General features: G+C 60.9%; 55 protein-coding genes (1 of these 55 running past the window's edge). 26 read left to right on the top strand and 29 right to left on the bottom strand.

Translation table 11 applies throughout. The features are described 5' to 3' along the window. Nucleotides 1-740 carry the 5' portion of a putrescine utilization regulator PtrR gene (gene ptrR, locus ACKUG4_RS27200; RefSeq protein WP_074691146.1) on the bottom strand. 154 nt of this gene lie to the left of the window's left edge, so the window shows 740 of its 894 coding nt (coding positions 1-740); its start codon is at nucleotides 738-740; its stop codon lies beyond the left edge, outside the window. Between the two features lie 104 nt (nucleotides 741-844). Here ptrR and ACKUG4_RS27195 point away from each other — a divergent pair, with 104 nt between their 5' ends. Then, nucleotides 845-2,026 carry an MFS transporter gene (locus tag ACKUG4_RS27195; RefSeq protein ID WP_445435214.1) on the top strand — a complete coding sequence of 394 codons (1,182 nt, stop codon included), beginning with the start codon at nucleotides 845-847 and terminating at the stop codon, nucleotides 2,024-2,026. On the opposite strand, the gene ACKUG4_RS27190 is transcribed toward ACKUG4_RS27195, so the two are convergent. From ACKUG4_RS27190 to ACKUG4_RS27180, 3 genes are all read right to left on the bottom strand, one after another. Then, on the bottom strand, nucleotides 1,971-2,903 hold the full coding sequence (locus ACKUG4_RS27190; RefSeq protein ID WP_445435213.1) for a DMT family transporter: 933 nt from the start codon (nucleotides 2,901-2,903) through the stop codon (nucleotides 1,971-1,973). The two genes, ACKUG4_RS27195 and ACKUG4_RS27190, sit on opposite strands and share 56 nt — an antisense overlap. A 270-nt stretch (nucleotides 2,904-3,173) precedes the next feature. Next, a complete protein-coding gene (locus ACKUG4_RS27185) occupies nucleotides 3,174-3,578 on the bottom strand; it encodes a DUF2177 family protein (RefSeq protein WP_445435212.1) in 405 nt (134 codons plus the stop codon). A gap of 44 nt (nucleotides 3,579-3,622) precedes the next feature. Further along, on the bottom strand, nucleotides 3,623-4,459 hold the full coding sequence (locus tag ACKUG4_RS27180; RefSeq protein WP_445435211.1) for a CvfB family protein: 837 nt from the start codon (nucleotides 4,457-4,459) through the stop codon (nucleotides 3,623-3,625). A 351-nt stretch (nucleotides 4,460-4,810) separates the two neighbouring features. On the opposite strand from ACKUG4_RS27180, the gene ACKUG4_RS27175 reads away from it, so the two are divergent. From ACKUG4_RS27175 to ACKUG4_RS27165, 3 genes are all read left to right on the top strand, one after another. Continuing rightward, nucleotides 4,811-4,999 (top strand): PFL_1563 family small protein, encoded by a 189-nt coding sequence (locus ACKUG4_RS27175; protein WP_170844885.1) that lies wholly within the window; start codon nucleotides 4,811-4,813, stop codon nucleotides 4,997-4,999. 217 nt (nucleotides 5,000-5,216) lie between these two features. Next, nucleotides 5,217-5,933 (top strand): TorF family putative porin, encoded by a 717-nt coding sequence (locus tag ACKUG4_RS27170; protein ID WP_039772546.1) that lies wholly within the window; start codon nucleotides 5,217-5,219, stop codon nucleotides 5,931-5,933. A 77-nt stretch (nucleotides 5,934-6,010) separates the two neighbouring features. Then, nucleotides 6,011-6,880, top strand: a complete 870-nt coding sequence (locus tag ACKUG4_RS27165) for a DUF6279 family lipoprotein (RefSeq protein ID WP_445435210.1) — start codon at nucleotides 6,011-6,013, stop codon at nucleotides 6,878-6,880. Nucleotides 6,881-6,942: 62 nt separating this feature from the next. Here the strand turns inward: ACKUG4_RS27165 and ACKUG4_RS27160 are convergent, their stop codons facing one another. Next, nucleotides 6,943-7,335 (bottom strand): hypothetical protein, encoded by a 393-nt coding sequence (locus ACKUG4_RS27160; RefSeq protein WP_039772548.1) that lies wholly within the window; start codon nucleotides 7,333-7,335, stop codon nucleotides 6,943-6,945. Between the two features lie 176 nt (nucleotides 7,336-7,511). Here ACKUG4_RS27160 and ACKUG4_RS27155 point away from each other — a divergent pair, with 176 nt between their 5' ends. The 4 genes from ACKUG4_RS27155 (at nucleotide 7,512) to ACKUG4_RS27140 (ending at nucleotide 10,047) form a co-directional block, all read left to right on the top strand. Beyond that, the gene (locus ACKUG4_RS27155; protein ID WP_445435209.1) at nucleotides 7,512-8,246 is read left to right on the top strand and encodes a DUF899 domain-containing protein; all 735 of its coding nucleotides are present in this window, start codon (nucleotides 7,512-7,514) and stop codon (nucleotides 8,244-8,246) included. 80 nt (nucleotides 8,247-8,326) lie between these two features. After that, on the top strand, nucleotides 8,327-8,602 hold the full coding sequence (locus ACKUG4_RS27150; protein WP_007956561.1) for a hypothetical protein: 276 nt from the start codon (nucleotides 8,327-8,329) through the stop codon (nucleotides 8,600-8,602). Between the two features lie 249 nt (nucleotides 8,603-8,851). Continuing rightward, nucleotides 8,852-9,451: a papain-like cysteine protease family protein gene (locus ACKUG4_RS27145; protein ID WP_085648567.1), complete on the top strand. Its 600-nt coding sequence runs from the start codon at nucleotides 8,852-8,854 to the stop codon at nucleotides 9,449-9,451. Continuing rightward, nucleotides 9,448-10,047 carry a hypothetical protein gene (locus tag ACKUG4_RS27140; RefSeq protein ID WP_085648568.1) on the top strand — a complete coding sequence of 200 codons (600 nt, stop codon included), beginning with the start codon at nucleotides 9,448-9,450 and terminating at the stop codon, nucleotides 10,045-10,047. Before ACKUG4_RS27145 ends, ACKUG4_RS27140 begins: the two co-directional genes overlap by 4 nt. Nucleotides 10,048-10,109: 62 nt before the next feature. Here ACKUG4_RS27140 and ACKUG4_RS27135 read toward each other — a convergent pair whose 3' ends face one another. Continuing rightward, entirely contained in the window at nucleotides 10,110-11,450 is a 1,341-nt protein-coding gene (locus tag ACKUG4_RS27135) for a DEAD/DEAH box helicase (protein ID WP_011332966.1), read from the bottom strand. 191 nt (nucleotides 11,451-11,641) lie between these two features. On the opposite strand from ACKUG4_RS27135, the gene ACKUG4_RS27130 reads away from it, so the two are divergent. Then, nucleotides 11,642-12,940 (top strand): mechanosensitive ion channel family protein, encoded by a 1,299-nt coding sequence (locus tag ACKUG4_RS27130; protein ID WP_440814489.1) that lies wholly within the window; start codon nucleotides 11,642-11,644, stop codon nucleotides 12,938-12,940. Between the two features lie 63 nt (nucleotides 12,941-13,003). Here the strand turns inward: ACKUG4_RS27130 and ACKUG4_RS27125 are convergent, their stop codons facing one another. Then, nucleotides 13,004-13,645, bottom strand: a complete 642-nt coding sequence (locus ACKUG4_RS27125; protein ID WP_007956548.1) for a hydrolase — start codon at nucleotides 13,643-13,645, stop codon at nucleotides 13,004-13,006. A gap of 169 nt (nucleotides 13,646-13,814) precedes the next feature. Here ACKUG4_RS27125 and ACKUG4_RS27120 point away from each other — a divergent pair, with 169 nt between their 5' ends. Next, nucleotides 13,815-14,720, top strand: coding sequence for a LysR family transcriptional regulator (locus tag ACKUG4_RS27120; RefSeq protein ID WP_445435208.1), 906 nt, complete (start codon nucleotides 13,815-13,817; stop codon nucleotides 14,718-14,720). Here the strand turns inward: ACKUG4_RS27120 and ACKUG4_RS27115 are convergent. The 3 genes from ACKUG4_RS27115 to ACKUG4_RS27105 all read right to left on the bottom strand — a co-directional run bounded on the left by ACKUG4_RS27115 (nucleotide 14,665) and on the right by ACKUG4_RS27105 (nucleotide 16,832). After that, entirely contained in the window at nucleotides 14,665-15,546 is an 882-nt protein-coding gene (locus ACKUG4_RS27115; RefSeq protein WP_085648571.1) for a carboxylate/amino acid/amine transporter, read from the bottom strand. The genes ACKUG4_RS27120 and ACKUG4_RS27115 overlap by 56 nt on opposite strands. A gap of 212 nt (nucleotides 15,547-15,758) precedes the next feature. Further along, entirely contained in the window at nucleotides 15,759-16,358 is a 600-nt protein-coding gene (locus tag ACKUG4_RS27110) for an FMN-dependent NADH-azoreductase (RefSeq protein ID WP_011332962.1), read from the bottom strand. Between the two features lie 159 nt (nucleotides 16,359-16,517). Continuing rightward, on the bottom strand, nucleotides 16,518-16,832 hold the full coding sequence (locus tag ACKUG4_RS27105; protein WP_011332961.1) for a hypothetical protein: 315 nt from the start codon (nucleotides 16,830-16,832) through the stop codon (nucleotides 16,518-16,520). 49 nt (nucleotides 16,833-16,881) lie between these two features. On the opposite strand from ACKUG4_RS27105, the gene ACKUG4_RS27100 reads away from it, so the two are divergent. The 5 genes from ACKUG4_RS27100 (at nucleotide 16,882) to aqpZ (ending at nucleotide 21,994) form a co-directional block, all read left to right on the top strand. After that, on the top strand, nucleotides 16,882-17,805 hold the full coding sequence (locus ACKUG4_RS27100; protein WP_011332960.1) for a PA3225 family LysR-type transcriptional regulator: 924 nt from the start codon (nucleotides 16,882-16,884) through the stop codon (nucleotides 17,803-17,805). A 14-nt stretch (nucleotides 17,806-17,819) separates the two neighbouring features. Continuing rightward, complete coding sequence (locus ACKUG4_RS27095) at nucleotides 17,820-18,623, top strand: alpha/beta fold hydrolase (protein WP_445435207.1); 804 nt, start codon at nucleotides 17,820-17,822, stop codon at nucleotides 18,621-18,623. Between the two features lie 3 nt (nucleotides 18,624-18,626). Next, nucleotides 18,627-19,190, top strand: a complete 564-nt coding sequence (locus ACKUG4_RS27090) for a peptidylprolyl isomerase (protein ID WP_445435206.1) — start codon at nucleotides 18,627-18,629, stop codon at nucleotides 19,188-19,190. Between the two features lie 88 nt (nucleotides 19,191-19,278). Further along, on the top strand, nucleotides 19,279-21,111 hold the full coding sequence (locus ACKUG4_RS27085) for an ABC transporter ATP-binding protein (protein ID WP_445435205.1): 1,833 nt from the start codon (nucleotides 19,279-19,281) through the stop codon (nucleotides 21,109-21,111). Nucleotides 21,112-21,298: 187 nt separating this feature from the next. Further along, nucleotides 21,299-21,994, top strand: coding sequence for an aquaporin Z (gene aqpZ / locus ACKUG4_RS27080; RefSeq protein ID WP_445435204.1), 696 nt, complete (start codon nucleotides 21,299-21,301; stop codon nucleotides 21,992-21,994). Nucleotides 21,995-22,009: 15 nt separating this feature from the next. Here aqpZ and ACKUG4_RS27075 read toward each other — a convergent pair whose 3' ends face one another. Continuing rightward, complete coding sequence (locus ACKUG4_RS27075; protein WP_445435203.1) at nucleotides 22,010-23,134, bottom strand: GNAT family N-acetyltransferase; 1,125 nt, start codon at nucleotides 23,132-23,134, stop codon at nucleotides 22,010-22,012. Nucleotides 23,135-23,416: 282 nt separating this feature from the next. Between ACKUG4_RS27075 and ACKUG4_RS27070 the strand changes: the two genes are divergently transcribed. Beyond that, entirely contained in the window at nucleotides 23,417-24,739 is a 1,323-nt protein-coding gene (locus ACKUG4_RS27070; protein ID WP_039772596.1) for a putative porin, read from the top strand. A 128-nt stretch (nucleotides 24,740-24,867) separates the two neighbouring features. On the opposite strand, the gene ACKUG4_RS27065 is transcribed toward ACKUG4_RS27070, so the two are convergent. From ACKUG4_RS27065 to aceK, 5 genes are all read right to left on the bottom strand, one after another. Continuing rightward, nucleotides 24,868-25,104: an anti-sigma factor family protein gene (locus ACKUG4_RS27065; protein ID WP_007956536.1), complete on the bottom strand. Its 237-nt coding sequence runs from the start codon at nucleotides 25,102-25,104 to the stop codon at nucleotides 24,868-24,870. After that, complete coding sequence (locus ACKUG4_RS27060; protein WP_085611586.1) at nucleotides 25,098-25,709, bottom strand: RNA polymerase sigma factor; 612 nt, start codon at nucleotides 25,707-25,709, stop codon at nucleotides 25,098-25,100. Before ACKUG4_RS27060 ends, ACKUG4_RS27065 begins: the two co-directional genes overlap by 7 nt. A 135-nt stretch (nucleotides 25,710-25,844) precedes the next feature. Next, on the bottom strand, nucleotides 25,845-26,966 hold the full coding sequence (locus ACKUG4_RS27055; RefSeq protein WP_085730044.1) for a beta-ketoacyl-ACP synthase III: 1,122 nt from the start codon (nucleotides 26,964-26,966) through the stop codon (nucleotides 25,845-25,847). A 284-nt stretch (nucleotides 26,967-27,250) separates the two neighbouring features. Beyond that, complete coding sequence (gene hrpA / locus ACKUG4_RS27050) at nucleotides 27,251-31,162, bottom strand: ATP-dependent RNA helicase HrpA (RefSeq protein ID WP_445435202.1); 3,912 nt, start codon at nucleotides 31,160-31,162, stop codon at nucleotides 27,251-27,253. Nucleotides 31,163-31,445: 283 nt separating this feature from the next. Continuing rightward, a complete protein-coding gene (gene aceK, locus ACKUG4_RS27045; protein WP_445435201.1) occupies nucleotides 31,446-33,167 on the bottom strand; it encodes a bifunctional isocitrate dehydrogenase kinase/phosphatase in 1,722 nt (573 codons plus the stop codon). A gap of 415 nt (nucleotides 33,168-33,582) precedes the next feature. On the opposite strand from aceK, the gene ACKUG4_RS27040 reads away from it, so the two are divergent. Together ACKUG4_RS27040 and ACKUG4_RS27035 are read left to right on the top strand one after the other, a co-directional pair. Continuing rightward, a complete protein-coding gene (locus ACKUG4_RS27040; RefSeq protein ID WP_445435200.1) occupies nucleotides 33,583-35,208 on the top strand; it encodes a methyl-accepting chemotaxis protein in 1,626 nt (541 codons plus the stop codon). An 84-nt stretch (nucleotides 35,209-35,292) separates the two neighbouring features. Further along, nucleotides 35,293-36,201, top strand: coding sequence for a DMT family transporter (locus ACKUG4_RS27035; protein WP_445435199.1), 909 nt, complete (start codon nucleotides 35,293-35,295; stop codon nucleotides 36,199-36,201). 57 nt (nucleotides 36,202-36,258) lie between these two features. Here ACKUG4_RS27035 and ACKUG4_RS27030 read toward each other — a convergent pair whose 3' ends face one another. The 3 genes from ACKUG4_RS27030 to cysK form a co-directional block, all read right to left on the bottom strand. Continuing rightward, nucleotides 36,259-37,122 (bottom strand): DMT family transporter, encoded by an 864-nt coding sequence (locus ACKUG4_RS27030; protein ID WP_445435198.1) that lies wholly within the window; start codon nucleotides 37,120-37,122, stop codon nucleotides 36,259-36,261. A gap of 407 nt (nucleotides 37,123-37,529) precedes the next feature. Beyond that, on the bottom strand, nucleotides 37,530-38,468 hold the full coding sequence (locus tag ACKUG4_RS27025) for an aspartyl/asparaginyl beta-hydroxylase domain-containing protein (protein ID WP_064594184.1): 939 nt from the start codon (nucleotides 38,466-38,468) through the stop codon (nucleotides 37,530-37,532). A 188-nt stretch (nucleotides 38,469-38,656) separates the two neighbouring features. Beyond that, nucleotides 38,657-39,631, bottom strand: a complete 975-nt coding sequence (gene cysK / locus ACKUG4_RS27020; RefSeq protein ID WP_445435197.1) for a cysteine synthase A — start codon at nucleotides 39,629-39,631, stop codon at nucleotides 38,657-38,659. 128 nt (nucleotides 39,632-39,759) lie between these two features. On the opposite strand from cysK, the gene ACKUG4_RS27015 reads away from it, so the two are divergent. Beyond that, the gene (locus ACKUG4_RS27015) at nucleotides 39,760-40,836 is read left to right on the top strand and encodes a DUF748 domain-containing protein (protein ID WP_445435196.1); all 1,077 of its coding nucleotides are present in this window, start codon (nucleotides 39,760-39,762) and stop codon (nucleotides 40,834-40,836) included. Here the strand turns inward: ACKUG4_RS27015 and ACKUG4_RS27010 are convergent. Both ACKUG4_RS27010 and ACKUG4_RS27005 read right to left on the bottom strand, forming a co-directional pair. After that, the gene (locus ACKUG4_RS27010; RefSeq protein ID WP_445435222.1) at nucleotides 40,833-41,333 is read right to left on the bottom strand and encodes a DUF2442 domain-containing protein; all 501 of its coding nucleotides are present in this window, start codon (nucleotides 41,331-41,333) and stop codon (nucleotides 40,833-40,835) included. The two genes, ACKUG4_RS27015 and ACKUG4_RS27010, sit on opposite strands and share 4 nt — an antisense overlap. Beyond that, nucleotides 41,321-41,551, bottom strand: coding sequence for a DUF4160 domain-containing protein (locus tag ACKUG4_RS27005; RefSeq protein WP_064594177.1), 231 nt, complete (start codon nucleotides 41,549-41,551; stop codon nucleotides 41,321-41,323). Before ACKUG4_RS27005 ends, ACKUG4_RS27010 begins: the two co-directional genes overlap by 13 nt. Nucleotides 41,552-41,752: 201 nt before the next feature. On the opposite strand from ACKUG4_RS27005, the gene ACKUG4_RS27000 reads away from it, so the two are divergent. Further along, entirely contained in the window at nucleotides 41,753-42,598 is an 846-nt protein-coding gene (locus ACKUG4_RS27000; RefSeq protein ID WP_007911294.1) for an AAA family ATPase, read from the top strand. A 12-nt stretch (nucleotides 42,599-42,610) separates the two neighbouring features. Further along, a complete protein-coding gene (locus ACKUG4_RS26995; protein ID WP_016771218.1) occupies nucleotides 42,611-43,789 on the top strand; it encodes a vWA domain-containing protein in 1,179 nt (392 codons plus the stop codon). Between the two features lie 37 nt (nucleotides 43,790-43,826). Here the strand turns inward: ACKUG4_RS26995 and ACKUG4_RS26990 are convergent, their stop codons facing one another. The 4 genes from ACKUG4_RS26990 to ACKUG4_RS26975 form a co-directional block, all read right to left on the bottom strand. Next, nucleotides 43,827-44,741, bottom strand: a complete 915-nt coding sequence (locus ACKUG4_RS26990; protein ID WP_445435195.1) for a 5-oxoprolinase subunit C family protein — start codon at nucleotides 44,739-44,741, stop codon at nucleotides 43,827-43,829. After that, a complete protein-coding gene (locus tag ACKUG4_RS26985; RefSeq protein ID WP_445435194.1) occupies nucleotides 44,738-45,442 on the bottom strand; it encodes a 5-oxoprolinase subunit B family protein in 705 nt (234 codons plus the stop codon). The genes ACKUG4_RS26990 and ACKUG4_RS26985 overlap by 4 nt, the downstream gene beginning before the upstream one ends. Next, the gene (locus ACKUG4_RS26980; protein WP_236189590.1) at nucleotides 45,439-46,191 is read right to left on the bottom strand and encodes a 5-oxoprolinase subunit PxpA; all 753 of its coding nucleotides are present in this window, start codon (nucleotides 46,189-46,191) and stop codon (nucleotides 45,439-45,441) included. Before ACKUG4_RS26980 ends, ACKUG4_RS26985 begins: the two co-directional genes overlap by 4 nt. Before the next feature lie 66 nt (nucleotides 46,192-46,257). After that, the gene (locus ACKUG4_RS26975; RefSeq protein ID WP_445435193.1) at nucleotides 46,258-47,544 is read right to left on the bottom strand and encodes an MFS transporter; all 1,287 of its coding nucleotides are present in this window, start codon (nucleotides 47,542-47,544) and stop codon (nucleotides 46,258-46,260) included. 146 nt (nucleotides 47,545-47,690) lie between these two features. On the opposite strand from ACKUG4_RS26975, the gene ACKUG4_RS26970 reads away from it, so the two are divergent. Further along, on the top strand, nucleotides 47,691-48,602 hold the full coding sequence (locus ACKUG4_RS26970) for a LysR family transcriptional regulator (protein ID WP_163974239.1): 912 nt from the start codon (nucleotides 47,691-47,693) through the stop codon (nucleotides 48,600-48,602). 34 nt (nucleotides 48,603-48,636) lie between these two features. Here ACKUG4_RS26970 and ACKUG4_RS26965 read toward each other — a convergent pair whose 3' ends face one another. The 3 genes from ACKUG4_RS26965 to ACKUG4_RS26955 are packed head-to-tail and all read right to left on the bottom strand — an operon-like array spanning nucleotide 48,637 to nucleotide 50,486. Further along, nucleotides 48,637-49,179, bottom strand: a complete 543-nt coding sequence (locus ACKUG4_RS26965) for a DUF2937 family protein (RefSeq protein ID WP_445435192.1) — start codon at nucleotides 49,177-49,179, stop codon at nucleotides 48,637-48,639. Between the two features lie 13 nt (nucleotides 49,180-49,192). Then, a complete protein-coding gene (locus tag ACKUG4_RS26960; protein WP_025110635.1) occupies nucleotides 49,193-49,969 on the bottom strand; it encodes a class II glutamine amidotransferase in 777 nt (258 codons plus the stop codon). A gap of 16 nt (nucleotides 49,970-49,985) precedes the next feature. Then, nucleotides 49,986-50,486: a hypothetical protein gene (locus ACKUG4_RS26955; protein WP_039772625.1), complete on the bottom strand. Its 501-nt coding sequence runs from the start codon at nucleotides 50,484-50,486 to the stop codon at nucleotides 49,986-49,988. Nucleotides 50,487-50,585: 99 nt separating this feature from the next. Between ACKUG4_RS26955 and ACKUG4_RS26950 the strand changes: the two genes are divergently transcribed. Both ACKUG4_RS26950 and ACKUG4_RS26945 read left to right on the top strand, forming a co-directional pair. Then, nucleotides 50,586-52,640 carry a S9 family peptidase gene (locus tag ACKUG4_RS26950; RefSeq protein WP_445435191.1) on the top strand — a complete coding sequence of 685 codons (2,055 nt, stop codon included), beginning with the start codon at nucleotides 50,586-50,588 and terminating at the stop codon, nucleotides 52,638-52,640. Nucleotides 52,641-52,748: 108 nt separating this feature from the next. Further along, nucleotides 52,749-53,222, top strand: a complete 474-nt coding sequence (locus tag ACKUG4_RS26945) for a cyclic nucleotide-binding domain-containing protein (RefSeq protein WP_007956482.1) — start codon at nucleotides 52,749-52,751, stop codon at nucleotides 53,220-53,222. On the opposite strand, the gene ACKUG4_RS26940 is transcribed toward ACKUG4_RS26945, so the two are convergent. Beyond that, the gene (locus ACKUG4_RS26940; protein ID WP_445435190.1) at nucleotides 53,219-53,503 is read right to left on the bottom strand and encodes a hypothetical protein; all 285 of its coding nucleotides are present in this window, start codon (nucleotides 53,501-53,503) and stop codon (nucleotides 53,219-53,221) included. The two genes, ACKUG4_RS26945 and ACKUG4_RS26940, sit on opposite strands and share 4 nt — an antisense overlap. A gap of 79 nt (nucleotides 53,504-53,582) precedes the next feature. Between ACKUG4_RS26940 and ACKUG4_RS26935 the strand changes: the two genes are divergently transcribed. Beyond that, entirely contained in the window at nucleotides 53,583-54,269 is a 687-nt protein-coding gene (locus tag ACKUG4_RS26935; RefSeq protein ID WP_011332930.1) for a spermine/spermidine synthase domain-containing protein, read from the top strand. Between the two features lie 48 nt (nucleotides 54,270-54,317). Then, entirely contained in the window at nucleotides 54,318-54,689 is a 372-nt protein-coding gene (locus ACKUG4_RS26930; protein ID WP_007944009.1) for a YajD family HNH nuclease, read from the top strand. Nucleotides 54,690-54,872: the final 183 nt, after the last annotated feature.

The following is a 54,872-nucleotide window of genomic DNA, read 5'->3' as shown; positions in this document are numbered from 1 at the left end:
CTTTCGCGCCCCGGCAGGCTGGCGAGCATCGACTCCGACATCAGCGCCACACCGCTGCCGGCAATCACACAGGCGAGCATGCCCTGATAGGACTCGATCTCCATCGCCCGACCCATCGCCGCCTGATAGTGGGCGAACCACGCTTCCAGCCGTGCGCGATAGGCGCAGCCATGACGAAAGGTGAACACTGCGCGCCCTTCCACATCCTTGGCGCTGCGCACCGGCGGGTGATCGGCCTCGCTGATCAGCACCAGTCGCTCGTTGCACAACGGCACACCGTCGATCCCGGCCAGTTGCGGCGGGCCGTCCACCAGCGCGGCGTCGAGGCGCCCGGTGAGCAGGCCTTCGAGCAACTCGCCACTGGGCCCGGACTGCACCTGAAGATTCACCGCCGGATATTGCTTGTGATAGCGCGCGAGCAGCGCCGGCAAATGGATCGCGGCGGTGCTGTAGAGCGTGCCGAGCACGAAATCCCCCGCCGGTTGCCCGCCCATCACCGCCGCGCAGGCCTGATCGCGCAGGGCGAACAGTTTGCCGGTGTAGTCCAGCAGGACTTTTCCCGCAGGCGACAACTGCAAACGCTGACGCTCACGGACGAACAGTTCGACGCCCAGTTGCTCCTCCAGCTGTTTAAGCCGGGTCGACAGGTTCGACGGCACGCGATGCAAACGTTCGGCGGCGCGGGTGATCGAGCCCTCTTCCGCAACGGCCTGGAAGATCCGCAATTGGCTGAACTCCACAACCTTTCTCCTGAACAGAACAAGTTACTCACTATTATTCAATTTTAAAGAAAGTCAATCAGTCCTAGCCTGACGGTCATTGAACCTCCAACGGAATTCAGACCATGTCACCGCTGATTCGCTTATCCGCCTGTTTCGTTGCCCTGATGATGGCCATGGGCATCGGGCGTTTCGCCCTCACCCCGCAACTGCCGCACCTGCTCAGTGAAGGGCAGATCGACCTGACCGCCGCCGGTCTGATTGCGGCGGCCAACTACCTCGGCTATCTGCTCGGTGCGGTGGATGCGATGTTTTCCCGGCGGCCGGATCAGGTGCAGCGGCGCCTGCATGGTGGCTTGTGGTTGTGTGTGTTGCTGACACTGGCGTCGTTCTGGGCCAACGGTTTCTGGTCGCATCTGTTGCTGCGGTTCGGCACCGGAGTGGCCAGCGCCTGGGTGCTGGTGATGATTACTGCATTGAGTCAGCCGCTGGCTGCGGCGGCGGGTCGCCCACGGTTGGGGGCGCTGGTATTTGCCGGGCCGGGGTTGGGGATTTTTCTGACTGGGCTGTTGGCGCTGTTCTCACATCTGGCGCAGCAGACTTCCGCCACCCTGTGGCTGATCTATGCCGCCGTGGCGCTGGTGATGTTGCTGGGGATCGTGCGGATCCTGCCACAACCGGGTGTCGGCGTGCCGGCCGCGCCGACTGCGGTCGGTTCGTCAAATCGTGGCATTGGACGTTTGGCGGTGGTGTATGCCTTGTACGGCGTGGGCTACATCATTCCGGCCACGTTTCTGTCGCAAATGGCCAACGCGCAGTTTCACGGGCAATGGCAGGCGGATCTGTTCTGGCCGTGCTTCGGCCTTGGCGCTGCGATTGGTGTGCTGCTGGTGAGTTTGCGTCGGCACGATCCGGAAACCACCCGGCACTGGTTGATGGCGACGTTGTGGCTGCAGGCTGCCGGGGTGTTCGCTTGTCTGCTGGGCAGTGGCCCTGGTCTGGCGCTGGGCGTGATCCTGTGCGGCACGCCGTTCCTGGCCTGCATGCAACTGGTGATGCAACGCTCCCGGGAACTGGCGCCCCACGCCACCCAGCGCAACGCCGGCCTGCTCACCGCGTGCTTCGCCGTCGGCCAGCTCAGCGGGCCGTTGCTGGCGGCGGTCAGCAGCCATTTCAGCGGCGGCCTGCAACCGGCGCTGGTGATCGCCGGCAGCGGCCTGCTGATTGCCGGCGGTCTGGCGTGCAAATCCGTTACGGCTGGCCGAGGGCTTTGCGCAAACGCCGACGCACCCACTGTTCCGCGCTGACGAAGGTGATGCCGAGCAACACCAGCACGGCACCGATGATGAAATTCAGGCTGAGTTCTTCGCCGAGCAGCACCACGCCGAAGGTCACGCCAAACAACGGCGTCATGAAGGAAAACACCGCAAGGTTGGCCGCCAGATAACGGCGCAGCAGCCAGAACCAGGTCAGGTAACTGAAGAACGACACCACCAGCCCCTGGAACAGCACGCTGCCCACCGCCACGGCGCTCAGGCTGACGTGGGTGATCTGGCCGCTGAGCAGCGCGATCAGCAACAGGCCGATGAAGCCGACGATCAGTTGATAGAACAGGGTCAGGGTCACCGGCGCCTCCGACAGACGCGAAGCGCGCACCACCACGGTGGTCGCGCCCCAACTGGCACCGGCCAGCACGCCGAGGGCATCGCCCATCAACATGCGGCGGTCGAGGTTGTCCCACGACACGCCGCCGGCAAACGCAACGGCAATCCCGACGAACGCCATGAAGATCCCCAGCCATTGCACCGGTCTTAGACGCTCGCTCGGCAACAGAAAATGCACGCCCAGCGCAGTGAAGATCGGCGCGGTGTAGAGGAACACCGACATGTGCGCCGCCGTGGTCAACTGCAAGCCTTCGGAGATGAACAGGAACTCCAGACCGAACAAGGCACCGGCCAGCAAGCCGCCGCGCCAGGTAGCACCGACCTGATCCCAGCCACCCTTCCAGCAGATGAGCAGTCCTACCAGCAACGCGGAAATTCCCGACCGCCCCGCCGCCTGCATCACCGGCGCAATGTCGGTCGCCGCCCACTTGATCATCACCTGCTGCACGCCCCAGATCAGGCACAGGCCGATCATCACTTGCAGGGCAAACCCGTCGGCACTGCGCCGACTGACGCTCACCTCGACACCTCGAACACACACGACATGGCAGTTTTTCCAATGGTCAAACAAAGCCCCGGCTCTTTGTCCGGGGCGAAAAATAGTGAGTGGATTATTAACCAGTCAGCCAGAAAAAGCCGTCTGGAAAAGACATTTCATGCTCCTGCAACGTCAGTGGTGATTGGCTGACGGCTATGCCGTCAATCGCGAGCAGGCTCGCTCCCACAGGGAAACGCGATCCCATGTGGGAGCGAGCCTGCTCGCGATTGACGCCAGTTCAGGCAACAAACATTATCCGGCGGATCGATCAAGCCTTCTGGCCACTCCCCATCCCACCGTACAGGCCAGCGCCGTGGCGAATGTCCCCCAGGCCCAATCCATCAGCGACACCTGCGCCGACCAGCCGCGCAATGTCGCCCAGTTGGTCAGGTCATAAGTGCCATAGGCCACCAGCCCGAGCAGCGCGCCCATCCGGGCGGCGCGTTGCCAGGTTATCGACGGCAGCACCACAAACACCACACAGCCGAAAACGTACAGGCAATAAAAAACCGCTGCCGGCACCAGCAACGGTTTTTCGAGCATCAGCGAACCGAGCAGTTCGCGATAGGTCGGCGCCATCAACACGCCGAGCCAGAGCCCGTCGAGCAGAAGAAACGCCAGCAGTGTGGCAACGTAGGCAATCAACGCTTTTTTCATCTGCCGATCTCAAGTAAGCCCATGCAACATGGGCCACGCAAGACTCAGGTTAGTTCAATGCGATCGGCATGAATGACGATCTGACCGTTCTTGTACAACGAACCGATGGCCTTCTTGAAATTGCCCTTGCTGACACCGAACAGGCTGCTGATCAGCGCCGGATCGCTCTTGTCGCTGACGGCCAGGGTGCCATCGTTCTCGCGCAACTTGGCGAGGATCTTCGAGTTCAGGCTGCTGGCCGCTTCCTGCCCTACCGGTTGCAGACTCAGGCTGATCTTGCCGTCGGCGCGTACTTCCTTGATGAAGCCTTTCTCGCGCATGCCGGCCCGCATGAACTTGAAGATTTCGTTCTTGTGAATCAGACCCCAGTGCTTGTTGTTGATGATCGCCTTGAAGCCCATGTCGGTGGCTTCGGCGACCAGCAGATCAACTTCCTGCCCAGCGCTATAGTTGGCCAGGGTCTTGTCCAGATAACGATCCAGGCGCGCGGTGGCGGTGATGCGGCGGGTGTGCTTGTCGAGGTAGACGTGCACCACGCAGTACTCGCCGGCGGTCATCTGGCGTTTTTCTTCGGAGTAAGGCAGCAGCAGATCCTTCGGCAGGCCCCAATCGAGGAACACGCCGATGCTGTTGACTTCAACAACTTTCAAACTGGCAAATTCACCGACCTGAACTTTTGGTTTTTCAGTGGTGGCAATAAGTTTGTCATCGCTGTCCAGATAAATGAAAACATTGAGCCAGTCTTCATCTTCGCTGGGAATATCTTTAGGGATATAACGGTTGGGCAAAAGAATTTCGCCGTCGGCACCGCCGTCCAGATATAAACCGAAGTTAGTGTGTTTAACCACTTGCAAACTGTTGTAACGCCCGACTAAAGCCATTTCCAATACCCTCATTGCGTGGGCGGCATTCTACCCGGTTTTGCCGTGCTGGTTGGCCGTCCGATCGGCCGGCCGCGCGAAAATCTGTGGGAAGCCTTGATTTTCCTGGATTTCGCGTTGGATGGGCGCCGCTCGTCAGGCCAGCGTGACGGCTTTCACGCGATCCCGACAGCGCCGAACATCATGGAATCGCCTAAAGGTTGTTATTTAAAACAGCAGGTTAGCGGGATATTTCGAATAATTAATCACGAATAATCCACCCGCCCACTGGGTTATTCCGGAGGATATTTACCAAGCAATTGTCAAGTTATTCCTGTACGATGCCTGGCCGAGTTACTTTTCTACAGGTTAATGGCCGCCATGCGTGTAAAAGCATCCTCCAGCAAAGCAAAGCCAGCTCCAGCCGTTGAAACCAGCGAATCGATCAACGATCAGATCGCGGCATTCCTCAAGTCCGGCGGCGAAATCCAGCAAATTGCCAAGGGCGTCAGCGGCCAGACGTTCGGCCCGTCCAAGCAGATCAGCCTGGGCAAGAAGTAACACCCCCGCAGCACACCAGTCCAAAGGCGCTTTGAGCTTCGAAGCGTCTGGACCGGATCCCTCGCAAGACCTCTCTCGCGTTTAATCAAACCTACAAAACAGCAGAAATCGACGAACGGCCCTCGATGCCGATCATTCGCCGGTATCCTTGCACGCGTCTGGATCAAGCGTTTCAGCAGGCTTTATCGCCCTGCGCTCGCTGCTCAAGGAGTGACGCATGCTCAAATCATCCTGTTTATTGCTTGTAGGCCTACTGGCGAGCACGGCCGCGCACGCGCAGATTTTCCAGCGTGAACTCGGTGACTTCGACCTCAAGCTCGGCACCACGCCCAGCCGCAGCATGGCCCAGGGGCTGGTCAAACCTTCGGCAGTCGGCTCGTTCCACGGCGGCCTGGATCTTAGCCATGACAGCGGCCTGTATGTAGGCCAGTACGCCCCGAGCATGGGCCTCACGCCGGGGAAAAATCTCGAAATCGACTCCTACGTCGGCTTTAAACAACCTTTCGATCAGACCCTCGGCTACGAAGTCGGGATGATCCATTACAGTTATCCCAAGGTCGACACCCTCGACAGCCAGGAACTGTTCGGTGGCCTGACCCTGCTCGGCAGCCGGATCGGCATCGCCCTGAGCAACGATCCGGATAAACAGAACAACACCTTGTTTGCCGACCTGGGCGGCAATCAGCCGTTCGGCATCGGGATCAGCATGAAATACACCACCCATCAGCTCAACACGCCGGTCTCGGTGGACGGGGGTTATGTCAGCAGTTTTACCGATTGGTCGGTGAAACTTTCCCGGCCGTTCATGGGCATCGATCTCGACCTGATCTACAGCAATTCGAGCCTCAGCGGCAGCGATTGCTCGGCCTATTCCGGGCATAACAGTCAGTGTGACGGGCTGGTCACGCTCAAGGCCGAACGCCCGTTCTTTTGATGGGCTGAACTGCCGGGGCCATCCTGTGTTCACATGAGAATCAGACCCTCAAGGCTGGCTTTCGCAAGGACTCGCCCATGTCTAGCTGGTTCAAACGCATCGCGATTCTACTGATCCTGACCCTTGCCCTCGGCGCCTGCAGCCGTGTCGGCCTGGCTTATCGCAATCTTGACGTGATCATTCCGTGGACGCTCAGCGACTACCTGGACATGAACGGCGAGCAGAAGGACTGGTTCAACGAGCGACTCAAGGAACACTTGAACTGGCATTGCACCACGCAATTGCCGGGTTATCTCGATTGGCTGGATCGCCTGCAAACCATGGTCGAGACCAATCAGGTCACCGACGCCGCGCTCCAGGCCCGCACCGCAGAAGCCAAGCAGGCGATCGCCGAAACCGCCCGGGAAATCACCCCGTCGGCGATTGAGTTGCTGCAAGGGCTGGATGATCGGCAGGTCGCTGAAATGAACGACGCCTTTGCCAAGGATCTGCAAAAGCGCCAGCAGGAATACCTCAAGCCACCACTGGCGCAGCAGATTGCCGAACGAGGCGCGCGCATGGACAAGCGTCTCAACGATTGGATCGGCCCGTTGAGCGCCAAGCAGGAACAGCGCGTGATGGCCTGGTCGACTTCCCTGGGCGATCAGAACACCCAATGGATCGCCAACCGTGCCCACTGGCAGAAGCAGTTCAGCGCGGCAGTCGCGCAACGCAAAAGTCCTGAATTCCCACAACGGATCGAGACCCTTCTGGTCAATCGCGAGCGTTTATGGACCCCGGATTACCAAAAGGCCTACGCCAATACCGAGGCGCAGGCCCGTTCGCTGTTCGTCGATCTGATGGCAGAGAGCACGCCGCAGCAAAGGCAGCGCCTGTTGAAAAAAATCGAGGGGGTGCGCAAGGACTTCAATGATTTGAAGTGCCTGAAGGCTGCGCAAAAAAGCTGAGATCACTGAAAAACCCATGTGGGAGCGAGCAAAATCGCTCCCACATTTTTTTGTGCAAAGCCTCAGGCAATCTGCGCCTTGGAGGCCACCTCATCAAATGTCAGCTCATCCAGCGCATCTTCCTGCTCATCGAGCACCTGACGCGGATGATCGTTGCCGGGAATGCTGCTGTCGATCAGGCTCAACAGGCTGGAACCACGCGGGGTCAGGCTGAAGTTGTTGCCGGTACTGCCTTCATCTTCGCCACGGGGCTCGATGTAGCCGCGCTCCAGCAGCAGCTTTTCGTAGTCGCAGGCGAGTGTTTTCAGGTGATCCAGATTCTCGATCGGCTCGCCCGCCGCCGCTTTTTCTGCCGCATAGTCTTCGGCGAATGACCGTGGCGCGAAGCTGTGGCCCGCGCCGTTCTGCACTTCATGCAGCAGGCGCTCAATCAAATCCCAGTTATAAGTCGTCATCCTGATTCAACCTCCGGTGCGCGTGATTTTTTGGCGCGTTCACAGGTTGTGACCGGAGCGCTGCGTCAGCGTTCAGGATTATTCCGCGCCCCGACCGACCGGCGGTCTGTCGATTTCCCGGGGTGTTGAACGACTAGTCTGAGACAGACGGTTTCAACCCCGCAGGAGAAATCATCATGAACGTTGAGAATCATCCGGTGGTGTCGCGCGAAACATGGCTCGCCGCCCGCAAGCAGCATCTGGCCGATGAAAAGGCCTTCACCAGGGAACGCGACCGCCTCAGCGCCAAACGCCGCGCCCTGCCTTGGGTGAAGGTCGACAAGGATTACCGCTTCATGGGCCCGAACGGCGAATTGAAACTTGCCGACCTGTTCGGCAAACACAGCCAGCTCGTCGTTTACCACTTCATGTTCGCCAAGGGCTGGGAGGAAGGCTGCCCGGGCTGTTCATTCCTCAGCGACCACATCGACGGCGCCAACCAACACCTGGCCCATCACGACATTGCGCTGGTGGCGGTGTCCCACGCACCGTTCGCCGAATTCCAGGCCTTCAAGCGCCGGATGGGCTGGACATTCGACTGGGTGTCGTCGGACGGCTGCGATTTCAACTACGACTTTGGCGTGTGTGCCCGCGCTGAGGATGTCGAAGCAGGCAAGGCTACGTACAACTACGAAAAGACCGACAGCGCCGAGGAAGAAATGCCCGGGCTGAGCGTGTTCTATCGCGCTGACAACGGCGAGATTTTCCACACCTACTCAACCTATGCCCGCGGCCTGGACATGCTGGTCGGCGCCTACAACTACCTCGACCTTACGCCCAAGGGCCGGAACGAGGACGAGATCATGGAATGGGTGCGGCATCATGATCGGTACGACGGCGCCGCAAAATCCAGTTGCTGCCATGGTGACTGAGCCCCAAACACACTGAACTTTTCACGGTTGAAAGCCCTCAACCGGTTAACCCGCCTTAACCGGAACTGAGGCCTGCCCCCATGAAAACCCTGCTCAAGCTCACCCTCGCCGCCACGCTTGCCTGCGCCCTGCCCGTCTGGGCCTGTACGCCGGAAGAAGCCACCGCCAAACGCGAGCAACTGGCCAAGGAAGTCGCGAAGCTCACTGAGCAAAACCCGACCAAGGCCAAGGAGATCAACGCCGAGTTGCAGAAAATGGATCTGGGTACGGCCTCCGCCGATCTGCCGGACAAATGCCAGTTGATCGATCAGCGCTTGAAGGAACTGGGTTCGGCCGAGAAAAAAACCGAGGGATAACACCCGCTCAGACAACGGCAGGCTTTGTCATCGATCAGGCTGGATCGATACCAGAGCCTGCTTTCTTTCGTCCGGAAATTTGCATTAGTGCATTTTTCTATTTGCACAAATGCATATTCACACCTAGGGTTACCCCGAGCCTGATCGGAACCCGCCATCGGAGATGGCAACCCTTACCCACCGATCGCTCGGTAGTACCGTTATCCCGCAAACGCGGAACGTTTGTTTTCATTCATGGAGGATTGAAAAATGTTAACCACTGAAACAACGGCATTCACCGGCAACACCCTGCCCGAATGTCTGATCAGCCATCTGCTCGACCCGCAACTGGTCGAGGTCGAGGCGGCTGTACAACAACGCGCCCTCGCGGCCGCCAGCCTTAACTTCACCATGCAGCAACAGACCCAGACCAACTGGTGCTGGGCCGCCGCTTCCGCCTCGGTCGGCAATTATTACGGCACCGGGTCCTGGACCCAATGCGCCGTTGCCAGCGCCGCGCTGGATCGCAACTGCTGCAATCAACCGGGGCCGTGCAACGTATACGGCTATCTCGATGTTGCGCTGAAGATCACCCGCAGTTTCAACGGCATGAATTCGGGTTCGCTGCAAATGTCGGCCATCCAGAACCAGATCAACATGGGCCGCCCGATCGGCCTGCGTTGCGCCTGGTACGGCGGCGGTGCGCACTTTCTGGCGATCTACGGCACCAACGGCAATTACGTGCTGGTCGCGGATTCGATCTACGGCTATTCGACCCGCGCGCTGAGTGCCTTCCCCGGTTCCTACAACGGCGGCGGCAACTGGACCCACACTTACTTCACGGCGAAAAACCAGGGGGCGGCATCATGAAACTGACTTATCCAAAGGCGCCTTCCAACGGCGTACAGACCTTGCGCCCGGCCCTGCAGGCCGCGTTGCAGACCCAGGGTTTTGGCGTCAATCGCCAGTTCGCCAGCGCCGCGCCCGCCGGGATCAGCCTAAGCGAGGCCTATCGCGGCTACTCGCTCAGTCTGGACGACTTGAGCCAGGGCAAAGGCCTGAAGAATGCCCGAGCGGGCGACTGGCATTACCTGGTGTTTTCCGGCGGGGTGTCGATTGCCGATGCGCAATTGGCCGAAGTACGCGGTCACGTCGAGTTCGCCTCGCTGAACCACGGCAACCTGGCGGCCGCCACGGTCGATGCGCTGAAACTGGCGGAGCAATCGCCGCAGTTGAAGGGCAAAACCGTTGAGCTGCGGATGCTGTTTGTGTCGGCGCTGCACCTTGTGGCGATCTGGCTGCATGCGGCGGACGAAGACGTGTTGATCCCGATCGAGCCAACGCCAAAAGAGCTGGCGCTGACCGGGCTGTACAGCGAGGCCGCCCTGCTCGCACAGCTCAAACCGGCAGCCGATCAGGCCAAGCGGCGCTTTGATGCCGACACCACTGGCCTGCTGGGCAGCTAATAAACGCTGGCAATAAAAAACCCGGACCATGTCCGGGTTTTTCTTTGTCTGCCTGAAACGGCTTACTCAGCCGCTGGCGCTGCCGGTTTGCGGCGTTTCAGTGGGGCCATGCCGTCGCTGCTCACCAGAGCGTCCGGTTTCGGACGGTTGGCGCTCTTGCGCTTGGTCGGGGTTTTGGCGGCAGTTTTCTTCTTGTCGCCCTTGGCGTCGGTCTTTTTCTTCTTCACACCCACGGCTTTGCCCGAGGCCTTGACCTTTTTCGGTCCGCCGTAGGTGCCTTTGACTTCCTTGATGGTGCGGCGCTCGAAGCTCTGCTTCAGATAACGCTCGATGCTCGACATCAGGTTCCAGTCGCCGTGGCAGATCAGCGAGATCGCCAGACCGTCGTTGCCGGCTCGGCCGGTACGACCGATGCGGTGCACATATTCGTCGCCGCTGCGTGGCATGTCGAAGTTGATCACCAGATCCAGGCCGTCGACGTCCAGACCACGGGCCGCCACGTCGGTGGCCACCAGGATCTTCACGCCGCCCTGCTTCAGACGGTCGATCGCCAGCTTGCGATCTTTCTGGTCTTTCTCGCCGTGCAGCACGAACGCCTTGTATTCCTGGGCGACGAGGCGACCGTAGATACGGTCGGCCATGGCCCGGGTGTTGGTGAAGACGATGGCCTTCTGATAAGTCTCGTTGGCCAGCAGCCAGTTGACGATCTGCTCTTTGTGCTGATTGTGGTCGGCGGTGATGATCTGCTGACGGGTGGTGTCGTTCAACTGGCTGACCGCGTTGAGCTGCAAGTGCTCAGGGTTGTTCAGCACCTTGGCGATCATCTCGCGCAGGCCGGAACCGCCGGTGGTGGCGGAGAACAGCATGGTCTGCTGACGGTTCGGACATTCGTCGACCAGACGCTGCACGTCTTCGGCGAAACCCATGTCGAGCATGCGGTCGGCTTCGTCGAGCACCAGCACTTCGACTTCTTTCAGGTCGAGGTTGCCGGCGTTCAATTGCTCGATCATCCGGCCCGGGGTGCCGATCAGGATGTCCGGCACCTTGCGCAGCATGGCGGCCTGGACCTTGAAGTCTTCACCGCCGGTAATCAGGCCGGACTTGATGAAAGTGAACTGCGAAAAGCGCTCGACTTCCTTCAGGGTCTGCTGGGCCAGCTCGCGGGTCGGCAGCAGGATCAGGGTCTTGATGCTGACGCGAACCTTGGCCGGGCCGATCAGGCGGTTGAGGATCGGCAGGACAAAAGCGGCGGTCTTGCCACTACCGGTTTGCGCCGTCACCCGCAGGTCACGCCCCTGAAGCGCCAGCGGAATGGCCGCGGCTTGCACAGGCGTTGGCTCGACAAATTTCAGCTCGGCCACGGCTTTGAGCAGGCGTTCGTGCAGGGCGAATTGGGAAAACACGGGTGCTACCTCGAAGATATGCAAAAAATCAGCTGCATAGGTTACCGGTTTCGAGCGCTCAGGCCGAGTTTCTTTGTGAAATCCACGGTAATCAGTGGCTTTTTTGTTGCTCGATTTGTCTCCAACGGTAATACACAGCGTCTTAAATGCTCTAATCGCCCGTCGCGTCTTACAGAAGAATCGTTTCGCTCATGGATTTCAAACAGCTCTGGCTCAACGCCCAAGACCTCTGGGGTGCCCTCGATCAGCACCCGCTCCTGCACGCCGGCCTGGCGCTGCTCCTGTTGTTGGTGATCGCGCTGGTCCTCGGACGAGTGGCGCGCTACCTGATCCTGCATGCCAGCCGCATGCTCGGTCGCCAGCCCGCGTTACACTGGATCAACGACTTTCGCCATAACAAGGTGTTTCAGCGTCTGGCGCAGATGACGCCATCGCTGGTGATCCAGTTCGGCCTGCACCTGGTGCCGGAACTGAGCAAGACCGCCACGGTGTTCCTCGGCAACGTGGCCCTGGCGTTCACCATTCTGTTCCTGCTGCTGTCGGTCAGCGCCCTGCTCAACGCACTGCTGGACATCTACGCCCGCACCGAACACGCCCGCACCCGCTCGATCAAGGGTTATGTGCAACTGGCGAAAATGGTCCTGTACGTGTTCGGCGCGATCATCATCGTCGCCACCCTGATCGACCGTTCGCCGCTGTTGCTGCTGTCGGGTCTGGGTGCGATGTCGGCGGTGATCCTGTTGGTCTACAAGGACACCCTGCTGTCGTTCGTCGCCAGCGTGCAACTGACCAGCAACGACATGCTGCGGGTCGGCGACTGGATCGAAATGCCGCAGGTCGGCGCCGATGGCGATGTGGTCGACATCACCCTGCACACGGTCAAGGTGCAGAATTTCGACAAGACCATCGTCTCGATCCCGACCTGGCGCCTGATGTCCGAATCGTTCAGAAACTGGCGCGGCATGCAGCAGTCCGGCGGGCGGCGGATCAAGCGCAGCCTGTTCATCGACGCCAGCGGTGTGCGCTTCATCCGCGACGACGAAGAAGAAAAACTGTCCCAGGTGCACCTGCTGACCGCCTACATGGGCCGCAAGAAAGCCGAGCTCAAGGCCTGGAACGAGGCGCAGGGCAACGTCGCGGCGATGTCGGCCAACCGCCGGCGCATGACCAACATCGGCACCTTCCGCGCCTATGCCTTGGCTTACTTGAAGAGTCACCCGGAGATCCAGCCGAACATGACCTGCATGGTCCGCCAGATGCAGACCACCGCCCAGGGCATTCCGCTGGAAATCTATTGCTTTACCACCACCACGGTGTGGGCCGATTACGAGCGGATCCAGGGGGATATTTTCGATTACCTGCTGGCGGTGCTGCCGGAGTTTGGGTTGAGTCTGTATCAGCAGCCGAGTGGTGGGGATTTGCGTTCCGGGATATTGCCGGCAGTCCTTGGCGCGAGCCATATTCCGGAAGCCGAAAAACATCTGATGTAGCGCTTTCTTCAAACGCAAAAAAAGACGCAATCCCGGTTGCGTCTTTTTTGTCCCGCCGATTTATCAGGCCTGCCGCTGCGGCGCCTTGTGCACCATGGTGTAGGCGTAGTCGACGCCCATGCCGTACGCGCCGCTGTGTTCCAGCACCAGGTCCATCACTGCCTGATAAGTGTCTTTGTGCGCCCAGTCACGCTGGTACTCGAGCAGCACTTGCTGCCAGGTCACCGGTACTGCGCCGGCCTGAATCATCCGCTGTACCGACATGTCGTGGGCTTCTTTGGTGGTGCCGCCGGACGCGTCGGTGACGATGTACACCTCGTAGCCTTCAGCCAGGGCTTCCAGAGCCGGGAAGGTCAGGCAAACCTCGGTCCACAGCGCGGCGATAATCAGCTTTTTGCGCCCGGTGGCCTTCACGGCGTCAACCAGCGCCTTGTCTTCCCAGGAGTTCATCGAGGTGCGCTCGATCGGTTTCTGCTCAGGGTGTACTGCTAGCAATTCCGGCCAGATGTAGCCGCTGAAGCTTTCGGTTTCGACCGAGGTGTAGATGGTCGGCACGTTGAAGATCTTGGCAGCCTTGGCCAGGCCAACGGTGTTGTTCTTCAGGGTCTGACGGTCAATCGACTGTACGCCGAAAGCCATTTGCGGCTGGTGGTCGATCAGGATCAGGGCGGAGTTGGTTGGGTTCAGCAGTTCACGGATAGACATGGCGCGTTCCTTTTGATGTCGATTCAAAGTTTCGATTGGGTATTGGTGAGTCGAGGCGTTTTGCCGTCTGCGGCGTTGTTGTCTCGGCTTGGTTGTCACTTTAGGGGCTAGCCGATAAAGGGACAATTCCATAAAATCGAGAATCATTGATTCTAAAATAGGGACAATCATGGATCGCATCGAATGCATGCGCGCCTTCGTGGTGACGATCGGCGAGAACGGCTTTGCAGCCGCCGCCCGGGCCATGGACGTGCCCCGCTCGAAAGTCAGCAAACAGATTCAGGCACTGGAAGAGGCCATCGGCGTGCAACTGCTGCAACGCACCACCCGCAGCCTGCACCTGACCGAGGCCGGGGCCGAGTATTTCGAAGCGGCGCGGGAAGTGATTGCGGCACTGGACGAGGCCGAACAGCGGGCGCGGGACGGGGTGGGTGAATTGCGCGGGGTATTGCGGGTCAACGCGCCGATGTCGTTCGGCCTGCGACGGCTGGGCAAGCTGATTCCGCTGTTCCATGAGCAACACCCGAACATCGAACTGCAACTGGTGCTCAGCGACCAGCAGGTCGATCCGGTGCGCGGCGGCTTCGACGTGACCATCCGCATCGCCAGCCTGCCCGACTCGACCATGATCGCCCGGCAACTGGCGCCCGCCCCACGAATCATGGTCGCCTCCCCCGCTTACCTCGAACGCGCGGGCACGCCGCAATCCCCGCAGGATCTGCGCTCACATCAATGCTTGAACTACGGCTATCTGCAGAGCGGGGTCAGCCTGCAACTGTGCAACGGCAAGGAGACCCAGCGCGTCAACGTGACCGGGCCGCTGCACGCCAACAACGGCGACCTGCTGGCGCAAGCGGCCGAGGCCGGCATGGGCATTGCGCTGCTGCCGGACTTCATCGTCGAAGAGGCGTTGGCGGCCGGGCGGCTGGTGCCGGTGCTCTGTGAATGGCAGGCGCCGGCGATCACCATCAACGCGGTGTATTCGTCAGCGCGGCGGGTGCCGCAGAAGACCCGGGCGTTTATCGAGTTTCTGGTGGGGCAACTGGCGCCGGCTTGCGAATCCCCAACCGGCTGATCCACACCGCGGCCAGAATCACGCTGCCACCGAGGAACAACCGCCCGAGCTCTTCATGCTGATTCCAGATCAGCAGATTCAGCAGCAGCCCCACCGGCACGTGCAGGTTGTTCATCACCGCCAGGGTGCCGCCGTTGACCAGGCACGCGCCCTTGTTCCACCAATACAAACCGAGTGCGGTCGAGACCAGACCAAGGAACACCAGCACGCCCCATTGCAGCGGCGCTTCGGGCAGGAAGTTGGATTTGCCGAACAACAGGAACGCCGGCAACGCCACTGCCAGCGCGCCGAGGTAGAAGAAACCGAAGCGCCGGTAGTGCGGCAGATCGCTCGGGTGTTTTGCCACCAGATGCTTGTACAGCACCTGCCCGGCGGCGTAGGTGAAGTTGGCCAGTTGCAGCAGCAGAAAGCCCATGAAGAAGTCCGGGTTGATCCGGTCGTAGCGAATCACTGCTGCACCGCACACGGCCACCAGTGCGGCGATCAGCGCCCACGGGTTGAAGCGTCGGTTGAGCGCGTCTTCGATCAGCGTCACATGCAATGGCGTGAGGATGGTGAACAGCAACACTTCCGGCACCGTCAGCACTCGGAAGCTCAGATACAGGCAGACGTAGGTCACGCCGAACTGCAACGCGCCGATCAGCAGCATGCCGCGCATGAACGCCGGCTCCACCGAGCGCCAGCGCGTCAGCGGAATGAACACCAGCCCGGCCAGCACCACACGCACCAGCACCGCGAAGTAGCTGTCGACATGACCGGCCAGGTATTCGCCGATCAGACTGAAGGAAAACGCCTGGATCAGCGTGACAAAAAGTAGATAGCCCATGCTCGCCTCGATTTCGAATGGCGGCGACGATAGCGGTTTTTGCCAGCCATCGCTAAATCCCGGGCAAAAAAAAGCCCGATCTCGCTAAAGCGTTCAATCGGGCTACAGCACTCAGGAGCAACAAGTGCAAAGGGAGGTTCGATGCGCGTAGAGCCTTGAAGGGGTTGCGCCAGGTCACTAGAACAATCGGCGATTATCTGGCGATTAACATATCAAGCGACCTGGGACAGTTTGGCGTTGGCCTGGTTGAGGCCTTTCTCCTGGAAGTCGCCGCCCAGATTCATGCCTTCGGCGTGGATGAAGGTCACGTCGTTAATGCCGATGAAGCCCATCACCTGACGCAGGTACGGTTCCTGATGATCCGCCGGGCCGCCGGCGTAGATCCCGCCGCGAGCGGTCAGCACATAGGCACGCTTGCCGCTGAGCAGGCCTTGCGGGCCGGTTTCGGTGTATTTGAAGGTCACGCCGGCACGCAGTACGTGGTCGAGCCAGGCCTTCAGGGTGCTCGGAATGGCGAAGTTGTACATCGGCGCCGCCATCACCAGCACGTCGGCGGCCAGCAATTCATCGGTCAATTCGTTGGAACGGTCCAGCGAGGCCTGCTCGCTGTCGTTGCGCTGCTCGGCGGATTTCATCCAGCCGCCCAGCAGGTTGATGTCCAGGTGCGGTACCGGGTTCACGGCGAGGTCACGTACGGTGATCTGATCGGCCGGATGCGCCGCTTTCCACTGACTGATGAAGGTCTGGGTCAGTTGACGGGAAACCGAGTCTTGCTGGCGGGCGCTGCTTTCGATGATCAGAACGCGGGACATGTTGTGTAGCCTCCATCCGAGAATGTTGTAAGTCGATGGAGTGAAGGTTAAACAGTGTCGTATCGATGAAAAAGCGCAAATAATTGCTGCAAAGCATCGAAAAATTCGTTTAGATGCAAGCCTTAGCCTGTGGAAGCCCGCTCCCACAGGCCCGTGACGCTATTTCGGGGTGCAGCTCAGCTTGATGCGCAGCTTGATGATGGTCCGGGTGAACTTGGCCGTGGCGTTTTTATGCTTGCCCGCCGCCACCTCGATATTGCGCGTGCGCGGCGCCTCCGGGCCGTTGGTGAATACCACCTTGCAGGTCGCGTCGACGTCGCCGTAGTTGTTGACCTGGATGGAGCCGATGTCGTTATCGGTGTCGAACGCGTTGTAGTCGATCTTCAGGCCGTTGAGGTCCTTTTCCACATCGATCGGGTACGCGAACGCAGTCAGCGGAAGCAGCGCCAGCAACACACAACAGAATTTTTTCATTCGGCAGTCTCCATGAGGGACCGCCAGCTTAGGACAAGAGGAGCTATTGATGAAAGCGCCCCGCGTGACCCTTGATCAATGGCGAACGTTGCAAGCCGTGGTCGACCACGGCGGATTCGCCCAGGCCGCCGAGGCCCTGCACCGTTCGCAATCGTCGGTGAGTTACACCGTCGCCCGCATGCAGGATCAGCTCGGCGTGCCGCTGTTGCGCATCGACGGCCGCAAGGCCGTGCTGACTGAAGCCGGCGGCGTGCTGCTGCGCCGCTCGCGGCAATTGGTGAAACAGGCCAGCCAGCTGGAAGACCTTGCCCATCACATGGAGCAGGGCTGGGAAGCCGAAGTACGGCTGGTGGTCGACGCCGCCTACCCGAGCGCCCGTATCGTGCGCGCATTGACCGCGTTCATGCCGCAGAGCCGTGGCTGCCGCGTGCGTCTGCGTGAGGAAGTGCTGTCGGGCGTTGAGGAAGTGCTGCTCGAAGGCGTGGCCGATCTGGCCATCACCGGGCTGAGCATTCCCGGTTACCTTGGCGCAGAATTGAGCGATGTCGAATTTGTCGCCGTCGCCCATCCTGATCACGCGCTGCATCGGCTCAACCGCGAGCTGAGCTTTCAGGACCTGGAAACCCAGATGCAAGTGGTCATCCGCGACTCCGGCCGCCAGCAACCTCGGGACGTCGGCTGGCTCGGCGCCGAGCAGCGCTGGACCGTCGGCAGTCTCGCCACGGCTGCGACGTTCGTCAGCAGTGGCCTGGGATTCGCCTGGCTGCCACGCCACATGATCGAGCGGGAACTGAAAGACGGCTCGCTCAAGCTGCTACCGTTGGACAGAGGCGGCAACCGCAACTCCAGCTTCTATCTGTATTCGAACAAGGACAAACCCTTGGGCCCAGCCACGCAAATCCTCATCGAACTGCTGCGCACCTTCGACACCCTGCCGCTGGACGCACCGTTCGCCGCCCCCGAACAAGCCTGACACGGAGTTCACCGATGGCGTATTTCGAGCATGAAGGTTGCAACCTGCACTACGAGGAATATGGCCACGGCGATCCGTTGCTGCTGGTTCACGGTCTGGGCTCCAGCACCCTGGACTGGGAAATGCAGATTCCTGCCCTGGCCGCGCATTACCGGGTGATCGTCCCGGACGTGCGCGGTCACGGCCGCTCCGACAAACCCCGCGAGCGCTACAGCATCGCCGGCTTCAGCGCTGACATCGTCGCCCAGATCGAGCATTTGAAACTCGGCCCGGTGCACTACGCCGGGCTGTCCATGGGCGGCATGATCGGCTTTCAGCTCGCCGTCGATCAGCCGCGGATGCTCAAGAGCCTGACCATCGTCAACAGCGCGCCCGAGGTCAAGGTGCGCAGCCGCGACGATTACTGGCAGTGGTTCAAGCGCTGGAGCCTGATGCGCCTGCTCAGCCTCGCCACCATCGGCAAGGCCCTTGGCGCCAAGCTGTTCCCCAAACCGGAGCAAGCCGATTTGCGTCAGAAGATGGCAGAGCGCTGGGCAAAAAACGACAAACGTGCTTATCTCGCCAGCTTCGATGCGATTGTTGGCTGGGGGGTTCAGGAACGACTTTCCCGGGTCACCTGTCCAACCCTCGTCGTCAGCGCCGACCGGGACTACACCCCCGTTTCGCTGAAAGAAACCTATGTCAGACTGCTGCCCGATGCGCGGCTGGTGGTGATCGCCGATTCGCGCCACGCCACCCCGCTCGACCAGCCCGAACGCTTCAATCAAACGCTGCTGGAGTTCCTCGCCACAGCCGATAATCACCCTCAGGATCACTGACCCATGCTGAAAAAACTCGCCCTCGCCGCCGGCACCGTGCTGTTCGCTGCCAACCTGATGGCTGCCACGCCGGCAAAAGCACCGCACGTGCTGCTGGACACCACCAACGGCCAGATCGAAATCGAACTGGACACGGTCAAGGCGCCGATCAGTACCAAGAATTTCCTCGAGTACGTCGACAGCGGTTTCTACACCAACACGATTTTTCACCGCGTGATCCCGGGCTTCATGGCCCAGGGCGGCGGCTTCACCCAGCAGATGCAGCAAAAAGACACCAAGGCCCCGATCAAGAACGAAGCCAGCAACGGCCTGCATAACGTTCGTGGCACTTTGTCGATGGCGCGTACTTCCAACCCGGATTCGGCCACCAGCCAGTTCTTCATCAACGTCGCCGACAACGCCTTCCTCGATCCGGGCCGTGACGCCGGTTACGCGGTGTTCGCCAAAGTGGTCAAGGGCATGGGCGTGGTCGACATCATCGTCAACTCCCAGACCACCACCAAACAGGGCATGCAAAACGTGCCGGTCGACCCTGTGATCATCAAGTCGGCCAAGCGCATCGACTAAGCTTTACAGGGCATATCGAGCGGCGCTGACCTGATGTCACGCCGCTCACACTGATAAAAGGAGAGCCCGTGCTCCGGGCGGTTATCTGATGCTCTATCGCCGTTTCGAACAACTGATCGACATATTCCGCGACGCCCCGACGGCGTCTCCGCCGGACCGCGTTCTGCCCTTCTATACCTATTACCTGAAGCAGGTCTGGCCGAGTTTCGTCGCCCTGCTGATCGTCGGCCTGTTCGGCGCGTTGATCGAAGTGGCCCTGTTCAGCTACCTGAGCCGCATCATCGACCTCGCCCAGGGCACGCCGAACGTCGACTTCTTCAAGGTGCACGGCGTCGAACTGGCGTGGATGGCGGTGGTAGCGTTACTGCTGCGCCCGCTGTTCCTGGCGCTGCACGACATGCTGGTGCACCAGACCCTGAGCCCGAGCATGACCAGCCTGATCCGCTGGCAGAACCACAGTTACGTGCTCAAGCAGAGCCTGAATTTCTTCCAGAACGACTTCGCCGGGCGCATTGCCCAGCGCATCATGCAGACCGGCAACTCGCTGCGCGATTCCGCCGTGCAAGCGGTGGATGCGCTGTGGCACGTGCTGATCTACGCGATCAGTTCGCTGGTGCTGTTCGCCGAGGCCGACTGGCGCCTGATGATCCCGCTGCTGACGTGGATCGCCGCCTACATCGGCGCGCTCTATTACTTCGTGCCACGGGTCAAGGACCGCTCGGTGGAAGCCTCCGACGCGCGCTCGAAACTGATGGGCCGGATCGTCGACGGCTACACAAACATCGCCACCCTGAAGCTGTTCGCCCACACCAACTTCGAACAGCACTACGCCCGCGAGGCGATTCAGGAACAGACCGAAAAAGCCCAGTTGGCCGGTCGCGTGGTCACCAGCATGGACGTGGTCATTACCACCATGAACGGCCTGCTGATCGTCGGCACCACCGCGCTGGCGCTGTGGCTGTGGACGCAATCGCTGATCAGCGTCGGCGCGATCGCCCTGGCAACCGGCCTGGTGATCCGCATCGTCAACATGTCCGGCTGGATCATGTGGGTGGTCACCGGCATCTTCGAAAACATCGGCATGGTCCAGGATGGTCTGCAGACCATCTCGCAACCGGTCAGCGTCACCGACCGGGAGCAGGCCAAACCGCTGGCCGTGGCCCGTGGCGACGTGCGTTTCGAGCACGTGGATTTTCACTACGGCAAGAAGAAAGGCATCATCGGCGACCTCAACCTGACCATCAAACCCGGCGAGAAGATCGGTCTGATCGGCCCGTCCGGCGCCGGCAAGTCGACCCTGGTCAACCTGCTGTTGCGCCTGTACGACGTCGAGGGTGGGCGGATTCTGATCGATGGCCAGGACATCGCCGAAGTCGGCCAGGAAAGCCTGCGCGCGCGGATCGGCATGATCACCCAGGACACCTCGCTGCTGCACCGCTCGATTCGCGACAACTTGCTGTACGGCAAGCCCGACGCCACCGACGCCGAACTCTGGGAAGCGGTGCGCAAGGCCCGCGCCGATGAGTTCATCCCGCTGCTGTCGGACGCCGAAGGACGCACCGGATTCGACGCCCATGTCGGCGAACGCGGGGTGAAACTGTCCGGCGGTCAGCGTCAGCGGATCGCCATCGCGCGGGTGCTGCTCAAGGACGCGCCGATCCTGATCATGGACGAAGCGACCTCGGCGCTGGACTCGGAAGTGGAAGCGGCGATTCAGGAAAGCCTGGAAACCCTGATGCAGGGCAAGACCGTGATCGCCATCGCCCACCGCCTCTCGACCATTGCCCGCATGGACCGGCTGGTGGTGCTGGAAAACGGCAAGATCGCCGAAAGCGGCAACCATGCCGAACTGCTGGCCCATGGCGGGTTGTATGCGCGGCTGTGGGCGCACCAGACCGGAGGGTTTGTCGGCATCGATTGATCCTGCGCGAAACACAAAAACCGCCAAAGCCCTCTACCCACGGGCTCTGGCGGTTTTTTATCGCCTGCTGGAAATTCGCATGAACCCTGCTGTACTGACCCAAGGCTCCGGAACGGAACCTGTCGTAAATCTGCAAGGAAGCACCATTCGATCCAGTCTCGATAGTACGTCTATCAAGGACACTCTCATGTCTCTGTTCAAACGTTCAGTCACTGAGTTGTTGGGTACGTTCTGGTTAGTGTTGGGCGGTTGCGGCAGTGCGGTCATTGCCGCGTCTTCACCCTTGGGAATCGGCGTGCTGGGAGTCGCCCTGGCGTTTGGTCTGACGGTGCTGACGATGGCGTTTGCCATCGGCCACATCAGCGGCTGTCACCTCAACCCGGCGGTGTCGGTCGGTCTGTCCGTCGGCGGTCGATTCCCGGCCAAAGAGCTGCCCGCCTACATCATTGCCCAAGTGATCGGGGCGATCCTCGCGGCGGCGCTGATCGTCTACATCGGCAGCGGCAAGGAAGGCTTCGACGTCGCCGCCGGCCTGGCCTCCAACGGTTATGGCGAGCACTCGCCGGGCAAATATTCGATGGCCGCCGGCTTCGTCACCGAGCTGGTGATGACCGCCATGTTCGTGGTGATCATCCTCGGCGCCACCGACAAACGCGCTCCGGCGGGACTGGCACCTATCGCCATTGGCCTGGCCCTGACGCTGATCCACCTGATCTCGATTCCGGTGACCAACACCTCGGTCAACCCGGCCCGCAGCACCGGCCCGGCGCTGATGGTCGGCGGCTGGGCCATCGCGCAGTTGTGGATGTTCTGGGTCGCGCCGTTGCTGGGTGCGGTGGTCGGCGGCGTGCTCTATCGCTGGCTGGGCAAGGAAGACAGCTGAGGGAGTCGGCGAGGATCAGGCTTGCCGATAAGGCAAGGCGCTCCTCGCCTCTTCGGCATAGGCCAGTACACCGGCGCGTTCCTGGTGCAGGAAGTCTTTGACCGCGGCTTTCAAACCGGGATGGCGCAGGTAATGCCAGGAATGGGTGATTACCGGTTCGAAGCCGCGAATCAGTTTGTGCTCGCCCTGGGCACCGGCATCGAAACGCTGAAAGCCCTGGGCAATCGCATAGTCCATGCCCTGATAGAAACAGGTCTCGAAGTGCAGCCGGTCGAACTCGGCCAGGCATCCCCAATAACGCCCGTAAAAGCTGTCGCCGCCCACCAGGCTGAACGCCATCGCCACCGGCCGTGAGCCCTGTCGGGCCAGCACCACGCGAATCGCTTCCGGCATGCGCTCGGCCAGCAGGCTGAAGAACTCCCGGGTCAGGTACGGTGCCTGCCGACGCACCGCGTAGGTGTTGGCGTAACAGGCGTAGACGAAATCCCACTGCGCCTCGTCCAGCTCGCGGCCTTCCAGCCATTCGAACTCGAAACCCTGTCCCGCCACTTGCTCGCGCTCCTTACGCATCTGCTTGCGCTTGCGCGAGGCGAGCACGTCGAGGAAATCCTGAAAGTCGCGGTAGCCGCGATTCTGCCAGTGATACTGACAGCCGATGCGCTGCAGCCAGCCCGGCTGCTCGGCCATGGCGGCATCGGTGAAGGCGTCGGTGAAGTTGATGTGGGCGCTGGAGAGCTCTTCGATTTCCAGATAGCCCGGCAGGCTCTTGAGCAGCTCGAATCCGTCCTCGACATTCGCTGCCAACAACCGTGGGCCGCTGACCGGGCTGAACGGCACGGCGCTGAGGAACTTGGGGTAGTAATCGATGCCGGCCCGAGCGCAGGCATCGGCCCAGCCGTGATCGAACACGTATTCCCCGTAGGAGTGCCACTTGCGATAACCGGGCAACGCGGCGATCACGCGCCCCGCTTCGACGTGCAGCAAATGCTCCGCTTGCCAGCCGGTGTGCAGGCCGACGCTGCCGCTGTCCTCCAGCGAAGCCAGGAAGGCGTGGCGCAGAAACGGCTGGTTTTGCGGGACCAGAACATCCCAGTCGGACGCTGGAATTTCCGACAGTTTATGCAGACGTTGCAGCGGCATTTTCCTCTCCACTTTCGGGCGTGAACGCCCGGCGAGTATCGCTGATCGGCGGGGCGTTGCCCACGTCCGATTACGCGACAGCGCTCTAAATCAATAGTTCACGGCAGCTTTGTATCGTCATCAACCTGCCATCATCGTGCCACTGCTCTGTCATAAACCATCGCGATACTGGCGCCTGTTTTTAGAGCGCCGGGTTCTACCCGGACACTGTTTTCCGACCGTCAAACCGTCGGTTGTGCCCAGGATGGTTCAGCCATCCCCTTTTCATCTTCGGAGATTGCTATGCGTCTTGCTTCCACGAAAACTGCGGCGGCCCTGTGCGGTGGCTTGTTGCTGGCCATGAGTGTTCCGGCCAGTGCCGCAGTCGACGCCAAACTGCTCGACATGCTCAAGGCTAACGGTTCGATTTCCCAGGCGCAGTACGTTGAACTGCAAACTGAACTGGCCAAGGATCAGAAGGCCCAGCAGATCGCGCAACAAGCGCAGCAAGAGACCAACGAGCAAATCGCGGCGACCGCGAAGAAAACCAACGAGCTCAGCAGTTTCGACCAGAAACTGGCCTGGGCCGCCAAGACCCAGTTCAAGGGTGACGTGCGTATCCGTCAGGAAACCATCAAGATCGACGGCGAGCCGAACAACGGCGGCCGCGACAAGGATCGCCAGCGCATCCGTGCCCGTCTGGGTGCGTACACCGAGATCAACCCGCAAGTCGACACCGGCATCCGTATCGCCACCGGCGGCGGCGACGACGCCCGTTCGACCAACCAGGACCAGGACAACTACTTCGACAAGAAGCAGATCTGGCTCGACCTGGGCTACATCGACTACCACCCGGACCAGATCAAGAACCTGCACATCATCGGCGGCAAGATGCTGCAACCGTGGGTGAGCATGGGCGACGTGATCTGGGACAGCGATATCAACCCGGAAGGTCTGGCCGTTACCTACAAGTATCCGTTGGGCAGCAGCGTCGAACTGTTCGGCAGCCTGGGTAACTACAACCTCAAGGACAACGTCGATGGCGACGGCGTGCAGTTCCGTCACGACCTGCGCCTGACCGCCGGCCAGTTGGGCAGCCGCTTCGCCATCACCGACAACCTGAAACTGACCCTGGGCGGCAGCGTCTACGCCTACCAGAACGACGAAGACAGCCGTTGCACCGGCACTTCCACGCCGTGCGCCCTGGCCGTCAACGGCAACTCGGCAGACAACGAATTCCGTCTGTACGAAGGCTTCAGCCAGGTCGACATCGGCGGCCTGCCAATGCCGCTGTCGTTCTACGGTCAGTACGTGAAGAACAACGATGCAGTGACCGATCAGGACACCGCGTGGCTGGTAGGTGCCAAGTCGAAGGTCTTCGGCCTGAACCTCGACTACAACTATCGTGACGTGCAGCGCAACGCGGTGGTCGGCGCCTTCACCGATTCGGACTTCGCCAACGGCACCACCGGTTCACGTGGCCACAAGTTCAAGGTCGGCTACGACATCGACAAAAACTTCGCCATTGGTGCGACTTACTTCCTGACCAAGGCCGACTTCTCCAGCCGTACCCAGCGTGATGCAGACACCAACACCCTGCAGCTGGACGCGGAAGCGAAGTTCTAAGCAACCCGGCAACAGACTTCAAACGATGGGTTTACATCCGGTTCCATCGTTTGAAGAGGCTTCAACAGACTGGCGCGGCCGCAGCGATCCCCATCATCCGTTCGCTGCGGCCGCGCCAGTCTGTGTTTTCAGGATCGATCCTTGCGCCGCAGCTGTGCCAGCTGCTCGGCCAACGCGTCCACGCCCTCTTCAGGCTTTTGCGGCATTGCTCGCAACGTCGCCTGCATCAAACGCATCTGGCGAATGAACCGCCGGCAATTGCGGCAGAACATCAGGTGATGACGCACCATCAACTTCTCGCGAAAGCTCAACTGGCCATCGAGATAATCGCTGGATCGCGCCACTTGCTCCTTGCAGGTCAACATTCTCCCGTCTCCTCAAAATGCTCCACGGTCGCGAAGACCTTCAAGCGTGCCCGATGCAGCAACACGCGGACATTGGAGAGCGAGATCTCCAGAAGATTACAGATGTCCTCCAGCTCCAGGCCCTGACGCTCGCGCAGCGTGAGCACACTGCTCTGAAGTTCGGAGAGACTGAGCAACGTATGCTCCAGGCATTCACGCAGCTCGCCTTCTGTCAGCAACGCTTCGGGCGTGTCCTGGTGCCAGGCGAACGGTGCGACCAGCCAGTGACCGTCGCCGGGAGAGAAACGATTGTCGTCGATGGTGCCGTGGGGGGACGGCAGATCATCCAGCAACACTTCGCGACGATTGAGTTTGTAGCGGCTCTTGGCCGAGTTGGCGGTGATGGTCAGCAGCCAGGTCTTGAGACTGGAGCGCCCCTCGAAACGGCCGATATTACGCACCACCGACAGCCACGCGTCCTGCACCACTTCTTCGACGTGGCGCTGGCCGACAATCGCGTAGGCGACCGCGCGCATGGGGCTTTGATAGGTGCTGACCAGTTCCTTGAAGGCTTTCTGTTCGCCTGCCAACAACCGCTCGAGCAGTTGTGTGTCGTCAACCGCCATCCATCAATCCCCTTTTCCTGACTCCGAAAATGATAGCGGCAGGATCTCTCCTGCCGCCAGTTTCGAAAATTACAGCGCTCGCGCCGATTCGGATGTAGGAAACGTCAGCGCGATTAAGAGGAAATGAACTCGCTCTTAGCGTTTACGCAGAATCACGCTACCAATCGAGTAACCGGCACCGAACGAACTCAGCACCGCCAGCGAACCGGCCGCCAGATCGTCCTGATATTTGTGGAACGCGATCACGGAACCGGCGGAGCTGGTGTTGGCGTAGGTGTCGAGAATCACCGGGGCTTCTTCTTCGGTGGCCTCGCGGCCCAGCAGCTTGCGCACGATCAGGTGGTTCATGCTCAGGTTGGCCTGGTGCAGCCAGAAGCGCTTCACGTCACCGACGTTGAGCTTGTTCTCTTCCAGATGCTCGCCGATCAGCTCGGCCACCATCGGGCAGACATCCTTGAACACCTTGCGGCCTTCCTGCACGAACAGTTTGTCGCGGGCGCCGATGCCCTCTTCCGCCGCGCGGTTGAGGAAGCCGAAGTTGTTGCGGATGTTGTTGGAGAACTTGGTCAGCAGTTTGGTGCTGACCACGTCAAACTGGTGTTTCGACGTCGCCGTATCGGCACGCTCGATGACGACGGCAGTAGCGGCGTCACCGAAAATGAAGTGGCTGTCGCGGTCGCGGAAGTTCAGGTGACCGGTGCAGACTTCCGGGTTGACCATCAGGATCGCCCGGGCCTGACCCAGTTGCACGGTGTTGGCCGCTTGCTGGATGCCGAAGGTCGCCGAAGAGCAGGCCACGTTCATGTCGAAACCGAAACCCTGGATGCCCAGCGCTTCCTGGACTTCGATGGCGATGGCCGGGTAGGCGCGCTGCAGGTTGGAGCAGGCGACAATCACGCCGTCGATGTCGGCGGCGGTCTTGCCGGCACGTTGCAGGGCTTGTTCGGCAGCGCCGATGGCCATCTGGCAGAGTACCGACCATTCGTCGTTGGAACGCTCCGGCAGCCGTGGCGCCATGCGCGCAGGGTCGAGGATGCCGTCCTTGTCCATGACAAAGCGGCTCTTGATGCCGGAAGCTTTTTCGATGAACGCGGCGCTGGACTCGGTCAGGGCCTGGACTTCGCCGCTGGCGATGGCGTCGGCGTTGTCCGCGTTGAACTGGGCGACGTAGGTATTGAAAGACTGCACCAGCTCTTCGTTGGAGATGCTGTTGGCCGGGGTGTACAGGCCGGTGCCGCTGATGACGACGTTATGCATGGTCGTTTCTCTAATCTGTTCAGGCAGAAAGTGCTGGCACCGACGTGCCAACACGCAAAGGGTCCATTCCCGTATCAGGGACGCAAAAACCTGGCATCGCTTTATTCCGTTGCGCGGCCCGGCAAAGGCTCTGGGACGCGAAAACGGCATTTATGGTGGCGAAGTTTGCCATAAACCCGAGGTTTTGGCGCCTTTCCCAAGCGTCACGACCTTCCCAATGTGGGAGCGAGCTTGCTCCCACAAGGGGAATTTGTGATCGTTCCCACGGAGCGATCAGGCACTCGCTAGGGTTCTACCTGCGTCCACTGCTTGTTGAGGCGTTTGTCGGAGATCGGCACCTTCGTCCCCAACTGCTGGGCGAACAGCGAAACCCGGTACTCCTCCAGCCACCAGCGATACAGCTCGAGCTGCGGATCGCGCTTGCCTTCCTGGGCATGCTTGGCTGCGCGGGTCTGGTATTGCGTCCAGAGCCCGGCGAGTTCGCCGCTCCAAACCCGATCCTTCTGCACTTGCGCGCCCAGCTTCTCGAAACGCTGCTCGACCGCTTTCAGGTAACGCGGCAACTCCTTGAGCCAGAGCATCGGCGTTTCCCGGACGAAGCCCGGATACACCAGATGACTGAGCTGCTGCTTGATGTCGTTAAGCGCCACGGCCTGAGCCAGGTCGATCTTGCCCTTGAAGCGCTTTTGCAGACCGTGCCAGAGCTTGAGGATTTCCAGAGTCAGGCGTGCCACGCGCTCGGCGTGCTCGGTCCAGCTGCCGCGCTTGCGCTCGGCCAGTGCCGCCAGCCCTGCGCCGTCACGGGGCAACGGGTCTTCACCGTCAAGAATGCAGCTGTCGAGGCTGGCCAGCAGAATGTCTTCGACCAGCGCATCAACCCGCCCCAGTTCGCGGTACAGCAGGCCCAGTTCGGTCAGGCCCGGCAACTTGCCGCGCAGGAACTTCGCCGGTTCGGCCAGTTGCTGCAGCAGCAGACGTTGCAAGGCGCGGCGGTGCTGGAATTCGGCTTCCGCCGGGGTAGAAAATCGCCCTTCCTTGACCGTACCGCCCTCTTCCACCAGCGCCGGATACACCGTCATCGAAAGCCCGGCGATCTTCTGTTGGGTCTTTTCCGCCACCGGCGCAAAGACTTTGGCCTCCACCGGTTGCTGGCTTTTCGCACTTTGCGGCACCGCCAGTGCGGCCTGGCTGGCTTCGGCGAAACGTGCGGTCAGCTCGGCCAGATCCCGGCCCTCGCCGAGGAACTTGCCCTGGCCGTCGACGATTTCCAGGTTCATCCGCAGGTGGCTTTCAACCTGCTGCGCCGCTTCGGCCCAGGCTTCATCGCTGACCCGCGCACCGGTCATGCGCAGCAGTTCGCGACCCAGCGCTTGCGGCAACGAACCTTCGGCGAAGGTCATGCGTTGCAGCGCGGCCTTGATGAAGTCCGGCACCGGCACGAAGTTTTTTCGCAAAGCCTTGGGCAGGTTGCGCACCAGGGCGATGCACTTGGCCTCGATCAGTCCCGGCACCAGCCATTCCAGGCGTTCCGGCGGCAGCATCGGCAACAGCGGCGCCGGCACACGCAGGGTCACGCCGTCACGCGGATGATTCGGTTCGAAGTGGTAACTCAGCGCCAGTTCCAGATCGCCGATGTGCAGCGTGTCCGGGTAATGCTGGGCGGTGACTTCGCTGGCTTCGCGGGCCAGCACGTCTTCCTCGCGCATGATCAGCAGTTGTGGATCTTTCTGGCTGTTGACCCGATACCAGCTGTCGAACGTCGCGGTCTGGTGGATCTCCGCCGGCAGTCGCGCGTCGTAGAACGCGTAGAGGGTTTCCTCGTCGGCCAGAATGTCCCGGCGACGGGCTTTGGCTTCCAGTTCGTCGAGCTGCTCCAGCAGTTGTTTGTTGGCGGTCAGGCACTTGGCCCGGGACTGAATCTCGCCGCGCACCAGGCCTTCGCGGATAAACAGCTCTCGCGAAACCACCGGATCCACCGGGCCGTAATGCACCGGCCGGCGACCGACCACGATCAGGCCGAACAGAGTGATCTGTTCGAACGCGACGACCTGGCCGCGCTTCTTCTCCCAGTGCGGTTCAAAGTGGTTCTTCTTGATCAGATGCCCGGCCAGCGGTTCGATCCAGTCGGCGTCGATCTTCGCCACCATCCGCGCGTAGAGCTTGGTGGTTTCCACCAGTTCGGCGGTCATCACCCACTGCGGGCGTTTCTTGCCGATACCCGATGACGGGTGAATCCAGAACCGCCGCTGACGGGCGCCAAGGTAATCGCCGTCCTCGGTTTTCTGACCAATCTGGCTGAGCAGGCCGACCAGCACCGCTTTGTGCAGCTTCGGATAATCCGCCGGTTCTTTGTTCAGGCTCAGCTGCAAGTCGCGGCAGATCAGGCTCAACTGACGGTGGGAATCGCGCCACTCGCGCAGGCGCAGGTAGTTGAGGAAATTCTTGCGGCACCAGTTGCGCAGCGGACTGGCGGTCAACGCCTGGCGCTGCTCTTCAAAACCGCGCCACAGATTGACCAGCCCGGCGAAGTCCGAATCGGCGTCCTTCCACTGAGCGTGGGCCTGGTCAGCGGCCTGCTGACGCTCCGGCGGACGCTCGCGCGGATCCTGAATCGACATGGCACTGGCGACGATCAGCACCTCCTGCAAGCTGCCGAGTTTGGCGGCTTCAAGCAGCATGCGGCCCATGCGCGGGTCCACCGGCAGGCGCGCCAGTTGGCGACCGAGCGGGGTCAGCTGACTGTTGCGATCCACCGCCGACAATTCCTGCAGCAGGTTGAAACCGTCGCTAATCGCCTTGCCGTCCGGCGGCTCGATAAACGGGAAATCAGTGATCTCGCCGAGGCGCAGATGGAGCATCTGCAGGATTACCGCAGCGAGGTTGGTGCGCAGGATTTCCGGATCGGTGAATTCCGGGCGACCGAGGAAATCCTCTTCGCTGTACAAGCGCACACAGATACCCGGCTCGACCCGGCCGCAACGACCTTTACGCTGGTTGGCACTGGCCTGGGAAATCGCTTCGATCGGCAGCCGCTGGACCTTGGCACGGTAGCTGTAGCGGCTGATGCGCGCGGTGCCGCTGTCGATCACGTAACGGATGCCCGGCACGGTCAGCGAAGTTTCCGCAACGTTGGTCGCCAGCACCACGCGACGCCCCGGATGGGACTGAAAGATCCGCTGCTGCTCGGCCGGCGACAGGCGCGCGTACAACGGCAGGATTTCGGTGTGTTTGAGCTGGGCCTTGCGCAGCATGTCGGCGGCGTCGCGAATCTCGCGCTCGCCGGGCAGGAACACCAGCACATCACCGGGACTGCGGCGTTCGCTGCGTTCATAGGCGGCGATTTCGTCGAGGGTGGCGAGGATCGCCTGATCGACAGTCAGGTCGTCTTCGACACGGTTGCCCTCTTCGTCCTGCTCCAGCGTCAGCGGGCGATACCAGGTTTCCACCGGGAAGGTGCGGCCGGACACTTCGACAATCGGCGCATCGTCGAAATGCTTGGAGAAGCGCTCCAGATCGATGGTCGCCGAAGTGATGATGACTTTCAGATCCGGGCGACGCGGCAGCAGGGTTTTCAGGTAACCGAGCAGGAAGTCGATGTTGAGGCTGCGTTCGTGGGCTTCGTCGACGATGATCGTGTCGTAGCGTTCGAGGTAGCGGTCGTTCTGGGTTTCCGCCAGCAGGATGCCGTCGGTCATCAGTTTGATCAGGGTGTTCGAATCGCTTTGGTCTTCGAAGCGCACCTGATAACCGACCAGCGCGCCCAGCGGTGTACCGAGTTCTTCGGCAACCCGGCTGGCCACGCTGCGCGCCGCGATCCGCCGAGGCTGGGTGTGGCCGATCAAACCGTGCTGGCCGCGACCGATCTCCAGACAGATTTTCGGCAATTGGGTGGTTTTGCCCGAGCCGGTTTCACCGGCGATGATCAGCACCTGGTGCTTTTCCAGGGCCTTCTTGATTTCGTCACGCTTGGCTGCAATCGGCAGGCTGTCGTCGTAACGGATCACCGGCAGGCTGGCCTTGCGCGCCAGCACCTGATCGCAGGACGCCTGCATGCGCGCCACCCACTGGGCCAGCTTGGCCTCGTCGGGCCTCTTGCGCAGCTCAAGCAACTGCCGCCGCAGCCGGTGGCGGTCGGCGAGCATGGCGTGATCGAGGTTTTTCAGCAGTTTGTCGATGGAGGGCGATTCGTCGGTCATCGGGTACGCAATTCGGTCGTCTAGTGGCGCAAGGACGCGATTGTCGCAGATTTGCGGGATTTGTGGCGTGTCTGGGGGATTGCTGCCCTCACCCTAGCCCTCTCCCAGGGGGAGAGGGGACTGATCGGGGGTTGCTCTAGAGCTACGCCGACCTGAAGGAGCCTCACCGAATCCATAATCGCCACGATCTTCCAGGTCGATGTTTGACCCGAGACACCTCGGTCGACCCCCTCTCCCTCCGGGCGGTCCGACGTTTCGGGAGGGCTGGGGTGAGGGAAAGCCGTTACTCGTTATCCAAGCCTTTGCGCCGATATGGAAAGACATCGATAACTTTCCCCGCCCGAATCGCCTCCTGCAACCCCTTCCAGTAATCCGCGTTGTACAACTCGCCATGCAGCTGATCGAACAATTTGCGCTGCGCCGAATCGGCAAACAGAAACGGCGGAAACTCCTCGGGGAACACGTCCAGCGGCCCGATCGAATACCACGGCTCGGAGGCCATTTCGTCCTCTGGCGTGCGCGGTGCCGGGATGTGGCGGAAATTCGCTTCAGTGAGGAAACAGATCTCGTCGTAGTCGTAGAACACCACCCGGCCGTGGCGGGTGACGCCGAAGTTCTTCAGCAGCATGTCGCCGGGAAAGATGTTGGCCGCCGCCAGTTGCTTGATCGCCAGGCCGTAATCCTCCAGCGCTTCGCGCACCTGGGCTTCGTTGGCGTTATCCAGATAGAGATTAAGCGGCGTCATTCGGCGCTCGGTCCAGCAGTGGCGGATCAGCACGGTTTCGCCTTCCAGCGACACCGTGGACGGCGCGACTTCCAGCAGTTCCGCCAGGCACGCCGGCTCGAATTTGCTCAGGGGAAAACGGAAGTCGGCGAATTCCTGGGTATCGGCCATGCGCCCGACCCGGTCGACGCTTTTCACCAGTCGGTACTTCTCGATCACCGTGGCGCGGTCGACGTTTTTCGATGGAGAGAAACGATCCTTGATGATCTTAAACACGGTGTTGAAGCCCGGCAGCGTGAACACGCTCATGACCATGCCGCGCACGCCCGGCGCCATGATGAACTGGTCATCGGTGTTGGCCAGGTGATTGATCAGGGCGCGGTAGAACTCCGATTTACCGTGCTTGTAGAAACCGATCGAGGTGTACAGCTCGGCGATGTGCTTGCCCGGCAGGATGCGTTTGAGGAAACCGATGAACTCCGCCGGCACCGGCACATCCACCATGAAATACGAACGGGTGAAGGAGAAGATGATCGACACCTCCGCTTCGTCGGTGATCAATGCGTCGATCTGAATCCCGCGCCCTTCGCGGTGTAGCAACGGAATCACCAACGGCCACTGATCGTCGTTGGTGTAGATGCGCCCCACCAGGTACGCGCCCTTGTTGCGGTACAGCACCGAGGAAAACAGCTCGACGCTCAGCTCCGGGTCCTTGCACACCCAGTCCGGCAGGTTCTCGCGCAGTTGCGCTTCCAGACGCAGCAAGTCGCCGGGCAAATCGGCGTAGGCCTCGCTGAAGCGGTAATCGGCAAAGATGCTCGCAAGCATGCCCGAGATCTGCCCTTGGGGCTTGTAGGTGCGGGTCTGCGCGGCCCGTGCCCGACGCAGGCTCGGGCGCGTGGTGTGGATGAACATGCAGCCGTCGCTGATCAGGTCGTGGCTGAACAGGCTGCAGAAAATCGAGTTGTACCAGGTCTCGGACAGCTCATCGTCGAAGCGCAGGTCGATGATGCTGATGTAGGCGCTTTTCACCAGTGGCCAGCAGGTGACGTCCATCAAGGTGTCCGGCTCGAAATACTCGCGCAGGCGGGCGACGGTTTCACCGACCTTTTCTTCGTAGAGGTTGATCCGCGCCGCCGACGCGGTTTGCGTGTCCTGCCAGCGGGCTTGCTCGAAGCGCTCCCGGGCGCCGTCGGTGATCCGCCGGAAATGCTCGCGGTAATCGTCAAAGCCATCGAGGATCAGGCGGGCGATGTCGGTGGCTGGCCATTGCTGCGGCATAGATGAGACCTCTGCGGGAATTGGAGAATCTGTGCTCGAAGGCCTGAGCTTAGCCACGGAAGCAGGCGCAGGAGAAGCGCAATTTCGGCCAAATCCTCTTGCGGGTTGTACAACGACACAGTTTTTATCAAAGTTTTTTTAATCGACCGTTCGGTCAATAAACGTCCCTTCGGCTTCTCCCTATCGCTGAACGCCAGCCCGCGTTTCTTCTGGGTTTCGGATCCAACCCGGTAGCGACGTCTCTAATCCGCGCTTTTCCCGGCTAGTTCCTTCTCGTCCATCGCGTGCCACCCCGGTTAAAAATGGCCTTACCAAGATAGTGTCACTTTGATATACAGCCCGCCATCACCCGCCTTACAAAAAGATCCTCGGTCCACGAGGACGACCTCTCCCCCAATCCCCAAGGAGCACATTGATGTCTATCCGGAATCTGCGCATAGGTTTGCGCGCCAGTTTGTGTTTTGCCGTTCTGGCCAGTCTGCTGGTGGTGGTCGGCCTGTTCGGTCTGGGCCAGATGAAAACCCTGCGCGAGAGCGCGGCGGTGATCGAGGAATCGTGGATGCCCAGCATCGAAAGCATCCATGACGCAGCGGCGAACATTGCCAGTATTCGTCTCGAATCCCTGCGCCTGATCACCAGCACTCAGGCTGCCGTTCGCGAACGCAGCAAAGGCATTCTCACGGCGCAACGTCAGGAATTGCTCAAGCGCCTCGACGACCACAAGGCCCTGATCGCCAATGACCAGGAGCGAGTGATGCTGGAAGGTTTGAGCGCCGACACGGCCAAGTACCTGAGCATCCTCGACCAGATCATCAAACAGATCGATGCCGGACAAAACGAACAAGCCTACGCGCGCCTGACCACTGAACTGGCGCCCCAGGGCACGGTGCTCGACAAGACCCTTGAGCAAATGATCAGCCTCAATCAGCAAGGCGCGGATGCCGCCGCCAAGTCCGCGGCGGCGATGTACCAGCAGGCGCTGTGGATCGTCGCCGCGATCATCGTTATCGCCCTGATTGCCACGTTGTTGCTGGCCTGGTTGCTGACCCGCAGCATCACCACGCCGATCAATCAGGCGCTGAACGCGGCGCGGCAGATTGCTTCGGGAGACCTCAGCGGTCGCATCGACAGCGAGGGTCGTGATGAAGCGGCGCAGTTGCTCACGGCGCTGGCGCAGATGCAGGGCAATCTGCGTTCGACCATTCGCGGCATCAGCGAGTCGGCCCAGCAACTAGCCTCCGCTGCCGAGGAAATGAGTTCGGTGATGGAACAAAGTACTCGCGGGTTGCAGCAGCAAAATGACCAGATCGAGCAGGCCGCCACGGCGGTCACCGAGATGAGCACGGCGGTGGATGAAGTGGCCGCCAATGCGGTGTCCAGTGCCCAGGCCTCCGAAGCGTCGAACGAGGACAGCAAGCACGGGCATGTGCAGGTCAGCGAGACCATCAGTTCGATTCAGGAACTGGTCAGTGCAGTACTCGGCGCGTCCGAACAGGCCGAGGGCCTTGCGACTCAGGCCCAGGACATCAGCAAAGTGCTGGAAGTGATTCGCGGCATCGCCGGGCAGACCAACCTGCTGGCCCTGAACGCTGCGATTGAAGCCGCGCGCGCCGGCGAGGCCGGACGTGGCTTCGCAGTGGTTGCCGACGAGGTCCGCTCGCTGGCCCAGCGCACGCAGAACTCCACCGAAGAAATCGAGCTGATGATCAGCAGCATTCAGCAAGGCACCAGTGCCACCGTCGGCGCCTTGCAAAACAGCGCCGAGCAGGCCAGCCATACCCTGCGTCGCGCCAACAGTGCCGGCCATGCACTGGAGAAAATCACCGCGTCGATTTCGCAGATCAACCAGCGCAACCTGGTAATCGCCAGCGCCGCCGAGCAACAGGCGCTGGTGGCTCGGGAGGTCGATCAGAACCTGGTGACCATCCGTGATCTGTCGACACAAACCGCAGCAGGTGCCACCCAGACCTCTGCCGCCAGTCAGGAACTGTCACGGCTGGCCGTCGACCTGAACGCACTGGTCACGCGCTTCGTGATCTGATCAGACAATTAAATGCCCGATTAGCGGTTGCCATCGCCGGGGCCCTCGGCAACACTCTCGTCCCGATCAAGGAAGGAGTGGCCCGTGAGCCCCGTCGATATTTTCCGCATGCTGTCGCTGGCTGCCATCTGGGGCGCGAGCTTCCTGTTCATGCGCATCATCGCTCCCGCGATCGGTACGGTTCCGACCGGATTCTTCCGCGTTTCCATCGCCGCCGTCGGCTTGCTGGTGATCCTCGGGCTGATGCGCATCAGCTGGGATTTCAAAGGCAAGCTCAAGACTGTGATGTTGCTGGGCGTGATCAACTCCGGCGTGCCGGCGACGCTGTATTCGGTCGCCGCCCAGGTGCTGCCGGCCGGTTATTCGGCGATCTTCAATGCCACCACGCCATTGATGGGCGTGTTGATCGGCGGTTTGTTCTTCAGTGAAAAACTCACGCTGGCCAAACTCGCCGGGGTTTTCCTTGGCCTGCTCGGGGTGGGTGTGCTGACCCGCGCCGGCCCGGTCGCGTTCGATCTGCACTTGCTGATGGGCGCGGTGGCCTGCCTGCTCGCAACCACCTGTTATGGCTTCGCCGGGTTCCTCGCCCGACGCTGGCTGGATCAGGCCGGCGGCCTCGACAGTCGTCTGTCGGCGCTGGGCAGCATGCTCGGTGCGACCCTGTTTCTGTTGCCGCTGTTCGGTTACAGCGTCATCACTGCGCCGCCGGTGAGCTGGGGTGGCTGGAATGTCTGGCTGTCGCTGTTGGGCCTTGGGCTGGGCTGCACCGCGTTTGCCTACATCATTTACTTCCGCCTGCTGAGCTCCATCGGGCCGGTGAAATCGATGACCGTGACCTTCATGATTCCGCCGTTCGGCGTGTTGTGGGGGGCGCTGTTTCTCGATGAGCCGCTGTCGATGGCCCACGTGTATGGCGGGGTGTTGATCGCCATTGCGCTGTGGCTGGTGCTGAAACCGGCAGCAGTCAAACCCGCAGAAATCGCCACCCGCTGATTGGCAGATGCACAAAGGCCCGGGAGTTTCCTCCCGGGCCTTTTTCATGCGCAGCTATTAGGCCGATTTACGGAACACGAACACCAGACCGACGATGATCAACAGCATTCCCAGCACGCTCAACGCGGCCAGGCGATTGCCGAAGATCAGGTAGTCCATCACAGCCGTCACGGCCGGCACCAGATAGAACAGGCTGGTGACATTGACCAGATTGCCCCGGGCGATCAGTCGGTACAGCAGCAACGTCGCCAGCACGGAAACCACCAGTCCCATCCACAGCACCGGCACGATGAAACCGGCGCTGTGCTCGAAGTGAAACGGCTGGAACGGCACGAAAATCCCGCACAGCAGCAGCCCCGCCAGATACTGCACCGGCAGCGTGCCGAGGGGATTGTCGGTGATGCGCTTCTGCATGATCGAGCCGAAGGTCATGCTCGCCAGCGCCAGCAGCCCGAACAGCATCCCCGCCAGCGACATCCCGGCCAGACCGATGCCCTGATAAACCACCATGATCAGACCGGCCAGTCCCAACGCCAGCCCAAACATTCGGCTCGCCGAACGCTGACGCTCCATGAGCACCACCGTCAGGATCGGTTGCACGCCCATGATGGTGGCCATCACGCCGGGGGTGACCTTCAGATCCAGCGCCAGCAGATAGAAAATCTGATAAGCCCCTAACAACACCACCCCGGTGGCCATCGCGTACAGCATCGGCTTGCCGCCCTCGGGCAACCTCAACTTGAGCAATGGCATCAGCAGCACCAGCCCACACAGGGCAATGACAAACCGGATCAGCAGAAAGGCGAAGGGTGAAGCGTGGGCCAGCCCCCACTTGGAGAAGATCGCCCCGCTGCTCCACAGCAGAACGAACAGGCTCGTGGACGCCGCCGCGAGCGCGGACTTTTTCGAAAGGACAAACATGAATACCACCTGTAGTCAGGCAAATAGCCAACTCAGCCGAAGCTGAAATTCAGTAGGTTTTTTCAGGGGGCACAGGGGTCAGCAGCAAACGCTGATCAGCCCGAAATACCAACGCCCGGCGGTGATACGACTGCGCACACCGGCGTGCTACTGACAGGTGGAGGGTAATGACTGATCTGCACAGGCTGCTGATTCCCGCACGGCACGACGCCAGCGTTGACCGCTGAATCGACTACCGCGTTGATGAGGGATGCAGGCATCTGGGCTGATCTTTTTTGAAGGGTTGAAAGGTGAGTCGTGCGACTCACGAGCGCCGACTATAACCAGCCCGCGACATGGATTGCAATGAATTGGACAGATACCAGAAAAAACCGCTCAAACGAGCGGTTTTGCTGTACTTCGCGGCCTCAACCAAACAGCCAATACCCCAGCAACGTCAACACCACCACCGCCAGCACCGGCCGCAGCACACGGTAGGCTTTCGGGTTGCGGCGTTTCCACTGTTTGACCGCACCACTGAACCTGTCGCTGAAGTTCTTGCTCCAGGCGTAAGCCTGGTTGATCCCGCCGACACGCTCGTCGTCGAGGTTCTGCGGTGCCGTGGCACGGCCCAGCCAGGCGCTGATGAAGCGGTTGATGCGGGTCATCAGGCGGCTGCTCAGCGGCCGCTCGATGTCGCAGAACAGGATGACGCGGGTCTGTTCGGTTTCGTTCTTGACCCAATGCACGTAGGTCTCGTCGAACATCACGTCTTCACCGTCGCGCCAGGCGTAGACCTGACCGTCGACGAAGATTCGGCAATCGTCGGAGTTTGGCGTTGACAGACCCAGGTGATAGCGCAGGGAGCCCGCGAACGGATCGCGGTGCGGGTTCAAATGGCTGCCGCCCGGCAACAGCGCGAACATCGCGCCTTTGACGTTGGGGATGGCACTGACCAACGCCACGGTTTTCGGGCACAGGGTTTCGGCCGATGGCAGCGGTTTGTCGTACCACTTGAGGTAGAAACGCTTCCAGCCTTTCTTGAAGAACGAGCCGAAACCGGCGTCGTTGTTCTTCTCGGCGGCACGAATATAACCCTCGTCGAACAGATGCATGGCTTCGTCGCGAATGGTTTCCCAGTTATCGCGCAACACGTCCAGCTCCGGAAACTTGCTGCGATCCAGATACGGCTTGGACGGCACGCCCGAGAACAGGTACATCAAGGCGTTATACGGGGCGAACAGCGCCGAGTGGTTGACGAACTGCCGCAGCACCGGCAAACGCGCCTTGCCGCGCAAATGCACGTAGAGGATGCTGCCCACAAACAGCAGCAACACCGACACCTTGGCGGCTAACGAAAAGGTCATCAACAACTCCTTGAAATAAGACAACGCCACGCCATGTCATTTACCCGAGATGGCGGCCGGCCATGATAAACACTACCGGCTCCGGGAAAAACCCGCCCGACCCAACATTCAGTGTTAAGAATTGCGCAACAAAGCACTTATTAACATAACGATCCTGAACCCTGGCTGACCTGAATCAACGCGCCCCCTTACTGCTGGTTCTCCTGATCGGTGAACAGATCACTGAACAGCATGCTCGACAGATAACGCTCACCGGAGTCGGGCAGCACCACCACAATGGTCTTGCCCTGCATTTCCGGGGTCTCCGCCAGACGCACCGCCACCGACATGGCCGCACCGCAGGAAATCCCGCACAGGATCCCCTCTTCCTGCATCAGGCGCAGGGCCATGGCCTTGGACTCGTCATCCGTCACCAGCTCGACCCGGTCAACCATCGCCAGATCAAGGTTCTTCGGCACGAAACCGGCGCCGATGCCCTGAATCTTGTGCGGGCTCGGCTTGATTTCTTGACCTGCCAGCGCCTGGGTAATCACCGGCGAAGACACCGGTTCCACCGCCACCGACAGAATCGGTTTGCCCGCCGTATTCTTGATATACCGCGACACACCGGTAATGGTTCCACCGGTGCCGACCCCTGCGACCAGCACATCGATGGCACCATCGGTGTCGTTCCAGATTTCCGGGCCGGTGGTTTTTTCGTGAATGGCCGGGTTGGCCGGGTTATCGAACTGGGCCGGCATGAAATATTTGCCCGCGTCGCTGGCGACAATCTCGGCGGCCTTTTCGATCGCGCCCTTCATGCCCTTGGCCGGCTCGGTCAGCACCAGCTCGGCGCCCAGCGCCTTGAGCACCTTGCGTCGCTCGATGCTCATCGAGGCCGGCATGGTCAGCAGCAACTTGTAGCCGCGCGCGGCCGCCACGAAGGCCAGGCCGATGCCGGTGTTGCCGGAGGTCGGCTCGACGATGGTCATGCCCGGCTTGAGTTTGCCGCTGCTTTCGGCGTCCCAGATCATGTTGGCGCCGATCCGGCACTTGACCGAGTAGCCCGGGTTGCGACCTTCGATCTTGGCCAGAATGGTCACGCCACGGGGCGCGATGCGGTTGATCTGCACCAGCGGCGTGTTGCCGATGGAATGGGCGTTGTCAGCAAAAATACGGCTCATGGCTGGGTCCTTGTGCAGCGTTGAATTCAGCTCTCCAAGGTAAGCCTGTTGCTCTTGTCAGTCCAGTCGGGCCGAACGTCTGCGGCAGGCGGCAGTCAATCGCTTTATACCGTTCGGAATTTGCTGCCATGAAGCGTCGCTACCGTTGGCCATTGTGGATTTTCGCCACTCTCGTTGTATTACTGGTCGCCCTGCACATCGCCCTGCCCTACCTCGTGCGCGACTATCTGAATGACAAGCTGGCCAACATGGGCGACTACCGCGGCCAGATCACTGACGTGGACCTGGCGCTCTGGCGCGGGGCCTACAAGATCAATGGCCTGAAAATCGTCAAGACCGACGGCAAGGTGCCGGTGCCGTTCGTCGATGCGCCGGTTATCGACCTGTCTGTCAGTTGGCACTCGCTTTGGTACGACCATGCTGTCGTGGCACAGGTGAAATTCTTTAAACCTCAGGTGAACTTCGTCGATGGTGGTGCCAACAAGCAGAACTCCCAGACCGGTCAGGGCACCGACTGGCGTGAGCAACTGGGCAAACTGTTGCCTATCACGCTCGACGAAGTGCAGATCAGCGATGGGCGGATCAGCTTTCGCAACTTCAACTCCAAACCACCGGTAAACATGAATGCAACCAACGTCGACGCCAGCATTTACAACCTGACCAACGTGGTCGACAAGGAGGGCAAACGCGACGCTCGCTTCGAAGGCAAGGCTCTGCTGCTGGGACATGCCCCGCTGGAAACCACAGCCACCTTCGACCCCTTGAGCAATTTCGAAGACTTCGAATTTCGCCTGCGGGCCCGCGACATCGAACTCAAGCGCATGAACGATTTCGCCTCGGCCTACGGCAAATTCGACTTCAACGCCGGCCACGGCGACGTGGTCATCGAAGCCGCCGCCAACAAGGGCCAGCTCAAGGGCTACATCAAACCGCTGCTGCGCGACGTGGACGTGTTCAACTGGCAGCAAGATGTCGAGAACAAGAACAAGGGGATCTTCCGTTCGATCTGGGAAGCACTGGTCGGCGGCACGGAAACCGTGCTGAAAAACCAGGGCAAGAACCAGTTTGCCACCCGGGTCGAACTCAGCGGCAGCGTGCACCAGCAAGATATCAACGCGTTCGAAGCGTTTTTGCAGATTTTGCGCAACGGATTCATTCAAGCCTTCAATGCCCGGTATGAACGGCCGAAGCCGGACGCGGGCTAAGTTTTACGGTTGACGATGTAGCGCCCGTTATCCTCTGCCGCGATCAATGCAGGCTTCTCCTGCAACGAATCCCAACCCAGACAGGCCAGGGCCAATGATCGCGGCACCGCTTCCCGACCATTACTGTAGCGACTGATGCTGCGGGCGCTGACACCCAATGCTTCGGCCGCCTCATTCAACGGTAGACCGGTGCGAGCTCGCCAATCCATGAAAATCCGTGTGTTTTCGTCCGGCGCATTTTGCGCGAGCGCGTCCCGATACAAGGTATCGGCACCAATCTGGATATCCGGTTCCAGCCACTCCACGCTCCAGCCGTCGTCACTCAACTCAGCGGTTGCAAACACTTCAGCGTCCAGTAGCGGAGCGAGCCCCGGATAGGTTTGCAGATCGCGGCTCAAGTCCAGGTTCAGCCGTTGGCCATCAATAAAGGTCAGCGACAGGCAAGCATCGCCAACAGCCTGCACTGCGGCCAATCGTGGCCGCTTCATGGGTAACATCGTTTCCAGTCCTCCAGCAATTGCGTCTGATGGGCCGAAACCCACGCCAACGCTTCCTTGACGATCAGTGGCGGTGCCTTGCCCATCATGACCTCGACGGTTTCCAGGCTCAGCATCACATCCACTCCACCACCGGTCAGGTGAACATGGGGTGGCGGGTGATCCTTCTCGCGCAACTGAATGCGGTATTTTTCGCGAAATCGGTATTTGGTAGTCATGCCCGAAGGCTATCGCCAAATCGGCGATACCTGGAATACTGGCCTCGCGCCGAAACTGAGTCAACATGTGACGCCCCATTCAGAGACTGAATAAGCCGTCTGCGTTCACAGTCGACCGGGCCGCGCGTTATAGTCGGGCATCCGATTATTTCGCCCCCGCCCTGCCCGTTCAGGTCGGCGTTACCGTTCGAGGATTAGCAGATGAAGTTCGAAGGCACCCAGGCCTACGTCGCCACCGATGACCTGAAGCTGGCGGTCAACGCCGCCATCACCCTGGAGCGGCCGCTGCTGGTCAAGGGCGAACCGGGCACCGGCAAGACCATGCTCGCCGAGCAACTGGCCGAATCGTTCGGCGCCAAGCTGATCACCTGGCACATCAAGTCCACCACCAAGGCCCATCAGGGCCTGTACGAGTACGATGCGGTCAGCCGTCTGCGCGACTCGCAACTGGGCAATGAAAAAGTCCACGACGTACGCAACTACCTGAAGAAGGGCAAGCTCTGGGAAGCGTTCGAGTCCGAAGAGCGGGTCATTCTGCTGATCGACGAAATCGACAAGGCCGACATCGAGTTCCCCAACGACCTGCTGCAAGAACTCGACAAGATGGAGTTCTACGTTTACGAGATCGACGAGACCATCAAGGCCAAGAAACGTCCGATCATCATCATTACTTCCAACAACGAGAAAGAGCTGCCGGACGCCTTCCTGCGCCGCTGCTTCTTCCACTACATCGCCTTTCCCGACCGCACCACCCTGCAGAAGATCGTCGATGTTCACTACCCGGACATCAAGAAAGACCTGGTCAGCGAAGCGCTGGACGTGTTCTTCGACGTGCGCAAGGTGCCGGGCCTGAAGAAGAAGCCTTCGACCTCCGAACTGGTGGACTGGCTGAAACTGCTGATGGCCGACAACATCGGCGAAGCGGTGCTGCGCGAACGCGATCCGACCAAAGCCATCCCGCCGCTGGCCGGTGCGCTGGTGAAGAACGAACAGGACGTGCAACTGCTGGAACGTCTGGCGTTCATGAGCCGTCGCGGCACCCGCTAAGAGGCTGATGCCATGTTGCTCAACCTGTTCAATGAAATGCGTGCAGCCAAGGTGCCGGTGTCGGTGCGCGAGCTGCTCGACCTGATCAACGCACTGAAACAGCGCGTGACCTTCGCCGACATGGACGAGTTCTACTACTTGTCGCGGGCGATTCTGGTGAAGGACGAACGGCATTTCGACAAGTTCGACCGTGCGTTCGGCGCCTACTTCAATGGCCTGGAAAAGCTCGACGATCACTTGCAGGCGCTGATCCCCGAAGACTGGCTGCGCAAGGAATTCGAGCGTTCGCTGAGCGACGAGGAACGTGCGCAGATCCAGTCTCTCGGCGGCCTGGACAAGCTGATTGAAGAGTTCAAGAAACGCCTGGAAGAACAGAAGGAACGCCACGCCGGCGGCAACAAATGGATCGGCACCGGCGGCACCAGCCCGTTCGGCTCCGGCGGTTTCAACCCGGAAGGCATCCGGGTCGGCGATGCTGGCAAGCGCCAAGGCAAAGCGGTGAAAGTCTGGGATCAGCGCGAGTACAAGAACCTCGACGATTCCGTGGAACTGGGCACCCGCAACATCAAGGTCGCCCTGCGCCGCCTGCGCAAATTCGCTCGTCAGGGCGCGGCGGAAGAGCTGGATATCGACGGCACCATCGACCACACCGCCAAGGACGCCGGCCTGCTGAACATCCAGATGCGCCCGGAACGGCGCAACACGGTGAAGCTGTTGCTGCTGTTCGACATCGGCGGCTCGATGGACGCCCACGTGAAGATCTGCGAGGAACTGTTCTCGGCCTGCAAGACCGAGTTCAAGCATCTGGAGTACTTCTACTTCCACAACTTCATTTATGAATCGGTGTGGAAGAACAACATGCGCCGCACCTCCGAGCGCACCTCGACCCAGGACCTGCTGCACAAGTACGGCGCCGACTACAAAGTGATCTTCATCGGTGACGCCGCAATGGCACCTTATGAAATCACCCAGGCCGGCGGCAGCGTCGAGCACTGGAACGAAGAGCCGGGTTACGTGTGGATGCAGCGCTTCATGGAGAAGTACAAGAAGCTCATCTGGATCAATCCGTACCCGAAAGATACGTGGGGTTACACCTCGTCGACCAACATCGTGCGGGATCTGATCGAGGATCAGATGTATCCGTTGACGTTGCGCGGGCTGGAAGAAGGGATGCGGTTTCTGTCCAAGTAATCCGCAATGGCTCCCCCGCCAGCGGCGGGGGAAACAATCAAAAGCGCTTCAGATATTCGACATGCTCCCGGTGTGCAACTTCTTGTACCACCGGGCGCAATCTGACCTTCGCCCCCGGCAGACACTGTGCCAGTCGAGCCAGCGCCAACGGCGTCAACGCGCCCAATCGCGGATAGCCGCCAATGGTCTGCCGATCATTGAGCAACACGATTGGCTGCCCGTCTGGCGGCACCTGCACCGCACCCAGCGGAATGCCCTCGGAAATCATCGGTTTGCCCTGATACTGCAACGCCGTCCCCAGCAAGCGAATGCCCATTCGGTCGGCGCGACTGTCCAGCGTCCAGGCACGGTTGAAGGCATCGAACAGGCTCTGCCCGCTGAACTGACCGATCTGCGCGCCCAGCACCAGATCGAGCGGTGCGTCGAGGCGCAGGTCCGGTCGATGCTCCGCCGGAACCTCACGCACTAACAGGGTTTCACCCTGATAACTCAGCGATGCGCCCTTGGCCAGCGGTAATCCAAAACCATCAAGACCGCCAAGCTCCTCACGCACCACCGTGGCACTGCTGCCCAGCACTTTCGGCGCACTGAAACCGCCGGGCGCCGCCAGATAGGCCCGCGCGCCCAGCAACGGCTGAGTGAACTTCAAGGTCTGCCCTTTGCGCAGTTTGAAACTGCGCCACGGCGCCAACCCCTCACCGTCGATCTGCGCGCCAAGATCCGCGCCAGCCATTGCCAGCAGACAATCCTCTTGCGCCACCACCGTAAACCCGCCGAGGGTGATTTCGATCACCGGCAAGTCCAGGCCATTGCCCAGCAGCCAGTTGGCCCAGGCCATCGACCGCCAGTCCGCCGCGCCGCCCTGAGTCACGCCCAGATGGCGCACGCCAAACCGCCCGGCATCCTGCAACAGGCACAGCGGCGTACTCGCTTCAATCGTCAGTCGGCTCATGCCAGGGCCTCCAGAGGCGTGTCGTCACCGCCGAGGCGGATGAATTCGGCATGACTCACCGCTTCGAAACGCACGGTATCGCCGGGCTGCATGAGGCTGTAGCCATCGCGTTCACGGTCGAACAGTTTTGCCGATGTGCGACCGATCAGATTCCAGCCACCGGGAGACACCACCGGATACGCGGCCGTCTGCCGCTCGGCGATGCCGACGCTGCCGGCGGCGACTTTCTTGCGCGGGGTATTCAGACGTGGTGCTGCCAGAATTTCTTCCACCAGCCCCATGAACGCGAAACCCGGCGCAAAGCCTAGGGCGAACACCTGATATTCACGAGCACTGTGACGGCGGATCACTTCTTCCACCGCCAAACCGCTGCGTTGTGACAGCAGACTCAATTCCGGTCCGACGCTCAGGTCGTACCACACCGGTAGCACATGACACTGGCCGCCGGTGCGCGCGTTCGGCGACAGGTCGATCAGCGCTTCGGCGATCAACTCCCGCGCCTGATTCGGGCTCAACGCGGTCAGATCGTAATGCACCATCAACGTGGTGTACGACGGCACCAGATCGATCAAATGCTCGCCGAACACCGCGCGCAGCCGCTCACTGGCGGCGAGCATCCACGGCATGTTGGCTTCGGCGATTTCATCGAACAGGCGCAGCATCAGGCAATCCAGTGCCACCACTTCCACTCGCGGATTCATGGCGCGCTCTGCTCGTTCAAAGCCTGACGAATGCGCTGCACGGCCGCCACAGAACTGGCGTTGTCGCCATGTACGCACAGCGTGTTGGCTTGCAGGTGCAGCGCGCTGCCGTCGCTGGCGGTGAGGTTGTCACCACGGGCGATGGTCAGCGCCTGCCCGATAATGGTTTCGGAATCGTGATGCACCGCGCCCGGCAGTTGTCGCGAAACCAGTCGGCCGGCGCTGTCGTAGGCGCGGTCGGCGAAGGCTTCGAACCACAGGCTCACGCCGTATTCGTCGCCGAGTTGCTGGGCTGCCGTGTTGTCGCGGGTGGCCATCAGCATCAGCGGCAAGCTGCGGTCATAAGCCGCGACGGCTTGTATCACCGCTCGCAACTGCGCCGGGTTGGCCATCATGTCGTTGTACATCGCGCCGTGGGGTTTGACGTAACTGACTTTGCCACCCTGGGCACGGCAAATACCGTCGAGGGCACCGATCTGGTAATGCAGGATGTCTTGCAGCTCCTGAGCGGTATAGGCCATGGAACGCCGGCCGAATCCCACCAGATCCTGATAGGCCGGATGCGCACCGATCTGCACGCCGTGGCTCAGGGCCAGGCTGACGGTCTTGCGCATGATGCTCGGGTCGCCGGCGTGGAAACCGCAGGCAATGTTGGCGCAGTCGATGAAGGGCATGACTTCCGCATCCAGACCCATGGTCCAGCTGCCGAAGCTCTCGCCGATGTCACAGTTCAATAGCAGGCGGCTCACGGTGAACACTCCTGTAGTTCTTTTCTTTTTTTGCTGTGGGACAGGCAGTGTCCCGCAGGTTATCAGTTACTGCGCGTCCAGTTGTTTGCCACGGGTTTCCGGCAGGCTCAATGCCGCGAGGATCACCACGCCATAGGACACTGCCGCAAAGGCACCGATGCCTACACTCAGCGGCACTTTCTGGCTGAGCAACCCGATCAACAGCGGGAACAACGCCGCCAGTGCCCGGCCGATGTTGTAGCAGAAGCCCTGCCCCGAGCCGCGAATCCGGGTCGGGAACAGTTCGGTTAGAAACGCTCCCATGCCACTGAAAATCCCCGAGGCAAAAAAGCCCAGCGGAAAGCCCAACCACAGCATCACGCCATTGCTGACCGGTAATTGGGTGTAGAGCAGAACGATGGTGAACGAGCCGACCGCGAACAGGATGAAGTTCTTCTTGCGGCCCAACAGGTCGGTCAAATAGGCGCTGATCACATAACCGACGTAGGAACCGATGATCACCATCGCCAGATAACCGCCGGTGCCGAGTACGCTCAAGCCGCGTTCGTTCTTCAGAAAAGTCGGCAGCCAGGAGGTGATCGCGTAATAACCGCCGAGGGCGCCGGTGGTCAGCAATGAGGCGCGAATCGTGGTGAAGAGCATGCCGGGGGCGAAGATCTCGTAGAACTTCGACGGGCTGTCCGGCGTTTGCTTGGCCTTGGATTCGCGATAGATCTCCGGATCTTTCACCAGACGCCGGACAAAAATCACGAACACTGCCGGCACGATGCCGAGGATGAACAGTGCGCGCCAGGCATCTTCCGGTGGCAGTACCGAGAACAGCAGCGCGTACAGAATCGCCGTCAGCCCCCAACCCAGCGCCCAGCCGGATTGCACCATGCCCACCGCTTTGCCGCGATCCTTGGCGCGGATCACTTCACCGATCAGCACTGCGCCAGCCGTCCACTCGCCGCCGAAACCGAAGCCCATCAGTGTGCGGGCGATCAGCAGCTGTTCGTAGTTTTGAGCGAAGCCGCAGAGGAAAGTGAAGAAGGCAAACCACAGCACCGTCAGTTGCAGGGTGCGCACGCGGCCGATGCGGTCGGAGAGAATCCCCGCCACCCAGCCGCCGATGGCCGAAGCGATCAGGGTACTGGTGTGAATCAGCCCGGCCTCGCCAGTGGTGATGCCCCACATCGCGATCAGGGTCGGCACCACGAAGCTGAGCATCTGGGTGTCCATGCCGTCCAGACCGTAGCCGATCTTGCAGCTCCAGAAGGTCCGGCGCTCCTGCTGATTGATGTTGCGATACCAGTCGAACGGGCCGGGACGGGCCGCAGTCTTGGGGAGGTCGAGGGTGTCGGGCGCACTCATGGCATGTCTCCGCAGGCTTTTATTGGTCTTGTTCGAAGCTCCGACGACGCCTATCGTGGGAACCGGATGCGTCGATTCTTGGGTGCGTCACCCGGTCGCGTCCAACGAATAAAAACCCGCCCAAGACATAAGAAAAATTTGTTGCCATGAACCTGAAGTTTCTCGAAACCTTCGTCTGGGTCGCCCGGCTGAAAAGTTTTCGCCTGACCGCCGACAAGCTGTTCACCACCCAGGCCTCGATCTCCAGCCGGATCGCGGTGCTCGAAGGCGAGCTGGGGGTGAAGCTGTTCCTGCGTGACTCACGCGGCGTTAGTCTGACGCCCGAAGGTTTGAAAGTGCTGGATTATGCCGAGCAGATGCTCGACACGATGCAGGCGCTGAAGCAGTCGATCGAGACCCGATCGAGCAAGGTCGGCCGGGTACGTATCGGCGTGATGGACACGGTGATCCACACCTGGCTCAGCCCGCTGGTGGCGCAGATGACCGATCTGTACCCTCGGGTGGAAATCGAGCTGGTGGCGGATACCTCGCTGAACCTCTGCGATCAGCTGCAAAAAGGCTTTCTCGATTTGATCCTGCAAACCGATCTGGTACGTCAGGAAAGCGTGCGCAGCCTCGAACTGGCCAGCCACCCCATCGGCTGGATCGTCGCCAGCCATTCAATCTACAACCGCGACTACCAAAACCTCGCCGACCTGGCGCAGGAACGGATCATCACCTACTCGAAAAACTCCCGGCCGCATCAGGACATCCTGGCGCTGATGCAGGCCCAGGGCGTGCTGGCGCCACGCTTGAACTGTGTGAATTCAGTGTCGGCGATCACCCGTCTGTTGCGCGACGGATTCGGTATTGGCGCGTTGCCGCCGGTACTGGTGGCCGAGGAACTGGCGCGAGGGGAATTGACCCTGCTTGACATCGAACAGCGTCCGCCGAACCTGCAGGTGGTGGTGTCGTGGCGGGTCGGTGTGGAATGGGTCGAGGAGATTGTGACGTTGTGTCAGCAGGTGCTGGAGGAATATGCGCGCAAGGTAGGTACGGATTACATCGTTCTAAGTTGATCGTTCCCACTGCGTGGGAACGATCCATCGAAGCTTACAGCCCGCGCACATCCCGGTCTTCGATCGGCCGGCTCTGGCGCAGGCGCTTGCCGCCCAGCACCACCCAGTCGATCAGACGGAACAGGCATTCAAGGCCGAACGACAGCAACATCGCGCCGCTCATGCCCCAGATCATCGCTTCCGGCGTCAGCAGGATCTGGTAGCTGTAGCCATTCCAGGTTTCCTTGCGGATGTCCGGGTCGGCGGCCAGCACCACTTGCAGGAAGCGGATGTACCACGGGCCCTGCATCGCCTGGAATTGCTTGTCCAGCACCAGCTGACGGTTGAGCAAGGTGCTCAGGCTGTCGGCATCGCTGCGAAACACCGGATCTTCGCTGGCTCGATAGTGGGCGACCAGCGCCTGGATATCACCCTTGAAAAACTGCTCGGCGGTGCCCTGGAAGCCGCGCAGACCAGTCTGCGCCTCGATCAGGTGCGCTTCGACCCGCTTTGCGTAATCGTTGATGAAGCCCGGCACCTGGACACCGATCAACAGGCCCGCCGCAAACAACACCAGCCGTAGATAACTGAGCAACATGGGGGTGCAATCCTTATTCGGTCGTGCCCTGGCTGACGCATTCGCCGCGTCGCCACAGGCTCCATTGGCCCGGTTCGTAGCGGGTCCAGGTTTCGTTTTCGGTCAAGGGTTCGGTGGCAATCACCGTGACCACGTCGTTGGGCGTGGTTTCGGCCTGGAAGTCGACAATCACATCGACATCCTTGAGCCGCGCCGGGCCAAACGGTGCGCGTCGGGTGATCTGCGCCAGTTTGGTCGAGCAATAGCAGAACAGCCAGTCGCCGTCGCTGAGCAGGCAGTTGAACACGCCTTTGCTGCGATATTCGGCGCAGGCCGCGACCAGATCCGGCAGCAGCACTTCTATATCGACCGGTTCCGGAAACGCTGCACGTACCCGGTTGAGCAAATCGCAGAACGCCGCTTCGCTGTCGGTATCGCCGACCGGGCGGTAGAAACTCTTGATCGGGGTGAAATCGGCGAGCTGGCCGTTGTGCGCGAAGCACCAGTTGCGCCCCCACAGTTCGCGGACGAACGGGTGGGTGTTGGACAGACAGACCTTGCCGACGTTGGCCTGACGGATATGCCCGATGACCACTTCGCTCTTGATCGGATAACGCTGCACCAGATTGGCCACTTCCGACTCGCTGCTGGCCGCCGGATCCTGGAACAGGCGCAACCCGCGCCCTTCGTAGAAGGCAATGCCCCAACCGTCGCGGTGCGGGCCGGTGCGGCCGCCGCGCTGCATCAGCCCGGTGAAGCTGAACACGATGTCGGTCGGCACGTTGGCACTCATGCCCAGTAATTCACACATGTGCGGACTCTCGTGATTACAGACGCGGCTCGACCCGCATGCGCTGCGGATTGCTCGGCACCGGCGGGCGACCGTAGCGGTCATCGCCGGCACCGCCGAACGGTTGATCGGCGTCACGCTCGTCATCGGCACGGGCCGCTGCGCGGGCGGCTTCAGCCTGCTCCCGGCGGGCCTTGGAGGCGCGTTCGATCGGCAGGCGGATCAGCACGAAAATCAGGTACAGGCCGAATGCGATCATGGCGTACATGAGCAGTTCGGAAATGGCGCGCCAGGCGTTGTTGCCGACCTTGAACGCCAGATCCAGCGCCGTGATGGCGATGGCCGGGGCGAATTTTTCCTTCACCGGGTCAATGATGGTCGGGCTGAACAGCAACACCGCCATCAACACACGCAGCGGCTCGCGCAGCCAGCGCCACATCCAGCGGGTCATGCGCATCCACACCAGCAGGCAGCCCACGGCGGCAAAGGCGTAAAGGCCCCAGGCGATCAGATAGTCGTTCTCGGTCATGGTGTCCATGGCAAGGCAGGCAAAGAGGCGCTTATAGTAACGACTTTTCGCACGTCAGGCTTCCCCGCCGTCCGTGCGGCCCTTATTTGTCATGTCCGAGAGCTTTCCATGCCCGTATCCGCCAACGTCAGCAGCGCCCCGATTGCCCACAAGGCCGCCGGTCACGACCCGTACGCCTGGCTGCAGGAACGCGACACCGACGCGGTGCTCGACTACCTCAAGGCTGAAAACGACTACCAGCAGGCACAGACCGCCGATCAGGCCGAGCTGCGCGAAACCCTGTTCGAGGAGATCAAGGGCCGGATCCTCGAAACCGATCTGTCCCTCCCCTCGCCATGGGGCCCGTACCTGTATTACACCCGCACCACAGCGGGTGACGAATACGCCCGTCACTACCGCTGCCCGCGTCCGGCCGACGACAGCCTGACCCTCGATGAAAGCCGCGAACAATTGCTGCTCGATCCGAACGCCCTGGCCAACGGCGGCTTTTTCTCCCTCGGCGCGTTCAGCATCAGCCCGGATCACCAGCGTCTGGCCTACAGCGTCGATGCCTCGGGTGACGAGATTTACACGCTGTTCGTGAAGGAATTGTCCAGCGAGCGTGTCAGCGAACTGGAATTCCAGGACTGCGACGGCAGCATGACCTGGGCCAACGACAGCCTGACCCTGTTCTTCGGCGTGCTCGACGACACCCATCGCCCGCACAAGCTGTTCCGCTATCGCCTGGATGGCACGGCCGCCGAAGAGGTGTTCCACGAACCGGACGGGCGTTTTTTCCTGCATTGCTACCGCGCCAGCTCCGAGCAACAACTGCTGTTGTCGTTGGGCAGCAAGACCACCAGCGAAGTCTGGGCGCTGGACGCCAATCAGCCGCAGCAGCCATTCACTTGTCTGGCGCCACGGGTCGAGGATCACGAATACGACGTCGATCACGGTAAGCTCGACGGCGAGTGGACCTGGTTCATCCGCACCAACCGCGACGGCATCAACTTCGCCCTGTATCAGGCGCCGGACACCGGCATCGCACCGAGCGAAGCCGACTGGCAGAACCTGATTCCGCACAGCGATTCGGTGATGCTCGATGGCGTGACACTCAATGCCGAAGCCCTGACCCTGAGCCTGCGCGAAGGTGGTCTGCCGATCATCGAAGTTCGCCCACACGGTCTGGCGCCTTATCGCGTGCAATTACCGGATGCGGCCTACAGCCTCTATGTGCAAAACAGCTTGGAATTCGAAAGCGACCGCATTCGCCTGCGCTATGAAGCGCTGAACCGTCCGGCTCAGGTTCGGCAATTGATCCTCGCCACCGGCGAACAGACTGTGCTCAAGGAAACCCCGGTGCTCGGCCCGTTCGACGCCGACGCCTACGTCAGCCAGCGCCTGTGGGCGACCGCGCCGGACGGCACCCAGGTGCCGATCAGCCTGGTGATGAAACGGGAAATGGTCGGCAAACCCGTGCCGTTGTATCTGTACGGTTACGGCGCCTACGGTTCAAGCCTCGATCCGTGGTTCTCCCACGCCCGCCTCAGCCTGCTGGATCGCGGCATGGCGTTCGCCATCGCCCACGTGCGCGGTGGCGGTGAACTGGGCGAAGCCTGGTACCGCGCCGGCAAGCAGGAACACAAGCACAACACCTTCAGCGACTTCATTGCCTGCGCCGAATTCCTGATCCTCAACGGCATCACCACCGCGCCACAACTGGCAATCAGCGGTGGCAGCGCCGGTGGCCTGCTGATCGGCGCGGTGCTCAATCAGCGTCCGGACCTGTTCGGTGTGGCGATTGCCGAAGTGCCGTTCGTCGACGTGCTCAACACCATGCTCGACCCGGACCTGCCGCTGACCGTCACTGAATACGACGAGTGGGGCAATCCCGAAGAGCCGGAGGTCTACGAGCGGATCAAGGCCTATGCGCCGTACGAAAACGTCACTGCACAGGCGTATCCCGCAACACTGGTGATCGCCGGCTATAACGACAGCCGCGTGCAGTATTGGGAAGCGGCCAAGTGGGTGGCGAAGTTGCGTGCGACCAAGACCGATGACAATCCATTGCTGCTCAAGACCGAACTGGGCGCCGGCCACGGTGGCATGAGCGGGCGTTATCAGGGATTACGTGACGTAGCGCTCGAATATGCATTTGTTTTCAAGGTTCTGGGCATTGCCTGAGGAACTCCGCCGGTCAGACAGGTCTTAATTCCGGGCACCGGGAGCCGATAAGCAGATCGGCCCCCGGTGGCGAGCCTGCCACCCGACACAAAAAAAAGACCGCACGACATGTCAGAACCCACCCTACTGAACAACGAAATCCGCGACTGGCTGATGGACTGCGGCCTGTTCGATCAATTGCAACTGGCGGATTTCGCCGCCGCTTCGGGTTACTTCAGCATCAGCACCGTGGCTGAAGGCGAAGCGATCTTTCGCGAAGGCGATGCCGGCAGTTTCATGTGCATCATCCACACCGGCCAAGTGGCCGTGCAGAAAACCGGTGGCGACGGCCAGGTCGTGACCATGGCCACCCTGCGCAGCGGTCGGGCGTTCGGTGAAATGGCCGTGCTCGACGGCGAACGCCGTTCAGCGACTTGCGTGGCGGCGAGCAACTGTCAGTTGCTCAACCTCGGCAAGGATTCGCTGGAAAAAATGCTCAACGACGCACCGAAGATCGCCGCCAAGATCATCCGCGCCCTCGCCGTCTCCCTCTCCAAACGCCTGCGCATGGCCGACGGCCAGCTCGCCGCCCAGCAGATCTAGCCCCCCGGGGATTTGGGTTTACTGTCGTTCTGTTCCAGGCCCGGCAATGGCTGATCCTTGGTCGGCGGGCTGGGCATTTCGATCGGCACCAGCGGCGGGCCGCCACTGCCGGGGCCGGCCTTGGGAATCGGCACCGGGCTGATCTGCGGATACGGGGTTGGCGTCGCGGTGCCGGGCGCGCCCGGTTGCGGTGTGGGGCTGACGGGAATCGTCTGTTGCGCCTGTCCGGCAGTTATCGAGAGCGCGGCCAGGGTAATGACCGTTAGAATGGTGCGCTTCATCAAGGGCTCCGTTGGCCTGAAGTCTGCCTTCAGGCTACTCCCAACGCGCCGGCTTGCCTTCCCCCCTGTAGAGATTTCCATGAAACGTTTCGTTCTGCTCGACACCACGCCGATCCCTGACAACGGCGGCGCCCTGTGCCTGTTCGAGTATGGCGAGGACTTCGTCATCAAGATCCAGGGCGGCGACGGCGGCCAATTGATGAACACCCGCATGCACGGCTCCGAAGACGCGCTGGCCGAGATCCCGTGCCGCAAGGTCGCCGGCCGGCCGAACTCGCGGGTGCTGATCGGCGGTCTGGGCATGGGCTTCACCCTTGCCTCCGCGCTCAAGCATCTGGGCAAGAGCGCCGAAGTGGTGGTCGCCGAGCTGGTGCCCGGCGTGGTCGAGTGGAACCGCGGCCCGCTCGGTGAAAAGTCCGGGCGTCCGCTACTCGACCCGCGCACGGTGATTCGTCAGGAAGACGTGGCCAAGGTGCTGCAAAGCGAGCCGAACGGCTTCGACGCGATCATGCTCGACGTCGACAACGGCCCCGAAGGCCTGACCCAGAAGGCCAACAGCTGGCTGTATTCCGCCGCAGGCCTGGCCGCGTGCGCCAAGGCGATGCGGCCCAAAGGCGTGCTGGCGGTGTGGTCGGCCAGCGCCGACCGGCAGTTTTCCGACAAATTGAAGAAGGCCGGTTTCAAGGCCGAGGAAGTCCAGGTCTTCGCCCACGGCAACAAGGGCACCCGTCACACGATCTGGATTGCCGAGAAGCTCAAGGGCTGAGCTAAACTTGCCTCATAACCGTCATTAGTCTTCTGCAAAGGTGAACCCATGAGTTCGTCCACCCCGACCAACACTTCGAAGCTGGATCGCATCCTCGCCGACAACCAGCGCGACAAGGAAATGGGCTACCGCGACAAGGCCCTGAAGATGTACCCGCACGTTTGCGGCCGCTGCGCTCGTGAGTTTTCCGGCAAGCGCCTGAGCGAGCTGACCGTGCATCACCGCGACCACAACCACGACAACAACCCGCAGGACGGTTCCAACTGGGAGCTGCTGTGCCTGTACTGCCACGACAACGAACACTCGCGCTACACCGACCAGCAGTACTTCGGCGAAGGCTCGCTGAGCACGCCGAAAATCGCCAAGGCCACGCATAACCCGTTTGCGGCACTGGCCGGTCTCATGAAAAAAGAAGACTGAAGATCTTCATTGGCCACACCGGCCTCTTCGTCGGATCGCCGCCCGGACCAAGCCCGCTCCCACAGGTTTCTCTGGTGTACTTAGCATTTGTGAACGATCGAGATCACTGTGGGAGATTCTATGTTGCAGGGGAACCCTGCAACCTTAAATTGGGTTGGTATTCGCTCTGATTTTTCATGAGGG

Source organism: Candidatus Pseudomonas auctus, from assembly GCF_048654275.1.
GTDB classification, from domain to species: Bacteria; Pseudomonadota; Gammaproteobacteria; order Pseudomonadales; family Pseudomonadaceae; genus Aquipseudomonas; species Aquipseudomonas pharyngis.
Note: the sequence above shows the minus strand (reverse complement) of the source record. Positions and strands in the feature narration are given on the sequence as shown.

Excerpts from the sequence above, each read along its gene's own strand:
- ACKUG4_RS27010 (WP_445435222.1), bottom strand. The coding sequence starts at position 41,333 with ATGTTACCCATGAAGCGGCCACGATTGGCCGCAGTGCAGGCTGTTGGC.
- ACKUG4_RS27110 (WP_011332962.1), bottom strand. The coding sequence starts at position 16,358 with ATGTCCCGCGTTCTGATCATCGAAAGCAGCGCCCGCCAGCAAGACTCG.
- hrpA (WP_445435202.1), bottom strand. The coding sequence starts at position 31,162 with ATGACCGACGAATCGCCCTCCATCGACAAACTGCTGAAAAACCTCGAT.
- ACKUG4_RS26945 (WP_007956482.1), top strand. The coding sequence starts at position 52,749 with ATGTCAGAACCCACCCTACTGAACAACGAAATCCGCGACTGGCTGATG.
- ACKUG4_RS26970 (WP_163974239.1), top strand. The coding sequence starts at position 47,691 with ATGAACCTGAAGTTTCTCGAAACCTTCGTCTGGGTCGCCCGGCTGAAA.
- aceK (WP_445435201.1), bottom strand. The coding sequence starts at position 33,167 with ATGCCGCAGCAATGGCCAGCCACCGACATCGCCCGCCTGATCCTCGAT.
- ACKUG4_RS27000 (WP_007911294.1), top strand. The coding sequence starts at position 41,753 with ATGAAGTTCGAAGGCACCCAGGCCTACGTCGCCACCGATGACCTGAAG.
- ACKUG4_RS26985 (WP_445435194.1), bottom strand. The coding sequence starts at position 45,442 with ATGAATCCGCGAGTGGAAGTGGTGGCACTGGATTGCCTGATGCTGCGC.
- ACKUG4_RS26940 (WP_445435190.1), bottom strand. The coding sequence starts at position 53,503 with ATGAAGCGCACCATTCTAACGGTCATTACCCTGGCCGCGCTCTCGATA.
- ACKUG4_RS27015 (WP_445435196.1), top strand. The coding sequence starts at position 39,760 with ATGAAGCGTCGCTACCGTTGGCCATTGTGGATTTTCGCCACTCTCGTT.
- ACKUG4_RS27055 (WP_085730044.1), bottom strand. The coding sequence starts at position 26,966 with ATGCATAACGTCGTCATCAGCGGCACCGGCCTGTACACCCCGGCCAAC.
- ACKUG4_RS26950 (WP_445435191.1), top strand. The coding sequence starts at position 50,586 with ATGCCCGTATCCGCCAACGTCAGCAGCGCCCCGATTGCCCACAAGGCC.
- ACKUG4_RS27075 (WP_445435203.1), bottom strand. The coding sequence starts at position 23,134 with ATGCCGCTGCAACGTCTGCATAAACTGTCGGAAATTCCAGCGTCCGAC.
- ACKUG4_RS27070 (WP_039772596.1), top strand. The coding sequence starts at position 23,417 with ATGCGTCTTGCTTCCACGAAAACTGCGGCGGCCCTGTGCGGTGGCTTG.
- ACKUG4_RS27185 (WP_445435212.1), bottom strand. The coding sequence starts at position 3,578 with ATGAAAAAAGCGTTGATTGCCTACGTTGCCACACTGCTGGCGTTTCTT.
- ACKUG4_RS26975 (WP_445435193.1), bottom strand. The coding sequence starts at position 47,544 with ATGAGTGCGCCCGACACCCTCGACCTCCCCAAGACTGCGGCCCGTCCC.
- ACKUG4_RS27145 (WP_085648567.1), top strand. The coding sequence starts at position 8,852 with ATGTTAACCACTGAAACAACGGCATTCACCGGCAACACCCTGCCCGAA.
- aqpZ (WP_445435204.1), top strand. The coding sequence starts at position 21,299 with ATGTCTCTGTTCAAACGTTCAGTCACTGAGTTGTTGGGTACGTTCTGG.
- ACKUG4_RS27160 (WP_039772548.1), bottom strand. The coding sequence starts at position 7,335 with ATGACGACTTATAACTGGGATTTGATTGAGCGCCTGCTGCATGAAGTG.
- ACKUG4_RS27090 (WP_445435206.1), top strand. The coding sequence starts at position 18,627 with ATGCTGAAAAAACTCGCCCTCGCCGCCGGCACCGTGCTGTTCGCTGCC.
- ACKUG4_RS27165 (WP_445435210.1), top strand. The coding sequence starts at position 6,011 with ATGTCTAGCTGGTTCAAACGCATCGCGATTCTACTGATCCTGACCCTT.
- ACKUG4_RS27040 (WP_445435200.1), top strand. The coding sequence starts at position 33,583 with ATGTCTATCCGGAATCTGCGCATAGGTTTGCGCGCCAGTTTGTGTTTT.
- ACKUG4_RS27005 (WP_064594177.1), bottom strand. The coding sequence starts at position 41,551 with ATGACTACCAAATACCGATTTCGCGAAAAATACCGCATTCAGTTGCGC.
- ACKUG4_RS26960 (WP_025110635.1), bottom strand. The coding sequence starts at position 49,969 with ATGTGTGAATTACTGGGCATGAGTGCCAACGTGCCGACCGACATCGTG.
- ACKUG4_RS27025 (WP_064594184.1), bottom strand. The coding sequence starts at position 38,468 with ATGACCTTTTCGTTAGCCGCCAAGGTGTCGGTGTTGCTGCTGTTTGTG.
- ACKUG4_RS27030 (WP_445435198.1), bottom strand. The coding sequence starts at position 37,122 with ATGTTTGTCCTTTCGAAAAAGTCCGCGCTCGCGGCGGCGTCCACGAGC.
- ACKUG4_RS27125 (WP_007956548.1), bottom strand. The coding sequence starts at position 13,645 with ATGTCTATCCGTGAACTGCTGAACCCAACCAACTCCGCCCTGATCCTG.
- ACKUG4_RS27150 (WP_007956561.1), top strand. The coding sequence starts at position 8,327 with ATGAAAACCCTGCTCAAGCTCACCCTCGCCGCCACGCTTGCCTGCGCC.
- ACKUG4_RS27085 (WP_445435205.1), top strand. The coding sequence starts at position 19,279 with ATGCTCTATCGCCGTTTCGAACAACTGATCGACATATTCCGCGACGCC.
- ACKUG4_RS27170 (WP_039772546.1), top strand. The coding sequence starts at position 5,217 with ATGCTCAAATCATCCTGTTTATTGCTTGTAGGCCTACTGGCGAGCACG.
- ACKUG4_RS27130 (WP_440814489.1), top strand. The coding sequence starts at position 11,642 with ATGGATTTCAAACAGCTCTGGCTCAACGCCCAAGACCTCTGGGGTGCC.
- ACKUG4_RS27180 (WP_445435211.1), bottom strand. The coding sequence starts at position 4,459 with ATGGCTTTAGTCGGGCGTTACAACAGTTTGCAAGTGGTTAAACACACT.
- ACKUG4_RS27100 (WP_011332960.1), top strand. The coding sequence starts at position 16,882 with ATGAAAGCGCCCCGCGTGACCCTTGATCAATGGCGAACGTTGCAAGCC.
- ACKUG4_RS27155 (WP_445435209.1), top strand. The coding sequence starts at position 7,512 with ATGAACGTTGAGAATCATCCGGTGGTGTCGCGCGAAACATGGCTCGCC.
- ACKUG4_RS27105 (WP_011332961.1), bottom strand. The coding sequence starts at position 16,832 with ATGAAAAAATTCTGTTGTGTGTTGCTGGCGCTGCTTCCGCTGACTGCG.
- cysK (WP_445435197.1), bottom strand. The coding sequence starts at position 39,631 with ATGAGCCGTATTTTTGCTGACAACGCCCATTCCATCGGCAACACGCCG.
- ACKUG4_RS27095 (WP_445435207.1), top strand. The coding sequence starts at position 17,820 with ATGGCGTATTTCGAGCATGAAGGTTGCAACCTGCACTACGAGGAATAT.
- ACKUG4_RS26930 (WP_007944009.1), top strand. The coding sequence starts at position 54,318 with ATGAGTTCGTCCACCCCGACCAACACTTCGAAGCTGGATCGCATCCTC.
- ACKUG4_RS27120 (WP_445435208.1), top strand. The coding sequence starts at position 13,815 with ATGGATCGCATCGAATGCATGCGCGCCTTCGTGGTGACGATCGGCGAG.
- ACKUG4_RS27175 (WP_170844885.1), top strand. The coding sequence starts at position 4,811 with ATGGCCGCCATGCGTGTAAAAGCATCCTCCAGCAAAGCAAAGCCAGCT.
- ACKUG4_RS26990 (WP_445435195.1), bottom strand. The coding sequence starts at position 44,741 with ATGAGCCGACTGACGATTGAAGCGAGTACGCCGCTGTGCCTGTTGCAG.
- ACKUG4_RS27195 (WP_445435214.1), top strand. The coding sequence starts at position 845 with ATGTCACCGCTGATTCGCTTATCCGCCTGTTTCGTTGCCCTGATGATG.
- ACKUG4_RS27060 (WP_085611586.1), bottom strand. The coding sequence starts at position 25,709 with ATGGCGGTTGACGACACACAACTGCTCGAGCGGTTGTTGGCAGGCGAA.
- ACKUG4_RS27140 (WP_085648568.1), top strand. The coding sequence starts at position 9,448 with ATGAAACTGACTTATCCAAAGGCGCCTTCCAACGGCGTACAGACCTTG.
- ACKUG4_RS26995 (WP_016771218.1), top strand. The coding sequence starts at position 42,611 with ATGTTGCTCAACCTGTTCAATGAAATGCGTGCAGCCAAGGTGCCGGTG.
- ACKUG4_RS26955 (WP_039772625.1), bottom strand. The coding sequence starts at position 50,486 with ATGGACACCATGACCGAGAACGACTATCTGATCGCCTGGGGCCTTTAC.
- ACKUG4_RS27115 (WP_085648571.1), bottom strand. The coding sequence starts at position 15,546 with ATGGGCTATCTACTTTTTGTCACGCTGATCCAGGCGTTTTCCTTCAGT.
- ACKUG4_RS26965 (WP_445435192.1), bottom strand. The coding sequence starts at position 49,179 with ATGTTGCTCAGTTATCTACGGCTGGTGTTGTTTGCGGCGGGCCTGTTG.
- ACKUG4_RS27065 (WP_007956536.1), bottom strand. The coding sequence starts at position 25,104 with ATGTTGACCTGCAAGGAGCAAGTGGCGCGATCCAGCGATTATCTCGAT.
- ACKUG4_RS26935 (WP_011332930.1), top strand. The coding sequence starts at position 53,583 with ATGAAACGTTTCGTTCTGCTCGACACCACGCCGATCCCTGACAACGGC.